The 57,671-nt window shown below is 33.4% G+C and carries 53 protein-coding genes and 1 pseudogene; 35 read left to right on the top strand and 19 right to left on the bottom strand.

The window, feature by feature from the left end; all coding sequences use genetic code 11:
* Nucleotides 1–24 precede the first annotated feature (24 nt).
* A complete protein-coding gene (locus ES724_RS16975; protein WP_394345075.1) occupies nucleotides 25–1,065 on the bottom strand; it encodes an HAD-IC family P-type ATPase in 1,041 nt (346 codons plus the stop codon).
* 47 nt (nucleotides 1,066–1,112) lie between these two features.
* On the bottom strand, nucleotides 1,113–2,552 hold the full coding sequence (locus ES724_RS16970; RefSeq protein ID WP_317129757.1) for a cation-translocating P-type ATPase: 1,440 nt from the start codon (nucleotides 2,550–2,552) through the stop codon (nucleotides 1,113–1,115).
* 352 nt (nucleotides 2,553–2,904) lie between these two features.
* On the opposite strand from ES724_RS16970, the gene ES724_RS13045 reads away from it, so the two are divergent.
* Entirely contained in the window at nucleotides 2,905–3,438 is a 534-nt protein-coding gene (locus tag ES724_RS13045; RefSeq protein ID WP_146933597.1) for a glutathione peroxidase, read from the top strand.
* Nucleotides 3,439–4,625: 1,187 nt separating this feature from the next.
* On the opposite strand, the gene ES724_RS13035 is transcribed toward ES724_RS13045, so the two are convergent.
* The 13 genes from ES724_RS13035 to ES724_RS12975 form a co-directional block, all read right to left on the bottom strand.
* Nucleotides 4,626–5,159 (bottom strand): CIA30 family protein, encoded by a 534-nt coding sequence (locus ES724_RS13035; RefSeq protein WP_246136877.1) that lies wholly within the window; start codon nucleotides 5,157–5,159, stop codon nucleotides 4,626–4,628.
* 27 nt (nucleotides 5,160–5,186) lie between these two features.
* Nucleotides 5,187–5,654: a hypothetical protein gene (locus ES724_RS13030; protein ID WP_146933593.1), complete on the bottom strand. Its 468-nt coding sequence runs from the start codon at nucleotides 5,652–5,654 to the stop codon at nucleotides 5,187–5,189.
* A 196-nt stretch (nucleotides 5,655–5,850) separates the two neighbouring features.
* On the bottom strand, nucleotides 5,851–7,338 hold the full coding sequence (locus tag ES724_RS13025) for a cryptochrome/photolyase family protein (protein ID WP_146933591.1): 1,488 nt from the start codon (nucleotides 7,336–7,338) through the stop codon (nucleotides 5,851–5,853).
* On the bottom strand, nucleotides 7,335–7,463 hold the full coding sequence (locus tag ES724_RS13020; RefSeq protein WP_081661890.1) for a DUF2256 domain-containing protein: 129 nt from the start codon (nucleotides 7,461–7,463) through the stop codon (nucleotides 7,335–7,337). Before ES724_RS13020 ends, ES724_RS13025 begins: the two co-directional genes overlap by 4 nt.
* A 1-nt stretch (nucleotide 7,464) precedes the next feature.
* Nucleotides 7,465–8,091 carry a flavin reductase family protein gene (locus ES724_RS13015; RefSeq protein WP_146933589.1) on the bottom strand — a complete coding sequence of 209 codons (627 nt, stop codon included), beginning with the start codon at nucleotides 8,089–8,091 and terminating at the stop codon, nucleotides 7,465–7,467.
* Nucleotides 8,078–9,550, bottom strand: a complete 1,473-nt coding sequence (locus ES724_RS13010) for a cryptochrome/deoxyribodipyrimidine photo-lyase family protein (RefSeq protein WP_146933587.1) — start codon at nucleotides 9,548–9,550, stop codon at nucleotides 8,078–8,080. Before ES724_RS13010 ends, ES724_RS13015 begins: the two co-directional genes overlap by 14 nt.
* Nucleotides 9,547–10,665 (bottom strand): FAD-binding domain-containing protein, encoded by a 1,119-nt coding sequence (locus ES724_RS13005; protein ID WP_146933585.1) that lies wholly within the window; start codon nucleotides 10,663–10,665, stop codon nucleotides 9,547–9,549. The genes ES724_RS13010 and ES724_RS13005 overlap by 4 nt, the downstream gene beginning before the upstream one ends.
* Nucleotides 10,666–10,953 (bottom strand): TIGR03643 family protein, encoded by a 288-nt coding sequence (locus ES724_RS13000; RefSeq protein ID WP_026839248.1) that lies wholly within the window; start codon nucleotides 10,951–10,953, stop codon nucleotides 10,666–10,668.
* Nucleotides 10,954–10,958: 5 nt separating this feature from the next.
* The gene (locus tag ES724_RS12995) at nucleotides 10,959–11,360 is read right to left on the bottom strand and encodes a DUF2452 domain-containing protein (protein ID WP_146933583.1); all 402 of its coding nucleotides are present in this window, start codon (nucleotides 11,358–11,360) and stop codon (nucleotides 10,959–10,961) included.
* A 23-nt stretch (nucleotides 11,361–11,383) separates the two neighbouring features.
* Nucleotides 11,384–11,539 carry a Lacal_2735 family protein gene (locus ES724_RS12990; RefSeq protein WP_146933581.1) on the bottom strand — a complete coding sequence of 52 codons (156 nt, stop codon included), beginning with the start codon at nucleotides 11,537–11,539 and terminating at the stop codon, nucleotides 11,384–11,386.
* A 466-nt stretch (nucleotides 11,540–12,005) separates the two neighbouring features.
* Nucleotides 12,006–12,569 carry a zinc-binding metallopeptidase family protein gene (locus tag ES724_RS12985; RefSeq protein WP_146933579.1) on the bottom strand — a complete coding sequence of 188 codons (564 nt, stop codon included), beginning with the start codon at nucleotides 12,567–12,569 and terminating at the stop codon, nucleotides 12,006–12,008.
* Nucleotides 12,562–13,041, bottom strand: a complete 480-nt coding sequence (locus ES724_RS12980; RefSeq protein WP_146933577.1) for an RNA polymerase sigma factor — start codon at nucleotides 13,039–13,041, stop codon at nucleotides 12,562–12,564. The genes ES724_RS12985 and ES724_RS12980 overlap by 8 nt, the downstream gene beginning before the upstream one ends.
* Nucleotides 13,041–13,883, bottom strand: a complete 843-nt coding sequence (locus ES724_RS12975) for an alpha/beta fold hydrolase (RefSeq protein WP_146933575.1) — start codon at nucleotides 13,881–13,883, stop codon at nucleotides 13,041–13,043. Before ES724_RS12975 ends, ES724_RS12980 begins: the two co-directional genes overlap by 1 nt.
* A gap of 380 nt (nucleotides 13,884–14,263) precedes the next feature.
* Here ES724_RS12975 and ES724_RS12970 point away from each other — a divergent pair, with 380 nt between their 5' ends.
* From ES724_RS12970 to ES724_RS12870, 21 genes are all read left to right on the top strand, one after another.
* The gene (locus tag ES724_RS12970; RefSeq protein ID WP_146933573.1) at nucleotides 14,264–14,983 is read left to right on the top strand and encodes a class I SAM-dependent methyltransferase; all 720 of its coding nucleotides are present in this window, start codon (nucleotides 14,264–14,266) and stop codon (nucleotides 14,981–14,983) included.
* A 910-nt stretch (nucleotides 14,984–15,893) separates the two neighbouring features.
* Nucleotides 15,894–16,415, top strand: a complete 522-nt coding sequence (locus ES724_RS12965) for a hypothetical protein (RefSeq protein WP_146933571.1) — start codon at nucleotides 15,894–15,896, stop codon at nucleotides 16,413–16,415.
* Between the two features lie 25 nt (nucleotides 16,416–16,440).
* On the top strand, nucleotides 16,441–16,833 hold the full coding sequence (locus ES724_RS12960) for a hypothetical protein (RefSeq protein ID WP_146933569.1): 393 nt from the start codon (nucleotides 16,441–16,443) through the stop codon (nucleotides 16,831–16,833).
* A 64-nt stretch (nucleotides 16,834–16,897) separates the two neighbouring features.
* Nucleotides 16,898–17,962 (top strand): sensor histidine kinase, encoded by a 1,065-nt coding sequence (locus ES724_RS12955; protein ID WP_146933567.1) that lies wholly within the window; start codon nucleotides 16,898–16,900, stop codon nucleotides 17,960–17,962.
* A complete protein-coding gene (locus tag ES724_RS12950; protein ID WP_146933565.1) occupies nucleotides 17,959–18,690 on the top strand; it encodes a LytR/AlgR family response regulator transcription factor in 732 nt (243 codons plus the stop codon). Before ES724_RS12955 ends, ES724_RS12950 begins: the two co-directional genes overlap by 4 nt.
* A gap of 308 nt (nucleotides 18,691–18,998) precedes the next feature.
* On the top strand, nucleotides 18,999–20,297 hold the full coding sequence (locus tag ES724_RS12945; RefSeq protein ID WP_146933563.1) for a CPBP family glutamic-type intramembrane protease: 1,299 nt from the start codon (nucleotides 18,999–19,001) through the stop codon (nucleotides 20,295–20,297).
* A 146-nt stretch (nucleotides 20,298–20,443) separates the two neighbouring features.
* Nucleotides 20,444–21,604, top strand: coding sequence for a DUF3800 domain-containing protein (locus ES724_RS12940; RefSeq protein WP_170249898.1), 1,161 nt, complete (start codon nucleotides 20,444–20,446; stop codon nucleotides 21,602–21,604).
* Between the two features lie 176 nt (nucleotides 21,605–21,780).
* Entirely contained in the window at nucleotides 21,781–22,053 is a 273-nt protein-coding gene (locus tag ES724_RS12935; RefSeq protein ID WP_146933560.1) for a hypothetical protein, read from the top strand.
* A gap of 510 nt (nucleotides 22,054–22,563) precedes the next feature.
* A complete protein-coding gene (locus ES724_RS12930) occupies nucleotides 22,564–23,208 on the top strand; it encodes a DNA alkylation repair protein (protein ID WP_146933558.1) in 645 nt (214 codons plus the stop codon).
* A gap of 152 nt (nucleotides 23,209–23,360) precedes the next feature.
* Nucleotides 23,361–23,780, top strand: coding sequence for a hypothetical protein (locus tag ES724_RS12925; RefSeq protein ID WP_146933556.1), 420 nt, complete (start codon nucleotides 23,361–23,363; stop codon nucleotides 23,778–23,780).
* 150 nt (nucleotides 23,781–23,930) lie between these two features.
* The gene (locus ES724_RS12920) at nucleotides 23,931–25,079 is read left to right on the top strand and encodes a serine hydrolase domain-containing protein (RefSeq protein ID WP_146933554.1); all 1,149 of its coding nucleotides are present in this window, start codon (nucleotides 23,931–23,933) and stop codon (nucleotides 25,077–25,079) included.
* Between the two features lie 461 nt (nucleotides 25,080–25,540).
* Complete coding sequence (locus ES724_RS12915; RefSeq protein WP_146933552.1) at nucleotides 25,541–25,783, top strand: ribbon-helix-helix domain-containing protein; 243 nt, start codon at nucleotides 25,541–25,543, stop codon at nucleotides 25,781–25,783.
* A complete protein-coding gene (locus tag ES724_RS12910; protein ID WP_146933550.1) occupies nucleotides 25,776–26,063 on the top strand; it encodes a type II toxin-antitoxin system RelE/ParE family toxin in 288 nt (95 codons plus the stop codon). The genes ES724_RS12915 and ES724_RS12910 overlap by 8 nt, the downstream gene beginning before the upstream one ends.
* A 220-nt stretch (nucleotides 26,064–26,283) precedes the next feature.
* Entirely contained in the window at nucleotides 26,284–26,697 is a 414-nt protein-coding gene (locus ES724_RS12905; protein WP_146933548.1) for a hypothetical protein, read from the top strand.
* A 199-nt stretch (nucleotides 26,698–26,896) separates the two neighbouring features.
* A complete protein-coding gene (locus ES724_RS12900) occupies nucleotides 26,897–27,178 on the top strand; it encodes a hypothetical protein (protein WP_146933546.1) in 282 nt (93 codons plus the stop codon).
* 198 nt (nucleotides 27,179–27,376) lie between these two features.
* A complete protein-coding gene (locus tag ES724_RS12895) occupies nucleotides 27,377–27,925 on the top strand; it encodes a S41 family peptidase (RefSeq protein ID WP_146933544.1) in 549 nt (182 codons plus the stop codon).
* Nucleotides 27,926–27,969: 44 nt separating this feature from the next.
* Nucleotides 27,970–29,637: a MutS-related protein gene (locus ES724_RS12890; RefSeq protein WP_146933542.1), complete on the top strand. Its 1,668-nt coding sequence runs from the start codon at nucleotides 27,970–27,972 to the stop codon at nucleotides 29,635–29,637.
* Nucleotides 29,638–29,905: 268 nt separating this feature from the next.
* The gene (locus tag ES724_RS12885) at nucleotides 29,906–31,363 is read left to right on the top strand and encodes an FAD-dependent oxidoreductase (protein WP_146933540.1); all 1,458 of its coding nucleotides are present in this window, start codon (nucleotides 29,906–29,908) and stop codon (nucleotides 31,361–31,363) included.
* Nucleotides 31,364–32,060: 697 nt separating this feature from the next.
* Complete coding sequence (locus ES724_RS12880; protein ID WP_146933538.1) at nucleotides 32,061–32,441, top strand: hypothetical protein; 381 nt, start codon at nucleotides 32,061–32,063, stop codon at nucleotides 32,439–32,441.
* On the top strand, nucleotides 32,442–32,684 hold the full coding sequence (locus ES724_RS12875; RefSeq protein WP_146933536.1) for a type II toxin-antitoxin system HicA family toxin: 243 nt from the start codon (nucleotides 32,442–32,444) through the stop codon (nucleotides 32,682–32,684). It abuts the gene before it with no gap.
* 210 nt (nucleotides 32,685–32,894) lie between these two features.
* Nucleotides 32,895–33,869: an NAD(P)H-quinone oxidoreductase gene (locus tag ES724_RS12870; RefSeq protein WP_146933534.1), complete on the top strand. Its 975-nt coding sequence runs from the start codon at nucleotides 32,895–32,897 to the stop codon at nucleotides 33,867–33,869.
* A 422-nt stretch (nucleotides 33,870–34,291) separates the two neighbouring features.
* On the opposite strand, the gene ES724_RS12865 is transcribed toward ES724_RS12870, so the two are convergent.
* A complete protein-coding gene (locus ES724_RS12865) occupies nucleotides 34,292–34,702 on the bottom strand; it encodes a DUF4174 domain-containing protein (protein ID WP_170249896.1) in 411 nt (136 codons plus the stop codon).
* Between the two features lie 285 nt (nucleotides 34,703–34,987).
* Complete coding sequence (locus ES724_RS12860) at nucleotides 34,988–35,446, bottom strand: fasciclin domain-containing protein (RefSeq protein WP_146933530.1); 459 nt, start codon at nucleotides 35,444–35,446, stop codon at nucleotides 34,988–34,990.
* Between the two features lie 482 nt (nucleotides 35,447–35,928).
* On the opposite strand from ES724_RS12860, the gene ES724_RS12855 reads away from it, so the two are divergent.
* The 7 genes and pseudogenes from ES724_RS12855 to ES724_RS12825 all read left to right on the top strand — a co-directional run bounded on the left by ES724_RS12855 (nucleotide 35,929) and on the right by ES724_RS12825 (nucleotide 44,592).
* Entirely contained in the window at nucleotides 35,929–36,864 is a 936-nt protein-coding gene (locus tag ES724_RS12855; RefSeq protein WP_146933528.1) for a metallophosphoesterase, read from the top strand.
* Between the two features lie 437 nt (nucleotides 36,865–37,301).
* The gene (locus ES724_RS12850) at nucleotides 37,302–37,544 is read left to right on the top strand and encodes a hypothetical protein (RefSeq protein WP_146933526.1); all 243 of its coding nucleotides are present in this window, start codon (nucleotides 37,302–37,304) and stop codon (nucleotides 37,542–37,544) included.
* Nucleotides 37,545–37,629: 85 nt separating this feature from the next.
* Nucleotides 37,630–37,845 (top strand): type II toxin-antitoxin system RelE/ParE family toxin, encoded by a 216-nt coding sequence (locus tag ES724_RS12845; protein WP_211362768.1) that lies wholly within the window; start codon nucleotides 37,630–37,632, stop codon nucleotides 37,843–37,845.
* Nucleotides 37,846–38,244: 399 nt separating this feature from the next.
* Nucleotides 38,245–38,970, top strand: coding sequence for a J domain-containing protein (locus tag ES724_RS12840; protein WP_146933524.1), 726 nt, complete (start codon nucleotides 38,245–38,247; stop codon nucleotides 38,968–38,970).
* Complete coding sequence (locus ES724_RS12835; protein WP_146933522.1) at nucleotides 38,963–39,349, top strand: HIRAN domain-containing protein; 387 nt, start codon at nucleotides 38,963–38,965, stop codon at nucleotides 39,347–39,349. Before ES724_RS12840 ends, ES724_RS12835 begins: the two co-directional genes overlap by 8 nt.
* Nucleotides 39,350–40,311: 962 nt before the next feature.
* Nucleotides 40,312–43,566, top strand: coding sequence for an Eco57I restriction-modification methylase domain-containing protein (locus ES724_RS12830; protein ID WP_146933521.1), 3,255 nt, complete (start codon nucleotides 40,312–40,314; stop codon nucleotides 43,564–43,566).
* A 150-nt stretch (nucleotides 43,567–43,716) separates the two neighbouring features.
* A pseudogene (locus tag ES724_RS12825) lies at nucleotides 43,717–44,592 on the top strand (Abi family protein).
* A 361-nt stretch (nucleotides 44,593–44,953) separates the two neighbouring features.
* Here the strand turns inward: ES724_RS12825 and mobA are convergent.
* On the bottom strand, nucleotides 44,954–45,547 hold the full coding sequence (gene mobA / locus ES724_RS12820; RefSeq protein ID WP_146933520.1) for a molybdenum cofactor guanylyltransferase: 594 nt from the start codon (nucleotides 45,545–45,547) through the stop codon (nucleotides 44,954–44,956).
* An 830-nt stretch (nucleotides 45,548–46,377) separates the two neighbouring features.
* On the opposite strand from mobA, the gene ES724_RS12815 reads away from it, so the two are divergent.
* Both ES724_RS12815 and ES724_RS12810 read left to right on the top strand, forming a co-directional pair.
* A complete protein-coding gene (locus tag ES724_RS12815; protein ID WP_146933518.1) occupies nucleotides 46,378–46,746 on the top strand; it encodes a DUF7009 family protein in 369 nt (122 codons plus the stop codon).
* Nucleotides 46,747–46,748: 2 nt separating this feature from the next.
* Nucleotides 46,749–49,079: an FdhF/YdeP family oxidoreductase gene (locus ES724_RS12810; protein ID WP_146933516.1), complete on the top strand. Its 2,331-nt coding sequence runs from the start codon at nucleotides 46,749–46,751 to the stop codon at nucleotides 49,077–49,079.
* A 264-nt stretch (nucleotides 49,080–49,343) separates the two neighbouring features.
* On the opposite strand, the gene ES724_RS12805 is transcribed toward ES724_RS12810, so the two are convergent.
* Nucleotides 49,344–51,047, bottom strand: a complete 1,704-nt coding sequence (locus tag ES724_RS12805) for a potassium channel family protein (protein WP_146933514.1) — start codon at nucleotides 51,045–51,047, stop codon at nucleotides 49,344–49,346.
* Between the two features lie 606 nt (nucleotides 51,048–51,653).
* Here ES724_RS12805 and ES724_RS12800 point away from each other — a divergent pair.
* The 4 genes from ES724_RS12800 to ES724_RS12785 all read left to right on the top strand — a co-directional run bounded on the left by ES724_RS12800 (nucleotide 51,654) and on the right by ES724_RS12785 (nucleotide 57,008).
* Nucleotides 51,654–52,406: a LytR/AlgR family response regulator transcription factor gene (locus ES724_RS12800; RefSeq protein ID WP_146933513.1), complete on the top strand. Its 753-nt coding sequence runs from the start codon at nucleotides 51,654–51,656 to the stop codon at nucleotides 52,404–52,406.
* Nucleotides 52,384–55,368, top strand: a complete 2,985-nt coding sequence (locus ES724_RS12795) for a sensor histidine kinase (RefSeq protein WP_146933511.1) — start codon at nucleotides 52,384–52,386, stop codon at nucleotides 55,366–55,368. Before ES724_RS12800 ends, ES724_RS12795 begins: the two co-directional genes overlap by 23 nt.
* A gap of 679 nt (nucleotides 55,369–56,047) precedes the next feature.
* Entirely contained in the window at nucleotides 56,048–56,290 is a 243-nt protein-coding gene (locus ES724_RS12790; protein ID WP_211362767.1) for a hypothetical protein, read from the top strand.
* A gap of 355 nt (nucleotides 56,291–56,645) precedes the next feature.
* Nucleotides 56,646–57,008, top strand: a complete 363-nt coding sequence (locus tag ES724_RS12785; RefSeq protein WP_146933507.1) for a hypothetical protein — start codon at nucleotides 56,646–56,648, stop codon at nucleotides 57,006–57,008.
* Nucleotides 57,009–57,671: the final 663 nt, after the last annotated feature.

Here is a 57,671-nt window from a genome sequence, read left to right as displayed (position 1 = left end):
TTAAATTTGTTATTTTTTGGAATATCAACTAAAACCAATGCTTCTTGCGTGAACTGTGCTTTGGCTTCGCTTCCTCCATTTCACCAGCTCATACCAAATAACAGAGATCAATCCAGTTGTAACACTTATCATTATTTGAAAAACATTTAGTGACTGAAACTCAAAGAATTTAGTTACAGGTGTTATAAATAGAAGCATTAACGTAATTCCAATTGTGATCCCAATTATAATTGGAATCAACTTATTCACATATTTAAAGGTAGTCAGTAAAGAATAATAGAAGGAACGATTAATAAAGGTTAGAAATATATTTGCTGAAATAAGAGTGGTAAAAACCATAGTTCGAGTTGTAGATTCATCGTAACCAGAACTCACCGAAAACTGATATATCCCAAGAACTCCCAACGTAATGACCAATCCTTGCAAAACACTAATAGTTAGTTCCTTCCAATTAAAAAATGTTGTAGAAATGGGTCTGGGTTTTTTTATCATTATATCCTTTTCTATAGGTTCATTCTCATAAACTATAGAACAGGTGGGACCCATTATTAATTCCAATAAAATAATATGAATTGGAGAAAAAATGTTGGGATAGATCCAACCCAACATTAATGGAATAGCGACAATGAGTATAATGGGAATATGAATGGAAATAATGTATTGTATTGCTTTTTTTAAATTAGTATAAATACGACGCCCCATTGCGATGGAATCTAGCATCTTTTCTAAGTCATCTTCCAATAAAATTAAAGAGGCAGCTTGCTTTGCGATTTCTGTCCCTTTTTTTCCCATTGCAATACCAATATGAGCTGCTTTAAGAGCTGGGGCATCATTTATCCCATCTCCTGTCATCGCTACAATTTCTCCCTCAGCTTTTAGAGCGTTTATAATTCTTAGTTTAGCTTCAGGAAACATTCTGGTGAAGAGCTCAGTCTTTAAGACCACTTCTTGAATTTCGGAATCTGACAACTCCATTAGTTGATCTCCGCTCATATTTTTCTCATATCCTTTAAAGCCTATTTCCTGAGCAATAGCCATAGAAGTTTCAGCAATATCTCCCGTTATTATTTTTACTTTAATTCCGGCCTTATAGAAGCCTTGAAAAACCTCTTCTATATTTTTTTAGGAGGATCGTAAAAAGCCACTAAACCTTTAAATTCAAACTGAAATTCTTGTTGTGTTTTTGGCCAATTATCGCTACTAAAATCAGCTAATCCAACTCCTAGAAGTCTATATCCTTTTTTTGCCAAATTCTTAATTACCTCAATAATTTCTTTCTTTTTTTCTGAATCTAAGTCGGATATATCTAAAAATGCTTCAGGAGCTCCTTTTGCGGCTATAATTCGTTCTCCCTTTCTATTCTGAAATATATGGGTCATCATTGGTGGTTTTCCTCCAAGTGGATATTCATGAACCATCTCAAAATCCATTCGCTCATCAACTGGATAGGTATTGGAATAGGATTCGTGCAAGGCTATTTCCATAGGATCAAAAGGAATTGGCTCACTAGCCCACATAGAAATTCGAATAAGTTCTTTCCCTGCTTCGTTTAAAGATTCTTTTGGATCTTGATATTCTTTTGTTTCAACCGTATAAATGGAGACTAAACTCATCTTATTTTGGGTTATTGTACCTGTTTTATCTACACAAATCACAGTTGCGCTACCCAGAGACTCCACGGTTTTCATTTGCTTTACAATTACACCCTGCTTCATGAGTCGCCAAGCTCCTAATGCCATAAAAGTGGTAAATGCTACAGGGATTTCTTCAGGTAAAATACTCATGGCAAGGGTTAATGCCTTCAAGAAACTATCTAACAAATCTAATGAGGTTCTGAAATTAAGTATCCAAACAATGATGAAAAAAACAGCTCCTCCAACAATCATTTTTTTTACAAAATTATTTATCTGAATTTCTAAAGGAGTTTTTTCTTGATCTATGGTTTCAACACTTTCCCCTATTTCTCCCAGCTTAGTTTTAATACCAATAGCTGTTACGGTGGCAATAGCCAAACCACCGGTAACATAAGATCCCATATATATTAAATTGTTATCTTCATTTTGATCCTTATAAATAGAAAAAGATTCTCCCGTAAGTAAAGATTCATTTACCAAAAAATCATTAGAATGGCTGATTTTAGCATCTGCAGGAATGGTGGTACCCTCTTCCATCATAATGCTATCTCCTACAACCAGTTCTTCTGTGCCAATAGTTGAAACTTCCCCTTCCCGAATAACCTTACAAAGGGGCTGAGTGATTTTCTTTAATTTATCTAATGCAGTTTTACTTTTGGAATCTTGGTATAAAGATATTGCTGCAACCAGCACAATTGCTACTGCTAAAAATATCCCATCTCCAATATTTCCTGCAATAAAATAAATTGAAGAAGCAACCAATAACAAGAGTACCATTGGCTCTTTTATCAAACTTTTTAGAGCCTCTATAATCTGGTTTTTTTTCTTGAACTCTATGGTGTTAGAACCATGTTCAAGTCGGGAACTCAACACTTCTTCTTTATTTAGACCAACTATTCCAAAATTATTTATAGCCATACATTTTTTCTTAAAGTTGTTCCTTTTGAGGTATTAAATTTAAGTTGCTTATGAATTAAGTGAACTGACAATTATCATTTCTATTCATATTTTTATCGAGTATTAATGTTGGATCAATTATATCCAGCCGAATTTTAATATTTTGAATTCCTTCTACAGGTAGAATTTAAAAATTTAAGTATATTATTCATCTAAAATTATTCTTTAAAATTGGATAGTAACGGAAAGATAAAATCAGACAATTCAATAATGCATATAATTTAAAAAATCTCTTTTTTTAGCAATAGCTTAATAAGTGATTAACCGCATCTTCCAATTTTTAAATTCAAATTTGTAAGAAAAAGAAATAGCCATGAAAAGCATCGATAAAGCAAAATTGTCAGCAAGTGTTTATACTGAAACAAAAAGGCAGTCAATCTATGATATAACTATTAATGCTATAGATGGTAAACCAATTTCGCTTTCAGAATTTAAAGGCAAGAAAATACTTTTTGTCAATGTCGCTTCGGAATGTGGCTTTACCAAACAATATAAAGACTTGCAAAAGCTGAGTGATAGCTATCCTGAAGAACTGGTTGTCATTGGTTCCCCTTGCAACCAATTTGGTAAACAAGAGCCTGGAGATGCTTCCCAAATTCAGGAATTTTGTGAGTTGAATTTTGGTGTGAAATTTTTACTTACCGAGAAGTTAAATGTAAAAGGAAGTAAACAACATCCATTATTTAAATGGCTTACTTCGAAAGACCTCAACGGCAAAAAAAGTTCTAGTGTAAAATGGAATTTTCAGAAATATTTAGTGGACGATAAAGGAAATCTAATTGATTATTATTTTTCAATCACCAAACCAACGAGTTCAAAAATTACTAAGCACCTGAAATGCAAATAGACATCATTCGGCTTTTATTAGATTTTGGATTGGTTGTGTTGATTTGGATCATACAGCGCATTGTATATCCAAGTTTTCTTCATTATAGCACAGGAAACCTAGTTACTTGGCACAGAATATATACTTCCCGTTTTAGCACTATAGTTATACCATTAATGTTTGGGCAACTCGGTGTATCTATTTATCAACTATTTACGCAAACTAGTTTTTACACAGTGAGTAGTCTGGTGATTATTATCCTTATATGGATCTCTACTTTTTGGATATTCGTCCCAATTCACTCTATTATTTCAAATGAAAATTCGAGCAAAAGTGATTTGGTAACATTAGTAAATAAGAATTGGGTGAGAACGATTCTGTGGACGCTATCATTTATATATAGTCTTTTTGAAGTATTGGATTTCTAAAAATAGAAAGAAAATAGAAATCGACAATTATTCTGATTATCCGCTTTTGTTCCAGTGATTAGTTTTTAACTAATTATATCGAATGTTTTCCGTCATGCTGAACTCGTTTCAGCATCTTATTTATGTGGAGATGAGACCCTGAAACAAGTTAGCATTGACGTGTTTTCAAAGTTACTCCGAATAAGAGACCCTGAAACTCCCGAAGTATCGGGACAGGGTGACGATACTGGTTTTAACTTCCGTCATGCTGTTCCGATAGCTATCGGAATCGTTTCAGCATCTTTCATACGTAAAAAGCCTACGCTAGATAAATTTTTTTATTACGGGTCTACCATTAAAGTATTTTCTAAAATTGGTAAAATTTTCAAGTATAGCTAAGTAATAAACATATAACTATTCACTAAAGCCCATTTTTGTTTTAAGTCCTCCCCCTTGGGGAGGATTTAGGAGGGGATGAAAGTATAATGATTATAACTCATCCCATCCCCAACCCTTCCCCAAGAGAAGGGAGCAAATATTCTTTCATTTTCAGAAATTCTCTAATTAATTATGAAAAAATTCCTAAAAAATTTTCGTGAATTCGTGGCTTTTAATTAAATACTTCTAGCAAAACGAAATTTTTAGTAAAATATATAAATTCTTACCATTGACGTATTTTCTAAAATGGGTAATATTTACAAAGTATAGCTAAGGAATAAACATTTAATTATTCACTAAAACCCTTTGTTGTTTTGAAGTCCTCCCCCTTGGGGAGGATTTAGGAGGGGATGACAGAACAATTTATTTTAAAACAATAGATTCAATTTCTAGTTTAAAAGTTTCTGCTTTATTATTACCAATTAAGAAAGCTATTTCTTCGATACTCTCCTTATCATAATTTGGCATATCTAGGTCACGACCTCTAAATGCTGGATACATATCTGAAAGTTGCAATTCGATAGTTTCCCAGTCTTTTGAGGTATTAAAAGAAGTGACATAAGAGTAATAATCAGCCGACTTACTTTTCACTCTAAACTGATAGCTTTTCCCATCGCCTTTAATTTTTATAACAATTTTGGAATACGATTTTGTACTTATTTCATTAAAATCGTACCTCAAAGAAGAGAAACCGCCGTTATTCTCTAAGGAAACACGACCTTCAAAAACTCCATGACCTTCTTTATTTAAATAAAAATTTCCTGATGATTTGCCTCCCATAACCACATCATCTACAATATTCCAATTAGTTATATCTGCTTTATTATTAAAGTCGAAAATGGTAGCTGTTTGCATAGTAGTTATTAATAAAATGAATAGAATTATATTTTGTGCCATAATTGTATTTTTTAGTGGTATTTCCCTTTATCCATCATAGTACTCTAAATTTAAAGAGTCGTTTTTTAAATCTATCATCTTATCAAGAAATTTTTTATTGTCATGATAGTTTTTGTTTCTTTTACACTTTATAAAATGCCCGTTAGCGTGAATAGTAAAGGTTCGAGTATTATAGATAACTAAACGATAATAGGGTATTATCCAAGAATATCGGTTTGATCCATTACTGAAATGTACAATGATCCCCCTGGGTCTTAATACAATAGTTGCATAATTAATAGCTGACGCAAGCAGATCTTCGGGTTGCAGTTTAGCGCTAAATTCTTCAATAACTAATTTACCAGAGCCTACGCCTCCCATTTTTATTTTTTCTAAAAAAGAGAATGCTTTGCCTACTGTATCCTTACTCTCTTTCAAATAGTCTTTGTTAGTATCTGTTGTATTAAATAGCATCATAATTATTGTTTTTATTCTGTTTACACCCTGAGCTTCCATAAATTTCCATTCAAAATAAACCCATGAAAAGTTAGTATTGCAAACCAAGACTAGCTTATTGATAATCCTAGAGGTCTAAATGTAGCGGAGTGTATTAATTTATCGTTTAAAATACTGAATTCTAAACACTTATGAAAAATATTTACCGCTTTAAAAAGATACCACAGTAAATAGGATTTTCTGTTAGTTGTCATAATTAATCTGCTATGTTTAACAAATACTGGTTTGCGTTCTCCAGATGATTTTCCTGCTTTTCAGCAGGCATTTTATCATACATTTTTACCAGCATCCCTAACCTTGGATTCGATAGAAAAAATTCACGATGAGTATGCATAAATCTCCAAAAGAGGCCATCCCAAGTTGCCTGCCATTCTCCCTTTTTATAGTTGCTCATTTTCATCAGATAATTACTTCCACTAATATAAGGTTTGGTGGCCATCAATCCCCCATCAGCAAATTGACTCATCCCGTAAACATTGGTGACCATCACCCAATCATAAGAATCTATAAAGAGTTCCATAAACCATTTATAAACTTCATCTGGATCAAATTCGCACAGCATCATAAAATTGCCCAAAACCATTAAGCGTTCTATATGATGGCAATAACCAGTTTGCAACACTTTTTTAATAGTCTGGTCTATGGGTAGAATTCCTGTAGTACCATCATAAAAAGAAGCCGGTATTTTCTTTTTGAATTTCCAGAAATTGGTGGTACGTGCTTCACTTCCGTTAGCCTCATAAACACCTCTAATAAATTCTCTCCAACCAATTATCTGACGTATAAAACCTTCGGTAGAATTAATGGGCACCTTATTTTCTTCAGCATATACCAAACAAGCATCTATAACTTCTTTAGGTGTTATTAAACCCACATTCAGCATTGGGGTTAAAACACTATGATTTAATATAGCGTGTTCAGCCACAATAGCATCCTCATACTTACCAAACTCCATAAAGCGTTGCTTAAAAAATTGGTCTAGCCAAACTTTTGTAGTTTCAAAACTTGTTGGATATAATGAATGCTTTGTAAGATTTCCTAAGTTATTTGGGTAGTGCGCTTCTACGTACTTTTTGGCTTCTTCAAAATACTCATCAACATCCGGAAATTGAATAGCTGGCGGTGTCTTTTTCGCAGGATATTTCTTTCTGTTTTCATCATCAAAACTCCATTTACCACCTATTGGTTTGCCATCAGGCTTAACAAGGATATTTCGCAGTTGGCGTTGCTCTATATAAAAGGTTTTCTGGAAAAATTTCTTTTTACCACTTTTAAAAAAAGGAGCAAGGTCTTCTTTAGTATTTAAAAATAAAGGGGAAGGATATTTAGTTGATTTAATTCCGCTTTCACGAAGCTTTCTATCCAATCGTTTTTGAAGCCAGTTATCTGTTGGATCTATATAATTGATATGTTGAACACCTTGACTTTTTAACTCGGAGATTAGTAATCTGATATCCGAAATTTCCTCAGTGGCTTCCACATAATGCACTTCTAGATTTTTATCCTTCCGAAGAAAATCTGCATACCGCTTCATTGTGGCTCTATGAAAAGTTATTTTTTGCTTATGAAAGGAGTACTGCTTAAAGAACAAATATTCTTCAACTATATAAACTGGGCGATTGCTTTCAAAGAGTGGAGATTCTTGAAATAACTGATGCGGAAATATTAAGTTGATACTTTTCATTTATTTCTTTTGCAACGTTCGCTACAGTATTTTACCTCATCCCAGTTCTTCTCCCATTTTTTACGCCAGGTAAAAGGACGCTCGCAAACGGCACATGTTTTTGTAGGAAGATGTTGTTTTTTCAATTTAAAATTCTGGTACTTCGTTCACTCTTACATAAGGGTGTTTTTCAATTTTATTCAAAGAATAATAGCTATTCAAGCCTGAAATCCCAATACTATTTGTGGCCTCTAAATCGATGTCTTCATCAACTATTGCAGTATCAGGAAGGATAAGATGCTCTATCTCTCCTATTACTAATATAGTCCCATTAAGTTTAATATCGAGCGCTTCTTTAAAGCGCATTCCAATTTTAAAGCTGCTTTCTTTTACAAAAGGTGCTTTAAAATCTTTGACATATTCTTCGGAAAGATTACAACGTTCAAACTCTGAAATATCTCCATCAAATTTGGCTGATGTATAATGGGCGTTTTTTACAAATTCTGGATGAATATGATTAATTGTATACTGACTATTTTCTTGAATATTATTATAAGTATGACCAACTTCTGAGATTTGTGGCCTACAAATAAAACCCAGAAGTGCAGGATCACTTCCTAAATGTATTACCGAACTAAATATAGCCAGATTGGTTTGCCCGTTATTATTTATGCTACCTATAAGATTTGCTGGCTTTATGCCTGAAACCGAATTGATGATCTTTAGTCTGGTAATGCGGTTAAGCTGTTCTATGTGTTCTTTAGTGTAAATCATTTTGTGATCTATTAACGTGGGTGTTTAATATGCGTTTCTTCTCATTTTGAACGGCAGGATGTTTTCTATGTCCCCAAATTTTATCTCTCGCTATTCTGGCGCTTTCTTGTAAATCTACGATAGGAAGTGGATAATCTTCTCCTATTTTAACTCCACAAAAGCTTTGCTCCAATACAGTCATTTTCCAAGGTTCATGAATATTTGCAATAGGTACATTAGCAAGCTCTGGAATCCATTTTTTGATGAATATACCATCTGGATCGTGCTCTTGTGAGTTTTTAACTGGATTGTACAAACGCACTGTATTAACTCCTGTAGTCCCCGCTTGCATTTGAAACTGCGGATAATGAATACCTGGTTCATAATCTAAAAATTGTCTTGCCAAATGATAGGTACCCTCTCGCCAATCTTGGTCCATATTAAATGCTAAAAATGAAACCAACATTGCTCGCATTCTAAAATTAATCCATCCGGTATGTTCCACAGCTCGCATACAAGCATCTATCAATGGATAGCCAGTTGTACCCGTTTTCCAGGCTTTAAGGAAGTCCTCATTTTTATTATGTGATAAACGCTCATATCCTTTATTAATACACTCGGTTTCATAACTACATTCTACCTCAAATTTCTGAATGAAATGGCAATGCCAATGCAGCCTGGTAAGCATTGCAGAAAAAGCTCTGCTGTTTTTTGTTCCGTTAGGATGTGTCCCTATAAACTGAAAAGCTTGTTTTATACTCATATTCCCCCAAGCTAAATAGGGTGATAATCTACTGCAAGAAATTCTACTTTCTGAAGGTTTAGAAATATGATTTTGATAATTAAAACCTCTTCGAGTGGTAAACGATTTTAAATATCGCCAAGCATTTTGCTCACCTGCAGGTTGATATGGTTTAGGATACTCCTTTAACTGAGTTTCTAATTTTTCTGGTATTAAAAAGTGATGTTCACGTTTTTTTTCTTCAGAAACTGAATACTTGTTTTCAATTAGTGGCGTATGCATTGTTTCATGCCATTTCTGGTTCCAAGTATTTCTATTTTTTATACCTCGCAGAATTCCATCTCTTTGTGATTCTTGCCAATAGATCTGGTGTTCTTTGCAAAACGAATTTATTTCTTTATCGCGTTTCCAGGTGATTTGAGTTCCGCTTTCTCGATAGCTAAAAACACTTTTTATATCAAAAGATTCTTTTAAGAATTTAAAAACAGCTACTGCTTCTCCATAGTAGACATCTACGCTTCTATTGAAGGGGGCTAATGTCTTATTTAAGGCTAGAATAGAATGATAGATAAACTGTAAATGCCTTAAGCTGGTGTCCGGATACTCAAGAAGAGAAGGTTCAAGCAAATAAATAATACGATACGAGATTCCAGCTTGCTCTGCCTTCAATAAGGGTTCATGATCTTGTGAGCGAAGATCACGTTTTAACCAAACAATATTTATAGCCTGTTTTTTCAAAAGACCAGCTGCTTTTTACATTTTTTCCAAAAAGCGAAGAAAGATGGATAATAGCCTTTCACATCGAACATCCAGTCTCTGGCTTCTTCAATTCCCTTATAATGATCGTTCAAAGGATGCTCTTTATAGTAAATAGCTCCGAAGTTATAATTCTTAATAAGTTCATCAAATTCTCCCACATAGATCTGAATATTAGGAATGTTCTCTTTGGAAATTTCAATGATGAAGTCAATCGATTTTTGGGATACTGGATATTCTTCAAAATGAGAAGGTTCTAACAACAGAATTCTATTTGCCGAACTATCTTTTTTCCAGAGTGGATCCAGATTATAGAAATTATAGATACAGCTTGGAAGCTTTTCATTAATTACAATCGGTTCCTGATTTGGTAAAGGTGTTTTTAATACTAAATGTGGGGTGTCTTTTAAAATCTCAGGAATTTCTGACAAAGGTAAGGTCTCATAAGGCACATCTAAAAAAGTATCTTTTTGCTCTGTGAAGCAGTATTTATTGATGTTTTCTTGATTGGCGACATATTTCTTATTTGCATTCGATCCAGCAACCCACTGCCAACTTAAGGCATTGCTTGCCCAATCTGCATCTAGTAAATGATAATACATCCATTGCGCAGGCAATTTCCAATGGCTTTGCCCACTATTGCAAGCTATGGAAGCAATGTACATTCTTAGGTGATTGTGCAGATAGCCTGTTCTATAAAATTCCTGAATGGCAGTATCTATAGCTTCAATCCCTGTATTGGCTTCTACAATTGCTTTTGAAATGGCTGTGTTGGAAACTGATGATTGTGGGTGTTTTAAATCTTCATTAATAGCCTCTCCTTTTGCAATCCATACTTGTTGCCAGTAATCTCTCCAGGCCAACTCCTGAATGAGTTTGCCTATTTGAGCAGGCTGGTATCCTTTTTTTAAAATTTCGGAAAGCACAAATTTTGTTGAAATTATTCCCCTAGAAATATAAGGAGATAAATAAGTGACAGAACCGTTTATATAATTTCGGGAAGAGCCATATTTAACAGGATCTATATTGCGAATACGCTGAAGTATTTCTGAATAAGAAGTTGGAAATATAGAATCTTGCTGTTCAAATAATTCCATTTATCTTTTGCTTATTTTATTTCCTGAGATCGCTTTTTGGCGTGAGCACTTAAATCGGTTGATACCGGACAGGCGTTTTTTCAAATGTTTCTGGCTTACACCACTATTGACCCGTTTTCTCCAACGCTTGAAACTAGATTCTTTCAAGTTGCCGCGCATTACTTTAATAACCTCTTTTTCTGGCAATTCAAATTGAAACTCAATTGCTTCAAAAGGCGTTCTGTCTTCCCAAGCCATTTCTATAATACGGTCTAATTCTCTTTCTGTAAATTCTTTCGTTTCATTCATATAAATTATATTTTTTCCCAAATTTGATCTGCATTTAAGTAAAAACTCCCCAGTGGATTAAAGTTGCACTGCTCTGGCGCTATAATAGAAAGAAAGCTTTCTTCATTCTCTCTTTTGTATAAATGATAGACCTCCCCAATAATAGGTTCAAAAGTAAATTTTGAATTAAAAATGAGTTTGTTATATTCAAACTCTTGCATCATTTTATCATATTCAGCTTTCAGTTCTAAATATTTTGCTTCAACCTTATGGTTTATTTTATTGATACTCCTATTTTTCCAAGTAATAGTATCTGGAGTAGTTATTACCGGTGCCCCAACAGAAGTAGCATAAGGTTTTAGTGCCGCATCATATTTTTGAGTTTCCGGATTAAAAACTACGTTATCTGGTTTTTTATCTTCTGCCATTTTAATCAAGGAGTTTAGTTCAACTATTCAAGTTGTTTCATTACTTCATCTGCTTCAAAGGTTTTTTGATCGCTCATTTTTCTATTTGTGGTAGATAGGTTATGCGCCTCTTTTAAAAGCTTTTCATATTGATCTTGCAATTTTTCTTTTTCTGATTTCTTTTTGAATAGTCCGAACATCTTTTATTTTTTAAATGATACTTTCTAGAAATAGGCTTCTATACTCGTTCCGTAAAGATACAAAATGTTTAAACATTTTTTGTTAAGGTTAAACAAAATTAAGTTGATGGTTTTGCTCAGGATTTTAAATTCGATTAGTATTATGGAGTTTTGTTAAAACTTATTAAGTTTTTGAATATCCTTGCTATTAACAATATCACATTAGGGCTGATAGTGGAGAACTAGAAAATGCATTTGGATATTATATCTATAACTGCACTCATATGAACAACCAAGATTTCAGAAAGCAAAGTAAAACCCACAGCTTTCGTTTTGGGTTTTTACTTTGCATAGAATGAACATCCATCTATAATCTAATCTTTTATGTTTTTTTTCAGATCTATGAAACCACCCTGAAATTTTATACGTTGAATTACATCCCATCTTGACAAATTTTAAAACTTTTAATGCTTCTACATCAAATGGTTTATTCTATATCCTTTTTTAATTCACGAAGCAAACTTAGTTCCTTCCGAATTTGTACTGCAATCAGCACCGCCAGAAAAAAGAATATCACCCAGGAAGAATAGAAAACGTACTGATAAAACCCTGCAGACAAATTTTGTTTAAAAGCAGGCAATAACATTATAAAACCGACTATATAGCTAATAAAAAGAATAGGTGTTACCAGGTAATTAATCACCAAACGCGATTTATAATAGCGCTTTAATTTTTCAATATAAGTATGTAAAGTCTCATCTGGTCTAAAATTTTTTATACTGAAAGTAAAAAAAGATTCCACCAACATTCTCAAGGTTAAGCTACCAATCATCAATATGAGTCCGATGCTTACTGTTTTGTTTGTATAAGCTGAAATATAGAAGAAGAAGCCTATCAGTAATATACACGTAGCCCCAAGAACGACCTGCCCAATTAGCTGTTTTCGCCGAATGGATTTCCCTTTCTTTATAATTTCAGTAGCACCATTTGCCGGTAAAATACTTTGAGAACGTCTCCCCCACTGCTCTTTCAATTCGTTATAATTATTCATTTTTTACGCATTTTGAGAGTTTATCTTTAATTCTGTGAATCCTAGTACGAAGTGCTTCATAAGATATCCCGATTATTTCCGCAATTTCTGTCTGAGACACCTCTTCCAAATCTAATAGGATGATACTTCTGTTTTCTTTGGATAGCTGATTGATGCAGTGATACATTGCTCTAAAACGCTCTTCTTTTTCAAAGACTTCAGTATCAATTTCATCTGGGACGTCTATAATTAGAGAGTATTTTTTTTTCTTCCTAAGTTCCTGCAAACAAGTGTTTACTGCAATTCGATAAATCCATGTAGAGAGTTTTGCCTGATTCCTGAAATTTTTCAGATTCTCCCATACTTTAATAAACACCTGTTGTACGAGTTCCTTTGCCAGCTCTTCGTTTCCACTCACATATCCCAGACAAAGTCCAAAAACCTTATGATAATTGTCTTGATAAATTTTATTGAATTGATTGTTTTGACTCATTAAAGATCAAGTTCAGATTTGATTTGTTCTGCAAACCATATGGGAGCATCGTACATGATAAAATGACCAGAGCCTTCAGCAAAACGCAGGGAATAGTTTTTTAGATTTTCATACTGATCTTTATAATTCTTTTCAGCGACTTCTTTTCCATAAGGATAGGTAGCACCCAAGAGGACAACCGGTGTTTCAATTTTGGATAAGTCTTCCCGCAGATCTAATTTTAAAAGGTCAGTATAACCATAAACATAGGTTTTTCTGTCGGTTTCAATAATCCAGTCTTTTAATTGCTGATGCTTTTCCTTATTATTGGACATGGAAGTTGCCATCTGTGTTGCCATTTTTTCAAATCCCTCATCATTCATTTCCAGCATTTGTTGATTATAGGGATTATCGTAAACCATATTGTCGCTGTTATAGTTTGGAATCATCAAAGCTCCCATTGCGGGAAGTGCATCAATAATAATCAATTTTGAAAAAAGTTTAGGATGATCTGCAGCAAGCCATAGTCCAAGCGTACCACCCATGCTGTGACCTATAACGATGGGGTTTTTCAAGTCATTTTCAGAAATATAAGTTTCCACAGCTTTTTTTATCTTCGGAAACCAAGGTTTTTCAATTGCCGCAACCCCGCCAAATCCTGCAAAAGTAAATGTATGTACTTCATGATTTTTGGCCAAGGTTTCTGAAATATTATTAAATACTTCTCCTGTGGAAGTGAATCCCGGAAACAATAATACAGGCTGACCCGTCCCGGAAACTTCAACTTGAAATGCTTCCTGAGATTGAATACTTTGAGTTAAACTTACTACTAAGACAAGACATAAAATTTTAAATGTTTTCATGATTATTTAAATTTAGTTTTCCTTTAGATACGGGAGCAACTAAATGTTACATGAATTTTATAAAAATATTCAAATTATATAAAATTCAAGAAAATTATAATTTTTGGAAAAACAATCTCTAAAAAATAGTACATCTAGTTAATTCAGTCGGTAATTAAACTACCTCGGTGCAAGCATAAGAGGTGTTAATTGGAAAACACCTTTAAAAATTCGAGGCAAGCCCGCCTGAACGTATCGGGCAGGCCTCGGGGATTTAAACCCTCAATGAAGGATTAAAATCTATAATAGTTTATGATAAGAACTTCAGAAAATGAAAAGCTTAAATTGAAAAAATACATTCACCAAGCATTTCGTAAATTTGGAATAAGCGAAAATATATTATGAAAAGATTTTTATGCCTCTTATTAATGTCAACCTTGGCTTTGACCTTTTTTCAATGCAAAGGGCAAACGGAAACCTCCAACGAGAACTATGTATTCAAATCTGGTAGTTTTGATGGAATAGGCAAATGGTATAAAGGTCGAGAGATCGCTCACGTAATGGGTTTTCAAGGTATAGGTTGGCTGGAGCGTCCTGAACGTGAAAAGGAGGAAAACACCAACAGGCTAATTAAAAATATGGAAATTTTACCAGGCGACAGCATCGCTGATATTGGCGCGGGTTCAGGCTATCATGTTTTTAAAATGGCGCCATTTGCCAGACAAGGTCTCATTTATGCTGTAGATATACAGGATGAAATGCTGAAAGCGATTGGAAATCAAAAAAAAGAAGTAGGATTAAAGAATATTGAGATTATAAAAGGAACAGAGCAAAGCGTGAACCTTCCGGCAAACTCAGTAGATAAGATTTTAATGGTAGATGTTTACCACGAATTCAATTATCCTATAGAAATGCTAGCTTCCATGAATAAGGCATTACGAGAAAATGGCAAAATATACCTTATCGAGTACCGAGGCGAAGATGATTCTATTCCCATAAAAAAATTACATAAAATGACCGAATCGCAGGCCGTGAAGGAATTTAAAGCCAATGGTTTTATCCTTAAGGAAAACATCAGCAACTTGCCCTGGCAGCATTGTATGGTTTTTGTGAAAGAGTGATTTTATTTTTAGAAATCAATTTTCTTGCTCGAATTTAAAGCAAATTCATATTTAGACCACTCGCTTTTATTTTAACAGGCAAAGAATTTCCGAAAACAATAGGCTTATATAGTTAATTAGTACTGTCTGGTAAAAAATTCAGGCTTTCAGTGAGGCTATAATAAACGCAAATTAAGACTGATTTTAATGTTAGGAGCTTACGTTTGGTACTCAGAACTATTTATTCCTTTTGAAAAAATAATACAGATCAAAATATTGATTTTAAATTAGTTGAAATAAAGTCTTGTGTCTTGTATCTAGCAGCGCAGCGGTCTTATATCTTCTATCGGACAACAATGATCGCTTATGTCATATTTATGGTTTTGCTCATGAGATTAATAAACTGTACAAAACAATCTTAGGTTTCTTTGCTCAACACTTAAAATAATAACAATTAAAAATAGTATTGTCCGGTAAAAAAATCTGAATTTCGGTGAGGCTAGAAGTAATCCGGATTAAGACTGTTTTCAATGTTTAAAATCTTGCTATTCGAACACAGAATTATTTTTTTCCTTTTGAAAAAATAATACAGATCAAAATATTGATTTTCAATTAGTTAAAATTAAGTCTTACGTCTTGTATCTAGCAGCGCAGCGGTCTTATATCTTTTGTCGGACGACAAGGAATTAAAAACATAAATAATTTCGTCTTTTAGGAAGTTTTCATGAGTCATTCTCATTCAATCATTTGCGGATTTTCCATTCCTCCCTCTCCAATTACCACTCATCATATAATCGTCTTATTGAAAGAAAATCTTCCTTAAATTTAAACTATTAATCATAAAAACAAACCACTATGATCGCTATTATAATCTTAATCGTCCAGTTTATATTTGAATTGGTAACGGGTTGAATAAACTAAAACATTCGTTATGAAGAATTTAAAAACAAAAAGTCAAGAAACCTTCCAGTATCAATTAAAGAAATTCAAAATGCTAATAGTGGGTTCCAAAATGGCAAAAGCCTCATCCATTTTTCTTATATGCATTTCATTCATATTCATGTTTTATTCTGAAAAAAACATGCTTGTAATCATTTCTTTGTTAATAGGAATTGCTGTATTGGTAGTTTATATAGTTAAGTTTTTACTTCTAAAAAATATTGAACAAAAATCCTATACACTACAATCTTTGACCTCTAGCATTTCGAAGTTTAAAGCCTATATAAGAAGTCGGAAAAAGTTCGAACTTCTTTATATTTCAATTTGGGTTATATCATTAATTCCTTTTCTATCTTCTTATTTAGGATCTGACCTTAAAGCAATAATTGCAGCCATAATATTTATTACAATAACTGCTGTTTTAGGAATATTGGGTTTCAAAAAGGCAACTAAAGATTTAGAAGCTATAGAAACACAATTGCAGACTGAATTCAAAACTTTAAATGGGCTTTAATCCAATATTTCAAAAATTAGAAATCATGAAAAAGAAAATACTCCTTATGTTGCTAGCTATCATTGCATTTGTTTTTGTTGACACCATAGTTTTAGATGCATTTTTGGATAAAAATGTAGATAATGCACAAATAGAAAAAGTGCTAGCAGAGCAATGCGAGTGTACAATTGTAGAAAAAGGAATAAATGGAAATGGATTTTCTTTGCCGGATGGAGTTTACGGAGACTTTCATAATTTTAGACTAAGCAATTGTAATTTTACTGATTTTGATAAATATGTGGAGGACTTAAATAAAAACCTTGAATATGCTATCCCTAATTTTGAAGAGGCAGACTTGGTGAGATTAAGTTTTGAAATAGCTCCAAATGAGGATAGAATTGTGAGCTTTAGAAATTCCGAATTAACAATTGAAAAATAATCTTGATATAAATCCTACTTAGTATTAAAATGCTAAGTTTGGTTATCAGCTAACAAAAAATATTGTGTTTACAAAAAAAACCATTTATTGGCTTTTAAATATAGCTTTCTGGTCTTTGATAACTGGCCTTATGGGTTTTGCTTATTGGATTAATGGTAATGGGTTGAATTTAGAAATTTGGCAATTTATAATGGATTTCATAAGTGTCTTTTTGCTATCCATCTTTTATACCCACCAACTTAAAAGATCGATCAATAGATTTATTCAATTTGATGATCTAAAAGGTATAGATGCTTTCAAAATTTTGGGTTTATTATTAGGTTCAATTTTATTGTTTTATATAACCTATACTTTATATATTCAATTCACATATCATTTTATTTATGACAGAGCAGATGTTTTTGATCATGAATCTCAGGGATTAAAAAGTAACATACTTTTCATTCTTAACTATACTATTTATTTTCTTGTATGGTCAGGATTCTATGTTGCAGTAAAAGGATTAATGGAATTAAATAATGGTAGAGAAACAAGATTGCAACTTGAATCTAACCTCAAGGAATCTCAGTTAAACACTTTGAAAGGTCAAATTAATCCGCACTTTATGTTTAATAGTCTAAATAACATTCGTGGACTGATGTTAGAAGATGTTGATAGAGCAAGAAATATGCTCACCAGCTTGTCTGAAACTTTGCGTTATTCACTCACAAAAAGTGACGCAAATGCCATTGCTTTAGAAGATGAACTGGAAATGGTTAAAAATTATGTTGAGATTTCTAAAATTCAATTTGAAGATCGACTTCAGTTCGAAACAAACGTTGATAAAGCATCTTTAAGCACACAGATTCCACCAATGATCATTCAGATGCTAGTAGAAAATGCTATTAAACATGGCATCTCGAATTTGAAAGAAGGAGGAAAAGTAAGTCTAAGCACAAATATAAAAGATAGTCAATTACTCATAGAGGTCACAAATACAGGGAATTTGAGACCCAGCCAAAACAGTACACAGTTAGGCTTGAAAAACATTAAACAGCGTCTTCAATTACTTTATGGCGAAGCAGCGACTTTCAGTTTTAAAGAAATAGAAAATCAAGTGGTTGCCATTATAAAAATCCCAGTAGCATGATATCATTAAAAGCAGTTATTGTAGAAGATTCTAGGTTGGCTCGTAATGAGTTAAAAGAACTCTTGAAGGCACATAACGAAATTGAACTTTTAGGCGAAGCAAAAAATGTAGACGAAGGTTTTAAGTTGATCAATGAAACAAAACCAGATCTATTGTTTTTAGATATCAATATGCCGGAAAAGGATGGATTTGATTTGTTGGAAATGTTAGATGATGTTCCTATCACTATTTTTACAACTGCATTTGATGAGTTTGCCATTAAATCCTTTGAATACAATGCTTTTGATTACTTACTGAAGCCTATTAATCAAAAACGATTTACTAAATGCATAGAAAAAGTAATTGAAAAAGTAAGTCAGAGCTCCTCAACAGAAATTAATACTGAAGCTGCTTTAAGTTTAGACAAACAGATATTCATCAAAGATGGTGAGAAGTGCTGGTTGGTTAAAATTGCAGATATTTTTATGTTTGAAATAGTTGGTAATTATACCCGTGTATTTTTTGAAAACAACAAACCTTTGATCTATAAATCTTTGGGGCAAGTTGAAGAAAAATTACCCGGGGATGTATTTTTTAGAGCCAACAGACAACAGATCATCAACATTCACCATGTTAAAAAAGTGGTGTCTTGGTTCAATGGAAAACTAAAAATAGAAATGAATTCTGGAGAAGAAATCGAAATCTCCAGAAGGCAATCCTATCTTTTTAAAGAGCAGCTGAGTTTTTAATTCAACTATCACAGGTACTTGATCAAGAGAAAATAATGCCCCAGAGCAGAAATTCAGAAACCCGATTCCTTCAAAAAAATTTGTTTGGTGAATTGAGAAATTTTTAAGGAGATCACTTTTCTCTTTAATAAGTGTTTATAACTCGTACGCCTAAGAGTGAGATGATTTGGAAAAATAGAATTATGTTTGAAACACAGAAATTCCAGATGTCCTAACTATTTAGAATATCTCCCTTTTTTATTGAGAATATATTTTATCCTGAAATTAATGAGGATATAACGCATTAAGTGCCATTTAAAAATAACCAAATGATAAAATCAATTAAAGAAACATTCTATGATTTGTTGATTTTTTTGAGAAACCCGAGAGAAAGAGAGGATTTAAATCAAAATTTAGGTTTAAAAATTAAACAGCTATTGTCAATATTAGTGATTGATGTCGTTTTAATGATTTTTCTTACCATTATTATTTCCGGCATTGAGGAAATGGGATTGATTGACACGGGTAGCCATAAAATAATAAAACTAATACAAGAATTACCAATATGGGGATTTATGTTCCTTATTGTAATCATTGTCCCAATAATAGAAGAAATTATTTTTAGATTATATCTACGATTTAAGGATAATCTGCCAATTCAATTTTTGATATTACTTGCTTCAATTACAGGTAATAAAAACAAAGAAAGAACACAGAATTTCTTATTAAATAAGTGGAAAAAATTCTATAAAGGTATATTTTACTCATCTGCTTTAGTATTTGCCTTTGTCCATATAACTAATTACGAATATTCAAGGACACTAATGTTTTTCATACCTCTTTTATTAATGCCTCAATTCATTGTAGGTCTTTTAATTGGCTACCTTAGATTGAGGTATGGACTTAAATGGGGGATCTATTTACATTCATTGCATAATTTAATTTTTATAGGAACTTCTTTGATCTTTTTAGCTGGACCAATAGAAAAGGTAAATACAGTTAATGAAAAATATTCCTTAAAAATAGAAGAAGTTGGGCTTGGAAGGCATGAAATTGAATATTCAAAATTTGATTCCCAATCAGTAGATATTAAAAATGTTAGACTCAAAACACTGATATCGCTGCTTCTTAAAAAGGAAGAAAGTCTAATTGAGTTCAACTCTGTGGATAAGTCGAATCAAAAAATTAATATAAATTTCGAAAAATTTTCGAATAAAATTGAAAATAGATCGACAATTTTCAAAGAATTAAAGAGTGTTTATAAGTTCAAAATGGCAAAGAGAAACATCCTTCAAGATTCATGGACAATTCAAATAGTGGATACGATAAGTTTATTTAAACACATGGGTAACTCATCAGGAAGTTCTTCTGCTCAAATCTCAAAGACAATGATAATTTTGAAAAACATGAATCTAACCCAACTTACAAATGTCTTAGCATCAAGCTATGATAAACAATTCCATACAAACCAATTTATATCAGAAAAATTTAATTTTAAAATTCAAAAATCCAGCTTCAAAGATTTGAAGTATTCCTTAAAGAGTGATTATGGTTTAATCTTAAAAATGAATAGAAGAGAAGTAGAAAAAATTAGAATTAACTTTAATAATAATGAAAACGGCACTTAACATCGGTTAAGCAAAAATAGCGGGCATTCTGATGAAAAGTATTATTTTGGAGACCAAGTAACAACAACTAAGCCGACAAGTTTGCGTCCCTACTCCACACCACTTGCGTTAAACAAGACCGTTACCTGCAAGCCAACAAGAAAAATTTGAGTAAGAAAATAGGATACATAGATGAATCTGGTGATAAAAGTATACACTTTGAAAAAGGAGGTGTTTCGACCTTTTTTATTGTCAGCGCAATTATAATTGATGAAAATTCAAATAGTCGAGTTAGAGAAGAATTCAGAGCAATAGCAAGGAAACATACCCAAGCTCCAGAAATAAAATCTAGTTCAAAAGCCTTTAGAGATATTGACAAAAGAATTAACTTCTTAAAAGATATTTCTAAACTTGATTTCAGAATTTATAGTGTAATCGTTGATAAAAGAAAAGTATTCGAAGATAGTGGTCTTCAATTCAGAGACAGTTTTTACAAATATGTAAACGGATTACTAGATCACGAACTTTATGACTATTATCCTTATTTAGAGTTGGTCTCAGATAATCACGGATCTGAAAAATTTATGGATGGATTTATTAGTTACGTGGAGAAAAATCATAAACAAACAGAATTATTCAAAGGTCCAGAATTCAAATTTTCAGATAGTAAAGAAGAACCCTTAATTCAATTAGCTGATTTCATTGCGGGAAGTATTGCAAAATGCTATGAGCCTGACAAAGTCGAATATAGAAGTAAAGAAATTCTTCAGATTTTAAATAGACATATTTTACATCTGCGGGAATGGCCAGAAAATCCACCAAAATTATTCCGAAAAATAGAAGATGGAGATCAAAAATATGATCAAGAATTAGTGGATTTCATATTTTTTAGAATTAATGAATTTGTAAATGCCAATCAAAATCGAACAGAAATTGAGATAAAAAATCAAATAATCTGTTTGAACTATTTAATTTATAGATTTAAAAAGGATCCATATGAATATATCTTTTCCGATGAAATCATTGATAGAATTAAGATTAGAGATATTCATTTAACAAAGCGCCTTTTCAGTAAGGAAGTTATCGGGAATTTAAGAGATAATAAGATTCTAATAACAAGTTCTCAAAGTGGATATAAAATTCCATGCTGCAAAGGAGATTTAATTCGTTTTTATAATAATTATAGTTCTAAGATAATTCCTATGATTGATACTTTAGGAAAAACAGACATAATTATTAGAAGTGCGACATCTGGAAATATCAATCTATTGGAAGATAATGATTATAAATTATTGAAAGATTTAATAGAAACATCGGCCAGCAGGTAACATCGTTTTACAGCAAATAGCGGGCATTCTGATGAAAAGTGATATTTTAGAGACCAAGAAACAAACAACAAAGCCGACAAGTTCGTGTCCCTACTCTACGCCACTTGCCTTGCCAAGACCTTTGCAAAAATTTAAGGTAATCAAACTTTAAGATCTGATCAATAAAATATAGAAAAATGAAAAACGTGATTTATTCACTTACTTTGATGTTATTTTTTTCGTCGTTTAGCTCTGATGATTCCACCAAAGCTGGCCTAGATAAATTGACTTTAGAATATAAAATGACTGAATCTTTTTTAAGTGCGGGAGGACCACTAGTAATAATTTGGATTATTTCCCTTGCCTATATGATAATTACAAAAAAGGATAAAGAAAAAATCATAGAATTATTTTCTATGGGATTATTCTTTCTTGCTATTTGGACATTGATTTACCTATTAATATTCTAAAATTCTGTTTATAAAACTTCTTTACAACCGACTTATTTTGGACGATTACGAACGCCTGATTTTGCTGCGGACAACCTAGCTCCCTAGCTCACACTGATTTTATACAAGACGTTGGCAAAAATTAAATAAAATTTGGAAAAAAAGAAAAAAATTATAGAATGGATTGAAAAAAAACGGATATCCGTTTGAGCTAAAAACTGCTAAGTCATTTTCTAAAGCCGGATTTATAGTTGCACAATCAATTTTTTATGAAGACCCAATTACTAGAAAATTTAGAGAAACCGACAAGGAAAACGTTTTACAATAATGTATATAGAACATAGCTATTACAGGCATTCCGAGAGGTCTTTATGTATTTGCAAAGTCCGCCAATTTTTTTAATTTGGTTTTTAAGAGAATAAGATAAAAAGAAAATTAAAAAATTCGGCTCGTGCATAATCTGAAAGGTTTGCGTCTATTTATACGCTACGTTTCATATACAAGACCCTTACCTGAAAGCAAAAAAAACAAATGACTGCTAAAGAATTTATTGAAACTTTAAAAATAATAGGTCAAGATTATTCGGGAGAAATTCCGAAAAGAGAAATATTTTCTTTAGCAAAAGAATATCAGCAAATTCCAGTAAATGAGGTTATAAAATTGCTGAAAGATAAAAATGACAATCATCGACTTGGAGCAGTATCAATTTTAGATTGGAAAGCACGAAATAAAAAAACTTCTAAAGAGGAACGAGAAACTATATACAGAGCGTATATTGATAATCACATATGGATTGACAATTGGGGTTTAGTTGATAGAGCTGCACCTTATGTAGTTGGAGGATATTTACACAACAAAGACAAAAAAGCATTATACGATTTAGCCAAGTCCAAAAATCCAATGGAACGAAGAACTGCTATTGTAAGCACTTATTACTTTATTAGAAAAAACGAAATAAAAGATACATTCAAAATTGCTGAAATTCTCGTAAATGACACAGATGAATATGTTCAAAAAGCTGTGGGAAGTTGGATACGAGAAGCTGGAAAGCGGAATGAAGAAAAATTAAAGAATTTCCTAAATAAACACGCTACTGAAATGCCAAGAATTACACTTCGATACGCAATTGAGAAATTTGACAAGGAAACGAGAGAGCGTTATTTAAACATGAAATAGGAAAAGCCTGCAGGTAGCATAGCTTAAATGCATATATCTGGTAATCTGGAGAATAGTGATATTTTAGAGACAATTTAGCAAACAACTAAGCCTAATAATTGGCGACCCTACTCCATGCTATTTTCGTTGGCAAAAAATAAAAAATCAAATAAATGAAAATCAAATTCAAAAAGAAAAGACTTTATCCAAATTTACTACTCGGACTATTATGGACTGCAATCGGAGTTTTTAATATCCTGGAAGATAACAATTTACGTTGGATGGATTATGGTTATTTTGTAATTGGAATTCTATACTTGCTTCATTTTATATATGATTTCAAAAACCAATACCTTACTATTGAGAGCGGAACAATTCGAAAAAACGCATTATACGGTTATAGAAAAAAGATTAATTTGAATGAAATATATCTGATTAAAAAAAATACTGGAGATTATATCTTAAAAACTGAAAATCAGCATTTAAATATAAATCCAAATTTAATTGATGAAAATTCTTTCTATACATTGACAAATTTGCTAGGGAAGCTGAATTTGCCATCTCATAAAACTCCATTTTCCAACATCGGTTAAGCGCAAATAGCGGGCATTCAATTGAAAAGTATTATTTTAGAGACCAAGTAACAAAATAATTAAACCGACAAATTCGCCTCCCATACTCCGCCTACTTTCGTCAATCAAGCGTTTTGTAACAAACATTATACAAATCTAAACCATTCATCTATGAAAAAAATACTATTTGCACTAATTACTATTTCAATTTTAACGGCTTGCAAAACCCAAAAGCAAGAAAGCACAGTAATAGTTGATGCGTTACCACTTAAAACTTATTTTCAAAATAGTACCCTTCCTGCTGCAGTTATGGGATATGGTACTAAAGAAGGGAAAATGGAATGGTATGCATTTGGTCCTTCAGTTTGGGATGGAAAAGACAGCATAAATGAAAACAATATTTTCAGAATATATTCAATGACGAAGGCCATTGCCTCGGTTGCCGCATTGCAACTTGTTGAACAGGGTTTAATTGGTCTAGATGATCCACTGGATAAACTAATGCCAGAGATGACAAATATCCCAATACTTACTAAAGATGGAGAACTTATTGAAGCCACTAACACTATAACTTTAAGACACTTACTAACTCATACTTCCGGATTTGGATATGAATTTATGGATGGTCGCCTTCGAACGTTTGACAAAAAGGGGTGGGAATATGAGGATATGCCCAAGTTGTTTGAGGCAGGTGAGCGCTGGCAATACGGAACAAGCTTAGATTGGGTAGGGAAAATTATTGAAAAAATAAGTGGTGAAAACCTCGAAACCTACCTGAGGAAAAATGTGACGGGCCCTTTAAAAATGAATAGTACCTGGTTTAATGTTCCAGAAAATTTAAAAGAAAATATTGTTTCCTGGGGAAAACGAGACTCTATAGGTTTTCAGAAGTATCCCCGTATTCCATCAGCACCCGTTGCTGAATATAGTGCTGGTGGTGGTTTATTTGGATCGCCAAAAGATTACTTGACATTTCTTGTATGTATGATGAATAACGGCAAATATGATGGCGGTCAAATTTTAAAACCCGAAACTGTTGAGTTGATATCTATGAATCACATGCCGAATGATCTTTCCAGTAACGCGGAAGGAGATACGCATGGCTTGGCATGGGCAATCGAGGATAGTGATGATGAAGTGTTGCGAAGCAGAGGTTCGGGATATTGGTCAGGACTTGCTAATTCCTATTATTCGATAGATGAAGAAAAAAATACTGCAATAGTTTATTTCACCAATTTTTTTCCATTCGGTGATAAAGAAACGTATAACTTCTACAGACTTTTTGAGCAGAAAGTTTATTTGAGAAATGAAAACAGATAGCGATTTGCTGGTCAAGTAGCCGGATCTTCCAGAAACTGACGATGTGCGCCTCAATCAACCCCAGCGAAATGGTCTCATGCTAGGTGGTTGGATAATGAATCTTATCGCTTATAATGTACGATCAAACTAATATAACTTTCTCTCTTTAACCCTTGTATGCTAATGGTGGTGCTCAAAATAAAATCTAACCTTTTTTATTTTCTCAGCAAAGGAGACACATACAATCTTTTGAACAGCAGAGTCAAACTATAACGGGAATACATTTGCCAACATCGGTTTACCCCAAATAGCGGGTATCCCAATGAAAAGTACTGTTTTAGACACCAAGTAACAAACAACCAAGCCGACAAGTTCGTGTCCTAACTCCACGCCACTTGCCTTAACCAAAACCATTTGGCAACAATATTATTAACTAGGTTTTGATACATTATTGGTGTAAATTTACATCAAAACAGAAAATTATGTCACGACAAAGTATATCTTTTACAAAGCCAAATGATGAATGGCTAAAAGATCAAGTAGATAATAAAGAATATTCGACTAAGAGTGAATTAGTAAATGATTTAATCAGACAAGCCCGAAAACAACAAGTTCAAATTAATTGGATAAAAGCCAAATTAGATAAAGCTGAAAATAGTGGATTTACAAATGACAGTAAAGACCAGATTTTAAACCAATCAAAGTCTTCACTGAAAAATGGCTAAATATAAATTAAGTAATGAAGCTAAAGAAGATTTAATACGAATTCATCAATACGGAGTTAGAAACTTTGGAATGGATCAAGCGGATAAATATTTCCACACTTTCTTTGAATATTTTGATGATATTGCTGAAAGACCATTTTCTTTTGAATCAGTTGATTTCTTAAAAATAGGATACCGCCGATATGTTTGCGGTTCGGATAGTATTTATTATAAAATAGATGAGAATGTAGTAGCAATAATGGCAATAGTTGGAAGTCAAGATTTAAAGAATATACCATAGTAACTAATTCAGTTGCAAACAACGGTTAACGCAAATAACGGGTTTAATCGAAAAAGTGTAATTTAGAATCCTAAGAAAGAAAATACCTAAACCGACAAGTCCGTATCCCTACTCCCGCAACTTGTGTTAACCGAGACCACTGTAGCAAATTTTGAAGCAACCAAATATGAATTTTTAAGTCTAATTAATAAACAGAAATATGACTTTTAAAAATATTATTATGATTATTGGTTTAATGTTCTTATTTATTAACTGTAGTAAGGAAGAAACTCGTGACCGGATTTCATATGAGATAATTCATGAAAATAGTTTAAGCTATTCCGAGGAAAATAAAATTCCAAAACAGTTTAAAGTATTTGAAAATGAAAATGAATGGAATATTTTCATTCCTGAAATTGAAAGAGTAAATCCGAATCAAGCAGAAATTTTAAAAAATCTAAATTTTGATTTTATCAATAATAATTTGATAATAGTAATCGGAGAATATTTTTTCTATTGCTGTAGTGAAATAACAATTGTTGGTGTTTATAATAATCGTGAAAAAGTGACTGTTGATTTTTATGAAAGTGGACCAGGAGAATTGACTGCAGTAAGTCAAGCAATCTTAATACTCAAAATTAAAAAGGACAAGTAAAACCGAATTAGCCTTAACTAAACTCCGAACAGCATCGGTTAACTGCAAATATCAGGCTTTCCATTGAAAAGTGATATTTTAGACACCAAGAAACTAAACGTCTAAACCGCAAATCCTGATAGATATCGTGACGTGCTTCTACTCCGCCCTTATTGCGTTAACAAAGACCCTCGTGCGTATTTAAACCAAACATCAATAAATGAAGAAAAACTTAATAATTATTTGTCTGCTTTGTTCAGCAATTAACGGAACTGCTCAAAATAATCTTTCAACTAAAGATAGCATTTCTACTTTTTATAACTCAATCGTTTCGGTTATGAAATCTAACTATTTGTACAAGGATAATGTGAATTGGGCTCAAACAGAATCTGCTCTACAAGAAAGATTGCTGAAATATGAAAATTTTAAAAATTCTCTTGAAGAAATAACTTTTCTTTTTGACAACGTAGGAGCCGATCATTGTTCAGTATATCTCGGGTAAAATATATACACCCCCACGTATAGCGGGCCGAATAGAAATGATTTTAGCCCAGAGTGGTTATCCAAATTTAAAACAAAACCCAAATTTGAAGTTAAAATAATTGATGAAGAATATGGATATATTTTAATACCATCCATAAGTTTTGAGGATATTAGTTCTAGAAATATTCATAGAATTTCTCAACCATTATACGAATAAATTAGTAAAGTCAAGCAATCCAAAAACTTGAAGGGTTGGATCATTGATTTGCGATTTAATTCTGGTGGTAATAGCATGCCTATGCTTTTGGCTTTATATGATTTTCTAGGAGATAATCCTGTTTATGGAATGATGAACATTGACAAAAAATTAGTTACAACTATTAAACTTAAAAAAGGAAAATATTATGACAACCATTCTAAAAGTTCATATATAAAACCAGTCGGAACAAAAATGACTGAAACAAAAGTTGCCATAATAACAGGTCTCGCTACTGCGAGTTCAGGAGAAATAGTAGCATTAGCATTTAAAGGAAGAGGGAATACTATCTTCATTGGAGAAAATACGATGGGAATGACAACTACGAATACTAAAATGTCTTTAGCATTTGGAGCCTATATGGCTATAACTATTGGCTACGACTCCGATAGAAATGGGATATTCTATGAATGCATAACTCCAGATATTGAAATAAATAAACAAGATGATTTTGAAAATCTGTCTGCTGATAAAAATATTCAAGAAGCTATAAAATTTATATCTAAATAAGAATAACTACGCAAAACCACATTAACTATGAATTTAGCTTTTATATGAACTGGATTTTAGCCTTTATCCTGATTTTAATTGTGATATACCTTGTTGGTATCCAATTAAAAAAACGGAAGAATAAAATTGCAAGAAAAACTTTACTAGAAATTTGGGGGAAACCTAAAAATGAAAAGTATTTCGATTTCAATTTAATTAATCAGTTTTATAAAAATCATGAATCTCAAAAAGAAATATTCCAAACAATATCCGACCATACCTGGAATGATTTAGATCTAGATGATATTTTCAAATTTCTGGACAGAACAACCTCCAAAATTGGTCAACAATATCTTTACTATAAACTTAGAACAATCACAAATGTTTCAGACTTAAAGCGATTTGGAAAACTGACTGAAACTTTTAAATCAAACCAATCATTAAGACTTCAAAGTCAGGTAGAGCTTTACAAACTATCGTCTAATAAAGCATATTACTTAGAAGAAATATTCCGATCACAAAGTGTAGAAAAGTCTAATAAAATATGGCTGTTTTGTTTTCTATCAATAGCTGCAATCTCATCTATTATCCTAAGCTTTTTTAATCCAACATGGTTTCTCTTACTCATTCCAATATTTTTTATCAATCTTGTTTTTCATTATAAAAATAAATCTTCAATACAATATTATTTAAACGGTGTTGGTCAATTAGCGACGGGTTATAGGGTTGCTAAGAATTTAAGCGCTTCTAAAGAAATTAAATCCTTCTATAAAGACTTCATTTTTTTAAAAAACGTGAGATCTATTTTATCAAAAATCAAATTTATTGAGTGGGAGAAAAAGCTTGACAGTGAATATGCCCTGTTGCTTTGGTTTTTATCAGAAATCATAAAAATCACTTTCAATTTAGAGCCAATACTTTTTTACAGTTTTCAAAATTCATTAAAAAATAAAGAAGAAGATATCAAAGAACTCTTCCTCTTTATTGGTGAGATCGACTCCGCGATATCTTGTGCTTCTATCCAATCTGATAGTGCCAACTATTGCAAACCAAATTTTATAAGCGGAAAAGAAGTTTTTACCGAAGATATCTATCATCCGTTGATTGAAAATTGTATCACTAATAATCTAAATTTAGAGTCTAGTAGTTTGCTATTGACAGGATCTAATATGTCTGGTAAGACAACATTTATAAGAACATTTAGTATTAATGCAATTTTAGGGCAAACATTAAACTTTTGTTTCGCTACAAAGTTTGATACTCCTTTTTTTAAGATTTATTCTTCAATTAGAATTTCTGATAATCTAATGAATAGTACGAGTTATTATTTAGAAGAAGTTGTGAGAATTAAAGAATTAATTGATGCTTCAAAAATAGAAAATTGCAGTCTATTTATATTAGATGAGCTTTTTAAAGGAACCAATACAATGGAAAGAATTGCAGCTGGAAAATCGATTTTATCCTATTTGAATAAAAAAAACCATATTGTCATGGTTTCTACACACGATTTGGAACTCACCGAATTTTTAAAAGACGAAAATTTTGATCTTTATCATTTTTCGGAAACTATAGAAAATGGCCAATTAATTTTTGATTATAAGATTAAACCAGGAAAGCCGAAGAGTGGAAATGCTATCAAAATTTTAGAGTTATACGATTATCCTTTAGAAATTATACAGAATTCAAAAGGTATGGATAAAATAACTTTGGCTAATATGGGTAATCGCAAATAGCAGTCATTATTTTTAAAAAAATAATTTTAGAGACCACGTAATAAAACAACCAAGCCGACAATCCCGAAAGCTATCGAGACGGGGGAACCTGACCAGCCGTTCAGACGGGTTGAACCCTCAATGAGGAATAAAACTAAAAAAAACAGGCTTCAGCTTTGTGCATTTCTGAAAATCTGTCGATCTTCCGCGGCAAATAAACCCTAGTCAAAAACCTTGGCTAATTCTTTTATTATATAGAGGAGTCAAGATCAAAATAAATAAAGAGGAAGTGAAAAAAGCGGAAAATGAGAAGGCAAGCTGGACTATTTGTCCGGAATGTAAGGGGCGCGGCAAAAAAAGTCGAAGGCTCCGCAAGAAAGTGCGACTCCGCTACCAGAAGGAATTAGATCAATTTGAAAAAACGAAGGCTGAAGGCATTGCTCCAATTCGTCCGAAGCGGCACCTCGATCCATGCTTGAACTGTTTCGGATCCGGCTTGATTCCTTCTACTAATCCTCCTATAGCAGATAAAGAAAACTACCCACAGGTTGCTATTATTGGTGGTGGTATAGGAGGAGTGGCTCTGGCTGTGGCTTGTTTGCACCGCGGGATTCCTTTTACCTTATATGAGCGCGATAGCGACTTCGAGGCTCGATCTCAGGGTTATGGACTCACTTTGCAACAAGCTAGTAAAGCGATCGAGGGATTGGGGCTTTTCTCGCTGGAAGAAGGAGTAATTTCAACAAGACATCTGGTTCACACTACAGAAGGAAAAGTGATCGGGGAATGGGGTACTAGAAAGTGGACGCAGCAAGATATAAAAACGTCACCGAAACGGACAAATGTGCATATCGCAAGGCAGTCTTTGCGTTTAGCACTTCTTGAGCAACTCGGGGGACATGATGCTGTGCAATGGGGGCATGACTTAGTAGATCTTAAGGAATGTGAGGGTGAAGCTGTTGAGCTGAGCTTTCAAGTGTGCGGGGAGCTGAAGAGCACCAAGGTAGATCTTGTGGTTGGAGCCGATGGTATTCGTAGTTCGGTGCGGAGCTTGCTGATTGGGGAGGATAGAACTCCTTTACGGTACCTGGATTGCATTGTGATATTGGGTATTTGTCCTTTGGAGGCTCTTGAAGGTGTTGACAGTTCTTTGCTGGACTCGGCCACGGTATTTCAAACCGCCAATGGCAATGAGCGGATCTATATGATGCCTTATACGTCAGACTCGGTGATGTGGCAACTTAGCTTCCCGATGCCAGAAAATGAGGCTAAGGCCTTAAGTGCTCAAGGAGCTCAAGCTCTCAAGGAAGAAGCCTGTCGCAGAACTCCTTGGCACGATCCCATTCCGCAGATTTTGGCTGCGACCCAGTTAGCTCAGATTTCTGGTTATCCCGTGTATGACCGAGAATTACTAGAGTCAGAATTGTTGAAAAAAAGCGGACAAATAACACTAATCGGAGATGCGGCTCACCCAATGAGTCCATTCAAAGGACAGGGGGCAAATCAAGCGCTGCTGGATGCGTTGTCGCTGGCCCGAGGGATCTCAAGAGGATGTAGATCCTTATCTCAATGGAGAAAAGTTGGAGTGAGGAAAAGTGTATTAAATGAGTTTGAATCAGAAATGTTAGAACGCAGTGCTTCCAAAGTGAAAGATTCCGCAGCCGCTGCACAGTTCCTACATTCCGAAGTTGTGCTGCATGAGGGTGATGAGCCCAGAGGACGCTATCTAAAGAAAAAAGATGCATAACGAGGCACTAAACCCAAATTTAAATAGTTGGTTATGTTAAGTGCCTCAACAATTTTAATGTTGGAAAGTAGAACAAAATATATAGGGGCTTCTCTCCTACTCCAATGTGCAATGAATAGTTGCTAAGTCACTAGATCCTTTTCCATTTAGCTTAGTGACAACAAAATAAAGCCTAACAAAGAACTTCAGCTTTATGCACTCCCAAAATTCTATCCAATTTTTCAAACCCTCACAAACCTTAACCAAACTCTTAGCCACAAGGCTAAAACCTATACTTTCCTGAAACAGATTGATAAATATAGCAAAGAGTACAATTGGCCACTTTCGATGCAGTAGGAAAACAATCCATACTTGGAGAGAACTACTTGCCTGTATGATTTGTTGCCGTGAGTGTAGAAATGAGGTTGCAAACCGACTTATCGGGAACCCTTAAGAAACCTAACAATTTAAAAATCCCTGCTGTAGTCAATAAAAGCCTAATCGCCGTTCACAACGGTAAACGGGTGTAGTGAACATAGCAATCAATAATCAATGCAGGACGAAACAAATCTGGTTAATCTAGCTAGCGTAATTAGTAATAAAAATTGTAAGTTTTTCAAGTATTAATCAACTAATGCACATATATATTGTGTTAATAAATATTGTATCTAGAGTATTTTTATTTAATTTGTTCTTTATAAGAAACCGAATTTTATCCATGTTTAAAGTAACTCAAAGCCAATTGATAAGCGAAAAGGATACTATCTGCATTAAAAACGGAAAGATATCTTGTAGTTTAAATATATATAGTGGTAAGCAAGGAGATTATATTATAAATTATTGTCCATCTCTCAATATATCTGGGTATGGTAAGACTGAAGAAGAAGCTGAAGATTTCATTAAAGTAGAAATGGAAGTTTTTTGTGAGGATTTGCATAGTATGAATACAAAAAATAAAGAAGATTTTCTTTCTTCTTTAGGATTTGAAAGAGATGTTTTTGCTGCTAAAAATTATTCTAGATCATTTGTTGATGAAAACGGGAAACTTCAAGATTTTGAAGAGGGTACTTTACAACACAAAATGCTTGAATCCGCATAAATGGGCGGATTTAGACCAGTAAAAACAAAACATTTCATTAAATTTCTCAAAGCTAATAATTGTTATAAGCTTAAAGCAACATCAGGAGGTTCTCATAGTTACTGGAAAAGACCAGGACTCACAAGAAGAATTACTATTCGAGAAGCAGACAAGGAAATTCCCCCATTTCATATAAAAACGAATCTAGAGACTTTAAACCTTAGGTTTGAAGATTTAGAAGCTTTTATAGATAAGAAAAAATAATGTTTGAGTAAGTTCTTAGTATTTTCAAACTTTTCTATTCTTTATAAATTATCTAAGTCACTTTAGCTGCAAGGGCTTTATAAATTGAGCACTTATTAAACTAATGTACAAGAAGGATTAGAATTCAATAAAGTATAAAACCTTATGTTTTTTTTATAATAGAGCTATGAAATATTTTGTTTCTTCATACTAACTGAAAAAATAGACGAAATGAAAGCGATTCATATAACCACATCCGGCGGACCGGAAGTATTAAAATTAAAAGAAACTCCGAAGCCAGAATTGGAGAAAAACCAAGTTTTAATCAAAGTGAAAGCTGCGGGTGTAAATCGTAGCGATGTTATAACACGTAAAAACATGAGCACCTATGGCAAAGGATCTACTGAAACCCTGATCCCCGGATTGGAAGTTTCTGGTGAAATAACGGCCCTTGGTGATAATGTAAGTGACAAAAAAATCGGGGATAAGGTCTGCGCGCTTATTTCAAGTGGCGGTTATGCCGAATATGTTGCGGTTGAGAGTTCTCATTGTCTTCCAGTACCTGAAGGAATAAGTTTGACAGATGCCGCTTCAATTCCCGAAACTGTTTTTACGGTCTGGTTCAACGTATTTCATTTGGGAAAACTTCAGCCCGATGAAAAATTACTGATCCACGGTGGCACAAGCGGTATTGGCACTATGGGCTTACAAATGGCTAAAGCTTTGGGCTCTAAAATATACACTACCGCTGGTACTGATAAAAAGATTGAATTCCTTAATAAAATGAATTTAGGAAAAGCAATAAACTACAAGAAAGAAGCTTTTGAAGAAGTTTTTAAAGATGAAAAAATAGATGTGATCTTAGATATGGTAGGTGGAGATTATACTCAAAAAAACCTCGAAATTCTAAATAAAAAAGGTCGGCTAATCAATATTAACGGAATGAAAAGTATGGACGTAAATGTCAATCTGCGTACCATAATGGGTAAAAATCTCATCTTAACGGGAAGTTTTCTAAAGCCCCAATCTGCAGCCGTAAAAACCCAGATTGCAAAGGACGTGGAAAAAAATATATGGCCACTCTTCCATTCTGAAAAAATCCGTGCCGTTATTTATAAAAAGTTTCCGCTAGCAGATGCTGCAGAAGCACATAAGCTCATGGAAAGCAGCGAGCATATTGGGAAAATTTTATTGACAATGGACTAACAACTTAAGTTCGAGTAATTTTTCTTCTTGTAATGTAAGAATACTTTATTTAAATATTTTCAGGGAATACGATCCCTTAAAGACAGTATAATTGGAGATTACAATCCTCAACTCTTTGAAATGGTCGCGTCACATAGAGATCAATGAAAAAAATATATAGTGTAAGTTTTTTGAAGTATGAAAGATGTTGAAACGATTCCGATGGCTATCGAAACAGCATGACGGCAATTATTACATCCAACATCGTCACCCTGAGACCCGTGGTAAAAAAATTATCTAACGTAGGTTTATGACGTATGATTGTTTCTAACTGATTTATCTTATTAGGAACTTCTTTTTTGCAAGTGTAGTGCTTCCACGGCGTAAAATTTTCGAAGCCGTGCACGTTCTATTAATAGAAAACCTCAGGTTTTACAACAAGTTTAGTTCTTCCTCATTGGCATCGAATCAATTAAATCTAATATTTTGTCCATAGAAACACAATTGGTATCCTGCATTTTGATTTTTCCATCCAGACCTATTAGATAAATCTCGAACGGACTGCCATTTGTATCAAATTTTTTGTACAAATTGGTGGCAGCTGTCCAGTCTGTGTCTTTTGCTAAACCCAATTTCATTTTATGCTCAAATACCCTATAAACAATCACGTTTCGTTCTTCCAGACCTTTTATACCATTTTCCAGTTCTTTGAGCTGGCTGGTGAAATTTTCATCTTCAAGATCCTCCGTGAGCAATAAAATCAACCGATTTTTCCAATGATGTTTGGAAAGGTCTTGTGATTGCAATGGCTGCACGAAAAGAAATAATAGTAAAAATGGAACAATAATTTTCATGCTTAATAATACGACTTTTTGAAGGAAACTACTAGTGAGGAGTGCATTTCTATTTATATTCATTTCTGCTCTCAATCTGTAAAGTATGATTCTCAGGTAGCTATTAAATTTTCCTTTTTTTTGTGGTTAAACGAATATCAAAAGCAGGCTTCTAATTTTGTTTTTTACTAAATAAAAAAGCCTCGTACGATTATAAGAACAAACAATAATTCTAACAAACTATAATGAGCAAAAAAAAAGAGACGATCTTTTATGATTGTCTCTTTTTTTCAAAATAGTTTTGAATTATTTAGGCATTACAACGGTATCAACAGCATGAATCACGCCATTTGAAGCTGCTACATCAGCGATTACAACTGTAGCCGTTCCTTTATTTGCATCTGTTAAAATTACTTTACCGTCTTTAACACTTAGATCAATTTTACCACCTTGAACCGTATCTACTGTGAACTTCCCATCGTGTTTAGCTATAGCATCCATTACTGCTGCTGCCTCAAATTTTCCAGCGACTACATGGTATGTAAGTACTGCCGTTAATTTGTCTTTACTTTCAGGCTTTAATAAACTTTCTACTGTACCATTTGGCAATTTATTAAATGCATCATTCGTAGGTGCAAACACTGTAAAGGGGCCTTTCCCGCTTAATGTATCTACTAATTCTGCTGCTTTTACTGCTGCTACCAATGTAGTAAAAGCCTCATTACCTGCTGCAACACCTACAATATTTTCATTTGAATTTTCCATAATATTTTTTTGAATTTTAGTTATGCTTAAAGGTAAAACAATCTAATTACTGTTTAACCTATTTAACAAAATATTAAACAAAACTAATAGCAGCCCTTTATTGTGACGAAATACAACCTGTTAACTCATTACATATCGAAGTTGTATTTAAGATGTTATAATATTTAAAACAACTTTTGGCTTATTTTGAAAAATAAATGATAATTTTTAGAAAATTTTAGACTTCAAGGTTCCAAATAAAGAAAAAATTTGTATGTCCGCTTTTAGTCATATAGTTCTCTCGTCACCCTGAATTTATTTCAGGGTCTCAAATTATTATGTTGATTATTAGGGTTCTAAGATTCTGAAACAAGTTCAGAATGACGTGCTTTATCAATTTATGACACTTTACGGATATACAGTAAAAATTAACTAAAAGTAAATCAGAACGTTAACTATTTAAATAAATACTACTGAAAAATTAAACAAAAAAATGAGATAATATGAATTATGATATTATAGGAGATGTTCATGGTCACGCAGAGGAACTGGAACAATTATTACAAAAAATGGGTTATAAACTTAAGAACGGAATTCATGACCACCCAGATGAAAGAAAGGTGGTTTTTGTTGGAGATTATATTGACCGTGGTCCCAAAATAAGAGAAACTTTACATATCGTACAAAACATGTGTGAGAGCGGTAATGCTTATGCTGTAATGGGTAATCATGAATATAATGCGGTGTGTTTTCATACCAAGGACAAAGAAAATGGCGGATATTTTAGAGTTCATGGTTTTAAGGAAATACAGCAGCATTACGAGACTCTCAAACAATTTAAAAACTTCCCTGAAGAGTGGAAGTTATTTCTAAATTGGTTCAAAAAATTACCGCTTTTTATAGAATTTGATAATTTCAGGGTTGTTCATGCTTATTGGAAGGATGAGCATATTAACTGGATAAAAAATAATTATAATAATGAATTAACAGCGGATTTTTTAAAAAGAGCCACGACAAAATATTCAGAGGAATACAACATTATAGAAGAAACCTTAAAAGGTAAGGAAGTCTCTTTAGAAAATGGCAATTCCTTTATTGATAAGGATGGGGCCTCAAGAACTGCATGTCGTTTCAAATGGTGGCTGCCCCTAGACCAAAGAAAGTTAAAAAAAGATGTGCTGATGCACTGTCCTAAAGCCTACGGAGAATCAGAGAACACAGAAAATAATGAAATCGTTTATTCTTCTGAAAAACCAGTATTTTTTGGTCATTATTGGTTGCAGGGAGAGCCAGTAATAGAAAATCCTACCGCCATTTGTTTAGACTATAGTGTTGCTAAAGATGGAAAGTTAATAGCATACCAATTAAATACAGCTATGGCCAATAGTCACCCTGTCAACGTTAGTAATTTAATCTGGTTGACTAAAGGATGGAATTAAGCGGATTGATGAAAAAACAACCCTAATTATATTTCAAAACCTGTGACGATATTTTGAGTAAACTAAAATAAAAATGGCCTATCCGTACATACTATAAGAAAACATAAAATTGTTGATCGCCGCCGTTATAAATTACTAATTGTGGCCTTTAAAAATCACTAACCGCAGGCTTACACAGTGCAAATGGCCTGAAAGAATAGTTGAAATATCCAAATTTTATATTCTCTTCCCTTATTAGTAGTGCTCTTGATATAACCCCTTAGCAACAAGCTGATCGGAAATCCAAAACAAAGTTTATAAAATCAAGAACCTCGGGGCAAGCCCACGAGATGTATGAATTGAAAAAATACTTTTAAAATTAGAGACAAGCCTCGGGTGAATTAAACCCTCAATGAGGGATTAAATTAGAATCCGTAAATTTGATAAAAAGCTGAAAAATGGAATTAGAAGCTAGAAAAATAGAATTTATCCAAGAATTTTTAAAACTACAAAGTGAGGAAGCTATTTCTCGACTTGAAAAAGTTTTAAGAAAAGAAAAGAAAATGACTTTAATTAAAGATTCAGAACCAATGACTTTGGATCTATTCAACAAGAGAATTGACAAATCTTTGAAAGATTCTCGTGAAGGAAAATTGACAGAAGCAAATGGTTTAATGTCTGAGATAGAAAAATGGCAATAAAAATATTCTGGACAGACTTCGCAAAAAAAATTACGAAAAAATTTCAATTACTTAAAAGATAATGCAAGTTTGCGGGTTGCAAAGGATGAGCAAAATTGTAAAAGAAACCATCCGACTTAAAAAACAACCAGAAATTGGTCAACATGAAGATTTATTAGCCGACAGAAATCAAGGATTTCGATATTTGGCACATCAATCTTACAAGATAATTTATTGGATGAATAAAGACCAAAATCAAATTGAGATAATTGATGTTTTTGACACACAACAAAATCCGATAAAAATTAATCGTTCGGAATAACAAGCAGCCAGTTGCCCACATCGGTTAAGCGCGCATAGCGGGCAATTGAATGAAAAGTGATACTTTAGAGACTAAGTAACAAAAAACTAAGCCGAGCTTCCCTATACCACTCGGACTGCGTCCCTACTCCACGCATTTACATATACCAATACAGTTAGCAGCAAGTTTGAAAAAATAAAGGCGTTAAACATTAATCATCAAAATTTTGCCTTACGAAAAAATAGAGCTATTGATACCTGTTGCAGTATCAAAAAACTATTGTTGAATAGAGCGAAACAGATAGCATATTGAAATTGATCGAGCCGATATAAATTGAATAAGATGAGCGACAACTTACCAGCTTTTTCTGCGGAAAATAAAGAATTAACCAGGAAACTGGAATTGCTGCATTTGGATTTTTTGGAACATTTTACCCGTCACAAAGACATGGTAGAAAATGAGTCTGATATTCTCACTTCACTGTATCTCGAAAAATTAGGGCGGCTTCAACTTGAATTGCTTGAAAAGCAAACCGAAGCTTCCCGGCTTAAAATGAAAATGAAATTGATGCAGGCTGCGATAAATAGGGATGAACAGCCCGATCTAAAGGCAATTGAGCAGGAGATAAACACGCGTTTGCAAAATTATTATGCCCAGATCCAGGCACAATCGGCTGCATTAGAGGAAGCAAAGAAGATGCTTTCTCATTTGATATCGGAAGAGGAAACTCAAAAACTGAAAGAAATATTTCGGGTACTCTGCAAGAGATTGCATCCCGATCTCAATCCAAATCAGACAGAGAAGGATAAAGACTTGTTCATCAAAGTTAAAGCAGCTTATGATTTGCAACGACTAAGCGTACTGCAAAATACCCTGCTTTATTTGGATGATCCTAATAAAGAAAAGCTGCTTCTCATTTCAAGCGATGAAAAAGTTGAGCGGATTAAACATCTGGAAAATAAGATTATAAGTTTAAGAGCAAAAATTGATCAATTAAAACAAAGCTTTCCTTTTAGTATGGAAGCGTTGATCCTCGATGAAGATTATATTGTACAGAAGCAAGAGGAATTGCGAATTCAAATAAAAACCTGTGAAGAAGAAATAGTTAAGTACTCAAATATTATTAATATTATGGCCGATGAATGAATCTATAGTACCGGTAACTCCGGGTTTGCTAGCGCTCCTAAGCAATGTGGAGACAGGCATTATTCCTTTTACACAGGAGATCTTCTTGTTGGAAATTGACATCGCGGGTACAAATCATTGCAAAGAAATTGAGGCTATTGAAAACCAGATAGTTCCCGAAAAAGTGCTAACCATGAAGCGGGAGCCAGATAATAAATTCGATGAGTTTGCGATCGCTATTTATTGTGACAACATCCGAATTGGATTTGTACCCGCTAAAATGAATTTGGTTTGCTCACGATTGATGGATGCCGGGAAATTTTTCTTTTGCAGGGTAGTTACTAAGGATTGGGAATTCAAATGGCTTAGAATAAATGCCAATATTTACATGGTAGAATAATCCCCAGCCATCGTAAAGCTGCAACACCTTATGTGAACTACTAAAATGACGACTTATAATTTATGATAGACTTCATTGGAGACATTCACGGGCGGCAAGTTAATAGGCAGCTATTTAAAATAGTAGTTCTGTGGAGGTTAGTATTTTACTTTGGTGGCTAAAGTATAGATAAGATATTATATTTAAAAGTAGTATTGTCCGGTAAAAAAATTCAGGATTTCGGTGAGGCTAGAAGTAACGCGGATTAAGACTGTTTTCAATGTTTAGGAGCTTGCTATTGGAACACAGAATTATTTTTTACTTTTTCAAAAATTTATACAGGCTAAAATATTGATTTTCAATTAGTTGGAATAAAGTCTTACGTCTTGAATCTAGCAGCGCAGCGATCTTATATCTTTTGTCGGACGACAATGATTTAAAAGTAATATCCAGTCATTCGGCTTGGCAGATTTATAATTACTTAAGAATCCACTTCAACACTAAACCAGTCTAGAATTTGCTCACCCACCTTTGTGTTTAATTTATTGCCATCTAAGACATTTATTTTTCCTATTCCGCATTGATGCTGCTTGTCGTTAAAAGAATGAAAGGCAGGCTTTAAATTTTGATTTTCTGAAGGATATAAAAAAGAATTGCCTTGAAAAATTTCCCTTTGTTGTTATAAACGTATACTGTCTTAGATCCTGTTTGAAGGTTTAAAAGACTTCTTATTCCATTTTGGATCTACAAATAGGTTTCTTCACCAGTTTAAATTGCATCATCAAGTCATTTTCAATGAATATTGATTTCTTTATAAGGAATTAATTTTTATATTTTGATTAGTAAAATAAGCCTCACGAATTTTTTGTTGCTCGAATCTGTTATAGTTTAGTATATTTTTTTAGCTTTACTACCCTAATATCTGCTACTACTCCCACCCTATTAGTTAGTATTATAGCAAGTCAATCCAACTTAACTACTTAATGGCATTATTTCAAGCTTCAGTACTTAAATCACATCTCACTCTACTCGATGAAATAGTGGTTGAAAAGGCATATAAAAAATATCAAAAATACTTCTGGAACACGACGATACAGGAAAATATTAAAAGCGCCAAAGAAGAACAATATCAGGCAACGTTTTTAAATGAACTGTTTGTAAATATTTTAGGCTACACGTTATTTCCTAACCCCAATTCAAATTTAACCACAGAATTTAAAAATGAGAAAAATTCTCGTAAAGCAGATGCTGCAGTTCTTAGAGATGGTACCGCAATAGGCGTAATTGAATTAAAAGGTACTAACACGAAGGATCTAGAAAGTATTAGACGTCAAGCCTTTGATTACAAAGCAAACCAAAAAGGATGCGTGTATGTGATTACCTCCAACTTTGAAAAGTTGCGTATCTATATTAATGATGCCACTGAATTTGAAGAATTTGATTTGTTTACGCTTACACGAAAGCGGTTCGATCTTCTTTACTTATGCCTACATATAGATAAGGTATTCAACAACACCCCTCTTAAAATAAAGGAGGCCTCCATTGCTGAAGAAGAAGAGATCACTAAAGCATTTTATAAAGATTACTCAAACTTTAAGCGTGAACTCTACCGGGACCTGGTAAGAAAGAATTCTAAAACGGTTAAAGAAAAATTAAACTTAACTGCAAATATCGATGACCAAGAGGATATTATTCGACTTGAAAAAAATATAAAACTAACTCTATTCCAAAAATCTCAAAAGCTTATAGACCGATTTCTATTTATCTTTTTTGCTGAAGATAGAATGTTACTTCCTTCTAATTCAACGCTTCAAATATTGAACAAGTGGAAAGACGATTGGGATTTTGGAGATGAGCGCCCGTTACATGGACTATTTAAGCAGTATTTCAACTATTTAGACACAGGACGACAAGGAACAGAGAAGCGAGCTGAAATCTATGCTTATAACGGTGGCTTGTTTAGGCCCGATTCCATACTTGATGCACTTGAAATAGATAATGACCTTTTGTACAAATACGCTTTAAAACTTTCAAATTATGATTTTGAAAGTCAAGTAGACGTAAATATCCTCGGACATATTTTTGAAAACTCGCTCAATGAGATAGAAAGTGTAAATGCAGAGATTGAAGGTGGCGATTTTGATAAGCAGACCAGTAAGCGAAAAAAGGATGGTGTTTTTTATACACCAAAGTATATTACCAAATATATTGTTGAAAATACGGTAGGCAAATTATGCTCCGAGAAAAAACAAGAGTTGGGCTTCGATGAAGAACAATATTTTAAAGGTCGTAAGAATCGTAATAAAACGACAATTGAAAATCTCGTAACTATTCTTGAAGAATATCGCGAGTGGTTATTACAATTAACCATTTGTGATCCCGCCTGTGGTTCTGGAGCATTCCTAAACCAGGCACTAGGTTTCCTAATTAAAGAGCACACTTATATAGATGAGCTGAAAACAAAAATTTTAGGTGGTGGATTTCAATTTCCAGATATAGAAAATACCATTCTAGAAAACAATATTTATGGAGTAGACTTAAATGAAGAAAGTGTAGAAATAGCTAAACTGTCATTATGGTTACGTACCGCACAACCACGAAGAAAACTCAACGACTTAAGCAGCAATGTGAAATGTGGAAATAGTTTGATAGACGACAAAAAAGTCGCTGGAGACAAAGCTTTTAAATGGGAAAATGAATTTCCTGATGTTTTTAAAAAAGGTGGTTTTGATGTTATTTTTGGGAATCCACCTTATGTGAGGCAAGAGCTAATTACAGAAATAAAGCCATTTCTTGAAAAGAGATATGCTGTATATATGAGTAGTCAAGACCTATTTGCGTACTTCTACGAAAAGGCTTTCTCTATTTTAAAAGCAGATGGTATTTTCGGATTTATCAGTAATACTTTTGATAAAACAAAAGCTGCATATAACCTTAGAGATTATCTAACAAAGACAGTTGTTATAGAAAAATATATTGATTTTACACAGGTACAGATTTTTGATGGAGCTACGACGTATCCCATTATAATTACAGCAAGGAACAGTAAGCCCAATAAAGAACCATCATTTGATTTTTCACTTATTCCTAAAAAACTTAGCGGAAAAGTAATAGATATAGAAAGTTTAAGTGAAATTAAAGTTAAACAGAATAGTCTGGATAGTGAAAGTTGGAGTTTCAACTCTCAAGGTTTATTTGACTTAATTAAAGGTATTAAGACAAACTTTCCAACCATTAATGAAAATTCGGAAAAGAGTTATAGAGGAATTGTAACAGGTTTTAATGACGCTTTCATAATTGATTCAAAAACAAGACAGCAGCTTATTGAAAAGCATTTATCTTCAACTGAAGTAATAAAACCATTTTTAGAAGGTAGAGACCTAAGTAAATGGCATAGTCCAGATGCGGAGAAATTTTTAATTTTTACACGTAGAGGAATTGATATTGAAAAATACCCTGCGGTTAAGGAGTATTTAAGTCAATTTAAGGAAAGACTTACACCTCGTAATGCACCAGATATAAAAGTAGGACGAAAAAAAGGATCTTACAAGTGGTATGAAATACAAGATTCTGTTGATTACTTCAAAAAGTTCGAAACATCAAAAATCGTTTGGCCTAATCTTCAGTCATCAAACAAGTTTTCTTTAGATTCTGAAAATTACTATATAAATGCACCATCAGTAATTCTGCCCAATGCTTCAAAAGCCATTCTTTGCATATTGAATTCCAAATTAGTTTGGGAATTTCTCAAATCTATTTGTGTTGTTAGAAGTGGTGGCTACATTGAAGTTAAGCCACAATATTTTGAGCAAATACCTATTCCGGAATTTCAAAACGAAGAATTTTTTAGAGATGCTACGGACAGAATAATTGGTTATGTAAATGATCTTCAAAATTTAGAAAATAGATTTCAAAGCTACTTTAAAGGAACGTTACAACTCAATCGATTACAACGCAAACTTGAATCGTGGTATAATCTTGACTTTGCTTCTTTCATAAAGGAACTCAACAAAGCCATAAAATCTACAAATAAAGTAAGAGTAGTAGAAGATTTATCAGTTATCCCAACATTATCTAAAAAAGATGAGTTTGAATGGATGGATCTTTTTGAGGAGAATAAAAAGAAAGCGCAAGAATTACAATCTCAGATAGCAAGTACAGAAAATGAAATTGACCAGATGGTTTATAAGTTGTATGGCTTGAGTGATGAAGAAATTGAAATTGTTGAGAATAGTTAATCATGCCAATTTATAAAAAGATATACGAACCAGATCTTGAGACCGACAGGGCAAAAAATATTGAGGGCGAGACTGTGTATATCGAACTTGATGATTAAAGAACTGGTCAGGAATTGCTAAATAATTCAAAGGAAATGAAATAAATTATAAATGGCAGGAGTAGTAACTAGTGTAGAAAATCAAATTAAAAAACTTCGAAAAAGAGGTATGGATTTGGATTTGGAAGAAAGTAAAATAAAAGAAATACTATTAGATATTGGGTATTATCGTTTAGGTTTTTACTGGCATCCTTTTGAAATTGATGCAAACCATAATTTTGCAAAAGACACTAAGTTTTCGACAGTAATTGATCTTTATTATTTAGATGTAGATTTAAGATATTTATTGATTAAGTATATAAACAGATTAGAATTAAATTTCAGAACTAATCTTATTTATTGGGCTTCTATGCATTATGAAGACAATGCAATTTGATACACGGATTCAACAATAATGTTTGAGGTGTATTTAAAAAATATAAGGGCGCATTACAATAATAATTTCAAAAAGAAGAATATTCAAATAAGTAAGCATCACGCTAAATATCCAAAAGATAAATATGCGCCTTGCTGGAAAACTTTTGAATATTACACATTTGGTTCTATTGTAAAAGTGTATGAGAATATTATAGATCAAGATGTTAGGAAAGAGATTTCTCTGCAATATGCAATTAAAAAACCTGAAAGACTTCAGAATTTTTTAAACACATTGGTTTTTGTACGCAACAGTTGTGCCCATAGTGGAGTGATTTTTGATTTACATATAGACGAAGGTGTGAATGGTGTTCCAGGAGTGCCATTTAACAATGATTACAGTCATAGCCTCGATTCAGCAATCAAAGCATTACTATATTTATTGAATAATATTTCAAGTAATAGAAAGAATGACTTAGAAAAAAAATTAATTCTATTATTTGACAAATTTGCGGATAATGCTGTGATAAAAGATATTATTGAGAATAAATTAGGATATTATTATAACAAGTAATTTATAAATAATTGTATATTTGTACTTCAAAAGTGTCCCATTATTCATTTGCATTAGTGGTGCACTCTAAAAAAATAAACAACCTCAGATACTGTCTGAGGTTTTTTTATGCTTAATTTCTTGAATAGAAATTATGTGCATTTTCCCCCAAACTTTTCAAAAACAAAAATGTTTTACGGAGTATAAACTTCTTTATATCAATTTTCTACTTGATTTTGTAATAGAGTCTTGGCAGCATAGAAACCCACGCCACGCTATAAAAGCGATGCTAGTTTTTATTCATTTATGGGTAATATTAATTATATACACTCCATTTCCAGACCGATAAGGCTACGAGAATTTTAAAGTATATGTTTCTAAATTATTTAACCCTATCCTTTTCAATGTTCTCTGCCGCTATTAATTCTTTTTTTGTATTCAAATTTTGTAATACAAGCGTATTTCCTCCAACTGTCAGATCCAATAAGGTGTAAGACTGCTTTAGGACAAAATCCAGCATTTTTAGTTCCTCTCTCAATATGGCTTTTTTTACGGCTTTCTTTAAAGATTGTGGATAACAGGCAAAAAGTGGAGAAATATTCTCACCATCAGTAGACACGACCATTTTGCCGGAAGTCGCTAATGCTCTCAACCTCTTTAAAGATTCACTATTTATCGAAGGCATATCACAAGCCAGAAGTATCACCATTGGAGCGCTGGAAAATTCCAGGGCAGTATATAATCCACCAAGAGGTCCTTTATCAGGAAATACATCCTGATGAACAGGTTTCCCAAACTTCATATATTCTTTATTGCCGCTAATTATACTGGTTGACATATTTAGTTTGTCGAGCACCCTTAGTATATGTGATATCATAGGTTCTCCTTTGAAATTGATAAGACCTTTGTCACTTCCCATTCTTCTGCTCTTTCCTCCAGCCAGTATAAAAACCTCTATTTCAGATACCTTTATCAATATTTCTTTTATTTCAGATTATAATAAGTAAGTTTTGATCAATGTTGCTGCTTTCAACTCCTCTTGTTCAGAATTTAATTCTTGTTTGTATATGGTATTTATTCCCTAGCTAGCTATAAATTTCAATCTGTTATAAATTTAAGTTTTTTTGTTTCAGTCGCGGTTTATTTCCTCTTTGCAGTCTGGCTGATATGGATTTTAACATTTTTCGGAATGTCAAGAAGAGACCCGTGATAAAAAAAATTATCTAGCGTAGGTTTTTGACGTATAATTGTTTCTAGCTGATTTATCTTCTTAAGAACTTCTTTTTTGCAAGTGTAGTAGTTCCACGGCGTAAAATTTTTGAAGCCTTGGAGAAAATTTAGCCGTGGAAGTACGGTTCTAATTATGCGGTAGCATAATTGGAAACACCTACAAAAAAGTGTCCTTTTTTTGGTTCGTTTTGATTGCTTCCGACGAGTGAAACGAGAGGAAAGCATAACAAAAAAATGAACAATCTTAAAAATTAAACAGATCTTTACCGACCAGAGGGAGTGTATTCCAGATTCTTGAAATTACGTCAATGGTAGTAATAAGGTAATAGCCGTATGTTATTGAGGTGTAGGGAAATCAATTCCCATTGGAAGAATTTACCGAAGGGTTTTTAAATCCTATTATTTTTTAGAACAAATATGGGAGAGTTACAATATTTGATTCTCTATTATTTATAGCCTAGGAGGTTTTAAAAATAACCTCTAATTGTACAATATTCTTTTTCCTTTTTTAAATCAAATCAGTTAACTTTAAGGGATTGTTGAAAATAATAAACTACACCTCTAAAAAACAGTACAATGAAAATAAGGATTCGCGGAAATTCGGTGCGATTTAGGTTGACCAAGAATGAAGTTGAGCAATTATGCCGAGAAAAATTTATAGAAGAAACCACCAATTTTCCGAATTTGAATTTTATGTATAGTGTAAGGGTTTCAGTCACCAAGAATTTGGATATTGATTTTGCCAACAATCAAATCTCGTTAAAAATTTCTGAAGAACTTTTACAGGGCTGGGACACCAATAACAGGGTTGGGTTTTCCCATTCTGTCCCTACTTCTAACAGCCAAACTATAGATATTCTACTGGAAAAAGATTTTACCTGCCTAGAAGATCGTGGAGAAGATGAATCTAACAATTACCCTAATCCTAAATCTTTAACGCATTAAAAATGGAAAATAAATTCAATAGAAAAGTAAATCATCGAGGTCCTACAGAATTTCGAGACCTAGAATTTAAAGATCCTATAACCCATGCCGCCGGGAAACTCGCCATTAAAGAAACCCTAAAACATACCTTTAAAGAAATGGGCGTGGTAGATTCTATGCGTGGTCTTTTCACAATTAATCAACAGGATGGATTTGACTGCCCCAGCTGTGCCTGGCCAGATCCCGAAAAACCGTCTAAAATTGGAGAATATTGTGAGAATGGTGCCAAAGCACTGGCAGATGAAGCAACTCATAGCCATATTGATGCCGAATTTTTCAAGAAATATTCAATAGAAGAACTTTCAGAATTAACCGATTTTCAGCTTAATAAATTTGGAAGGCTTGTGGAACCTCTTGTTTTACGAGAAGGAAAAATTCATTACGAAGCAATATCCTGGCAGGATGCTTTTGATTTAATAGCAAAAGAATTACACAGTTTAGATTCCCCAAATGAAGCTGTCTTTTATACCTCTGGCCGTTCCAGCAACGAAGCTGCATTTTTGTATGGTATGTTTGTCCGTGCTTATGGCACCAATAATATGCCCGATTGCAGCAATATGTGCCACGAATCCAGCGGAGTTGCCCTTACCGAAACATTGGGAATAGGAAAAGGAAGTACCAAACTGGAAGATTTTTACGATGCCGAGGTAATTATTATTGCCGGACAAAACCCCGGTACCAACCACCCAAGGATGTTGACTGCCTTAGAAAAATGTAAGGAGAACGGAGGCTACATCATCGCAATTAATCCATTGGAAGAAACCGGTTTAGTAAATTTTAAAAATCCGAAGAATCTTAAAGGGCTGGTGGGGTCTGGAGAAGATATTGCAGACTTGCATTTAGCGGTAAATATCAATCAGGATATTCCCTTGGTTAAACTAATTTTAAAACGTCTTGCAGAAAAAGACGCTCTGGATGAAACTGTTTTTGATCATCAATTTTTAAGTGAATACACCCAGGGTTATTCAGAATTAATAACCGATCTAAAATCGTTCAACGAAGATGAGTTACTTTCTATGACGGGAGTATCAGACGAAAAAATAAACCAAGCAGTTGAAATTTTAGCTAAAAAATCTAAAATTATTGTGTGCTGGGCAATGGGACTTACCCAACATAAAAACAGTGTAGAAACCATTCGTGAATATGTAAATTTATTGCTATTAAAAGGTGCTATTGGTAAGCCTAATGCTGGTACCTGCCCGGTACGTGGACATAGTAATGTGCAAGGTGACCGCAGTGTGGGAATTATGCATTTTGTAGATGAGGAATTTAATGAGCGTATTAGAAAATACATGGGTTTTGAACCGCCAAATGAAAAAGGAATTGATGTAGTAGAATCTATGGAGGCCATGCATACTGGAAAAGCACGTGTTTTTATAGCATTAGGAGGTAATTTTTTAATGGCTGCTTCAGATACAGATTATACTGCAGAAGCGCTGAATAACTGCCAAATGACGGTGCAAATAAGCACAAAACTGAACCGCTCTCACTTGGTAACAGGCAAAACAGCTTTAATATTGCCCACTTTTGGAAGGTCTGAAAAAGATGAGAAAAATGGGAACGCACGCTTTTTAACAATGGAAAGCAGTATGGGCCGCATAAGGCAATCTAAAGGAATTTTTAAACCTGCTTCCTCCAATATTATGAGTGAACCAGAAATAATTGGAAATCTAGGTCATACCTTTTTTAAGGGGAACCACCCTGTGGCTTGGCAAGCGATGGGAGAAGACTATGAACTTATTCGGCAGAAAATAGATCTGGTAGCAAAGGGCTTCGAAAAGACTAGCGAACAATCAAAAGGTTTTGGGTATTACCTTCCTAATAATACCCGGCATAGGGATTTTAGCATGTTGCCCAATGGAAAAGCTCAGATTAGCCTGAATAAACTACCGGACCATAAGTTGCAACAAGATGAATTGATGCTGATGACCATAAGAAGTCACGACCAGTTTAATACTACCATTTACGGAATGGACGACAGGTATCGCGGAGTTTATAATGAGCGCCGGGTAATTTTTATGAATCAGAGTGATATGGCACAAAGGAATTTGAAGAAATTTGAAATTGTAAATTTAACCAGTACTTACGATGGCAAAAAGAGAACTGCCTATAAATTTAAGGTCCTGCCTTATAAAATTCCGCCTGGTAATGTCGCGGCTTATTTTCCTGAAACTAATCCTTTAGTTCCTTATAATCATTTTGCAGAACGAAGCAACACCCCTATAAGCAAATCGGTGAAAATCCGGATTGAAAAGGAGAAATCAAGAACTTCGGGGCAAGACAACGAGCTATGAATTGAAAAAATACTTTTAAAATTCGAGGCAAGCCCGCCTGAACGTATCGGGCAGGCCTCGGGGAATTAAACCCTCAATGAGGGATTAACGAAGAGATAGTATAATCTAAGTAGTCATCTTAAAAAAAAGCCACGTTGGCAATCTAATAACGGGTTTTTTTTCGGAGAAGGAGGATTAACTGCGTTGATCCTATGAAGTGAATCCCGGGCAAGCATGGAAACCCACGCCACGCTAGAAAAGGCAATGCTAAATTTTATTCATTTTTCAGACTTGTCCCAAAAATATTTCATTGAATTTATTTCTCATTTCAGTATTTCCAAGCATAACTATTTCAGCTCCCCGGGGTAGTAGAGTATTTGCTGTTAAGAGGGTAAGAACTTGTGAATTTTCTTTTATGGCAATGACTGAGAGTCCTGTTTTAGCACCTATACCCGATTCTGCGAGAGATTTACCTTCTAATGAAGAAGGTGTTGGGGTAATAAATAAGCTAATATCTTCTCCAAGAACAGTTAGTTCCTGACCTTTGGAAATAGCCAAAACTGCTTCGGATCCCAAAGTAGCATAACTCAATACAAAATTAGCTCCTGCCCTATGGATAATATCAATATTTCGAGCTTCTGAGATCCGGCTCACTATTCTCAATTCCTTGTTTAATTGACGGCAATAGGATGCGAGATAAATATTCATAGTGTCATCATTGGTAGATAACAATACCGAAGGAGCTTCCAATACTCCAGCTGTTTTTAGCAGCTCATAATCTGAGGCCCGTCCAGCGAATACCTTATTACAAAATTGCCTTGCTTTTTTACATATCTCCGGATCCTTATCAATTAGATTCACCAGGATGTCGTTTTTACGTAGTAATTTTACCGCAGCCAGGCCTACCTTCCCTCCTCCAATTACCAGAACTGGATTAGGGTTTATATTGCGATCGTAGATCAGCTCATCAATGCTTTGGAGTTGATCTTTATTTCCAATTATCACCAAAACACTTTGGTAGGTTAGTTTTTCATTACCATGCACTGGTTTCAACCTACCTCGCTCCCAGATTGCCACAATACTAACCCCGAATTTTTGTCTCAGTCCGGCTTCCTTAATGGTTTTAGAAACCAGATGAGTATAGATAACGGGCAATTCTGCGATAAACAGATCTTCATATTGTCCTATAGATCTTGCATGTTGCGCATTTACCCTGTTGGCCAGTTGTTCGCCAAGCCATCTTTTCACAGGTAGTACGTGATTTGCGCCACTCAATTCCTGTACATGAACCGATTCATCATCAGTGGCTATAGCAACAATAGGTATGGTAGGAGCTATGACCCGTATGGTGAGAATGATCTTGGTGTTTAGAATGTCATCTCTATTAACAACAATCATTTTCGCATCCTTAATATGGGCACGGATATAGGTTTCCTGGCTATCCAATTCCCCAAATATTACGGGAACACGCTCATCATGATATTCAAGCGCTTTTGGCAGATCGTTTTCGATAACATAAAAAAGAGTCTTCTCTTGTTTCAATCGTTCCATTAGATCTCTTGCTATAACATCATAAGAACATATTAAAATATGATCTTTTGTTCCCTCAGGAACTTGACGCGGAACCCTGTTTTTGTCCTGGGACTCTAAAAGAGGAACGTAAAAATGCCTAATAAATGCAAAAGGCAAAACTATCAGTAACATAATAATCCCAGACAGTAAAACTATTATACTGAAAAGCCGACCTATATCAGATTCGAAGGTGATATCTCCAAAACCAAGCGTACTCATCACTGTAAGTGTCCAGTAAAACCCAGTAATCCATGAATGATAATGGCCTTCAACCTGAGCCATTATAATATGGAAAAGAACAGAATAGATTATGATGACAATTCCCAAAAGAGCCAGATATCTAAGAAGTATCTTAGAGTTTCTTTTAAAGTCTCTGTCTCTCAAGTAAAATACTAACTGACTACCTACAAATTTCATAATCTGTATTGCTAAAAAGGGTTTACAATTTGATTATTTCAGATTCTTAACTCATACAATTTACGTCATGTTTTTCTTAATTCCTTATTAAGTTTTTAACCCGCCTCACCGGCTGGGCAGGTTCCCCATCCCAACAGCTTTCGGGATACCTCGAAAATCTAATCAAGAACCTCGGGGCAAGCCCACGAGGTATAACTTGGTAAATACTTTTAAAAATTCGAGGCAAGCCCGCCTGAATGAAATTCTTTTCGGGCAGGCCTCGGGGAATTAAACCCTCAATGAGGGATTAAAAGTCCACTGAAATGAAAAAATCAAGACCTAAGACTTGGCTACTGAAGTCTTAGAGGATTAAAGATTGGTGAGAAGCAATAGATATCGAAAATGAAAAGCAGAGAAAGAGACAGTCCAGAAGGGTGAAAAATATGGGATTATTTTGGTATAGATTATCAAATATTTTTGTCCAATTGACAACAATGCTACTTGATGCTTTCAAACTCAAAAGCTCTGAGCCGTTCCAATAAATAAAAAAACCTACACCTTTAGTTGTGGTTTCCTCTTTGCGGAAAAAGAGTTTAGCAACTCAGCATTTAGTTGTAGTTTTATTTTATGATAAAAGCAGTAATTATTGACGATGAAATAAATGCCCAAAGTCTATTGGAGAAAACTCTTGACAGGTATTTTCCCAATAAATTTAATATCGTGGCAAAATGCAATTCGGTAGATTCGGGTGCGCTTGCTATCAAGAAACACGAACCGGACTTGGTTTTTTTAGACATCCAAATGCCTGAAAAAAATGGGTTTGAATTGTTCAAGTATTTTGAGGTTATAAAATTTGAAGTCATATTTACCACTGCTTACAATCAGTTTGCCATTAAGGCAATTAAGAGAAGTGCACTGGATTATTTATTGAAACCAATAAATCATTTGGATCTATCTGACGCCATAAAAAGGTTTGAGACTAGAATTGATGGGAGTTTCGCCCAAAAGAAATTGTCGCTATTACTTGAAAATCTGAATGTAAACGACCAGAACGTTAGTAAAATTGCTTTTCCGACGCTTGAAGGATTTGAACTGATTCATTCAAACCAAATATTATATTGCAAGGCTGAAAGTAACTATTGTTGCATTAAAAAAATTGACGGCATCACGAAAACGGCCACAAAAACTTTGAAATTTGTTGAGGAAATACTTCCATCCTCTACTTTTAAAAGAATTCATAAAACCTACGTCATTAATTTAAATTATTTGGTTAGGTACAATAAAGCAAATAAGGAAGTTGAATTAACCAATGGAGAGAAACTTCCTGTTTCTTTTCGAAAAGAAGAAGAGTTTATTAATGCCATCCTACAAAATCATTAAACTTTTCCTATTCCTTTTTTTGTGGGTTAACCTAGCGTTTTCCCAAAACTATCCCAGTAAAAATTATACTGCAGCCACAGAATTGCCAAACAATGCCGTTAGATCTTTGTTGGTAGACAGCAACAATATTCTATGGATTGGCACTGAAAACGGAGTTGTTAAAAAAGAAAATGACGTTTTTACAACCTTTTTTGAAGAGGATGGTTTGGCTTTAAACAGCTGTTGGGCCATTGCAGAAGATAAGAATAAAAAGTTGTGGTTTGGAAGCTATGGCGAAGGTGTCAGCATTTATGATGGTGTTAAGTTTAAAGTGATTTCAGAAAAAGACGGAGTGGTTCATAACGAAATCACCAAGCTATTTTCTTATGGAAATCACATGTTTGTTGGCACCAGTAATGGTGTTTCTATAATTGACATCAACACCTATAAAGTACTTTCTTTAAATGAAAACCCCGGTAATGAGCTATTTAGGGTTCAGGACTTTTTTGAATATAAGAATCAAGTTCACGTTGTCACTTATAATTCCGGAGTCTATAAGATTCTTAATAAGAATGATCAAAAAATCTTGGTTGAAGTGAATGATCATAAATACATTTATTCCGTTTTGGTAGATAATGACAGTATTTATAGCAGTAATAAAGGTTTTTTCACAAAAAGTAAGATTGATGTTTATGTAAAGGAAAAGGATTCAATCCCATTAAAAAAACATGGACATTCCATTATTTGGGATTATGTTAAAACTGGTGACCATAAAATATTTGCGGCAGCTTGGGGAATATATGGCAGTAATGGAGGGATTTATGAAGTTAAAGGTAATCAGTTAATTTCCAGAGCTTCAGATTTCAATGTGTTAAGTAATAAGGTAATCTCATTGGCCTATAATGCAAGGTTTGAAAAATTATATGTAGGAACCAAAGATTCGGGATTGTTTGAAATTAATTTAAACAATCAAATAAAATTCAATAAACTCCAGGGAAAAAATATCATTGGATTTGCCAAAACAAAAAACACTTCCGCAGTACTATTAAATGACGGTATCATTTTAAAAAGCGCTGAAAATGAAACTAAAATCACGTTGCCCCAACTTAAAAAATGGCAAGAAAAACATTTGTTAAACACCAAGTTGCCGTTGCCAAAACACCAGGATAATTTTTATGAACTGGACTATTCGACAAAGGCAAAAGATATTAGTTTTTACGATATACAAGTATCCCAAGATATTTATTGGATAAATACCAATATTGGGATATTTGCCATAAGAATCTCGGGGGAATTGCACCAATATTTACCATTGCATTCAGAAGAGATCAATTTTACAGAAGCCGGGAATCTTATAGAAACAAATCCTTATGGTGGCGTTAGAATGTATAGCGATCTGGGAGTTTTTAAATACACCTATTTTAAACAAGAAGATCCCCAAACGCCCACAATGGTGGTAAATAGTCTACAACAGGCTAATAAAACTTATTTCTTGTCAGTTTTTTCAGGCCTTTTTGTGTGGGAAAACAATGGGTTTAAGTCCTATTTACAAAATGGAATTTGGAAAGAAAAAAAATTAAAACACATTAGCGCTTTAGGAAAAAATCTGGTAATTTCAAATGAATTTGGCGATGTGTTTATTGTAAATGATGAAGCCTCATTTAATATCCTAAAAAAAATCCCGAGAGCTAAAATTAAGGGGAATTCCATTTCCTTTTTGAAGGAATATAAAGGAACCTTATTAATTGGGACAGAAAAAGGATTAACGCTTTATAAAAACGACCGATTTATATTTTTAGATGAAGAACAAGGGCTGAAACAGCCTTTATTAAGTGCCGAAGTCAATCAAAATAAATTGTCTATTGGAAGTGAAAATGGGTTTTATACCATAAATCTGGACGTGATAAGCAATTCTAATGCTTTAGTAAATCAGATAAACCTCAAAGGAATTTCTATCAACAACAATAAATTTCCGCTGGGACAATTCGCCGATAAAGAGAACATATCTTTACCGCATAATGAAAATACGGTATTGCTTAAATTTAGCACCAACGCACATCCTTATCCGCATAAATTAACCCATCAATATCGATTAAACCCAAATGAAAACTGGAGTCTACCTTCCTCTAAACCAGAAATATTCCTGCCTTTTTTACCAACAGAAAATTACAATGTAGACGTAAGAGTGATAGATGGAAGCACCGGTTTAAGTTATACACAGTCCTTATTAAAATTGGCTATACTTCCTCCTTTTTGGAAAACCTGGTGGTTTCTATTATTGATCATGTTCACAATATCTATAGTAGTTTATAGTATTTATAGATTTCAAATAAAGCAAACTAAAAATTTTGAAATACAAAAAGGATTGATTCAAAAGCGTTTGGAAGAAACTAAAATGGAAGCTTTATTGTCGCAGATGAATCCGCATTTTATCTTTAATGCCATGAATTCCATTCAAAACTATATTATGGACAGTGATATAGACAATGCTACCTTATTTTTAGGTGATTTCTCCAAATTAATCAGGCTTAACCTGGACCATTGTACAAAACCAACATTTTTATTGATTGAAGAAATTGAATATTTGCAATCCTATATTCGGGTTGAAAATACCCGATTCAATAATACAATTAAGGTGATAATTGAAATAGATCCTTTAATTGATGTGTATGATGTTGAAATCCCCACGATGTTACTACAGACTTTTGTGGAAAATGTATTTGTTCACGCTTTTCCACCTCGTATCAGCAATCCAACCTTAAAAGTTTCTTTCAAGTTGTTGTCAGATGGAGTATTAGAATGTAAAATTGAAGACAATGGTATAGGTTTTCCTTCAAATTCCACCAATAAATTGCACAAATCCAAAGGAGTTACCTTGGTTAAGGAGCGTTTATCGTTGCTTGGCTACAATATTGAAAAAGCAATACAAATAATTTCAGCAAAAAATAAAGGTACTACCATTATCATTACATTGCCGATATAACGATTACTTTCAAAATCCACACGTTTACTAAACGAGCAAACTTCGCTTTAACATAAAATTTAGATTTATAAAAAATTAGGGGAAGTTGCAGCTTTATATATAGCATTGTCCTCGAAAAATATATTTTAGGTAGGGCTTTAATATTTTTTTAAGGGCATTAGTAAATGCAATTTCTCTAATCTTTAAAACAATAAATCGTTTTTAAAATTCGATGAATTGTCTAAAACCACTAACAAACATATGTTTGCTAGTGGTTTTTATTCTTTTCTACGACTTTCAAACCCAAGAGGTTTGAGCCGTTCCAATAAATAAAAAAAATTTACAACTTTCATTGTGGGTTCTTCTTTGCAAAGAATAAGCCTCTAAAATGCTGCTTTATTATCGTTTTTCAGGGGTAGTGCAACAGTAATGAAGAGTTTTGCAACTGTAAAATCTTAGCATTGTGAAAGAAATTCAGAATACTTCTATCAATTGGTGAAGGCGCTATTTCATAAATTTATTATTCTAAGCATACGTAATTTCCGAAAATTTGGTTCCACGATTCGCTAAGAAATAACCTTTTTAAAATACTATATTAGTTTATATCATAAATGAACAATATGACTGTGCAGCTTTGATTTATGCACATTTCCCATTACCCCTATTATCTAAATATCATAAAAAAATTTCCCATTTGATAATGCCTAAAGGAATTATTATCCTTGAAGGTTTTAGTACTGGAAATTTTGCTCTGAAAAACACAAACCCCAGTGTTGGAGATCCAAATAAAATAGAGATGTTATTTACTATAGATTCAATTAAAAACGACTTTCCCGACTTTGAAATTATCCAGCTTGAAGAAGTTGAAATTGAATTGAAAGAAGGACTTTATCACTATGGAACAGGTAAAGTAATCAGGTTTGTTGGCACAAAAAAGAAGTAACCTTATTGTTGATAATAAAATACATACAGCAGTGTTTATCTCAAATAGCAGGCATTCCACTGAAAAGTATATTTTAGAGGGCAAGTAACAATCTTCCGAGCCGACAAGTTAACGTCCATCCACCACGCTAGTTTCGTAAATCATGACAGTGGGGTGAAATTTTCTTGAACACGTCAGAAATTTTAACGTGAGCTTCACTTTTATTCTATGTATTTTTTTTATTTTAGTTTTATTAAAAAACAGCTGTATAAATATTGTTTATTCTTAATTAATGCACCTAATATTTACCGAATAAACATTTATTAGAAATTATCGAATTGATTTAAACATTGTTTAACCTTTAAATGCAAGCAATATGAAAAACGCATTAATTTTACTAACGTTTTTATTAATGTCAAATATTTCTTTTAGCCAAGACAAATATGATAATTTGAAACCTGGGGATATCCTAACGATTAGTAAGGATTCTAATATCCCTTTTAACTATCTACACTTCCCAAAGCCAAACTTTATTATTAAACGAGGCGCCATTGCGAACTATAAATCTCTGGACGGAATGAAAGTAAAAATTGAAGAAATATCCGAAGACTATACAGTAAAGCTTACTCCTTTGAATAGCAGGAGATTTTTTAATAGGTTTTCGTATGTTAAAGCTAATTTAGAAAAAGCTTTGGAGAGCAATGAATTAAAGCAGCTCATTACTAATAACGAATCGTAGGCTCTCGTATAAGGCAAATAAATTTATTAAACATAGTGCGAGACATTGTAAACCCCAATGGTTAGTGTATTTTTGGGAAGTCGCCAAATTTTTAAATTCGACTTTTGTTTATCCGAAACGAAAGTACTTATTTCCTGTACTACATTTCATATATCAAACCTTTACCTGCAAACCGCAAGCAACCGTGTAGGTAAACGAACTAAATAACTGAAAAGAATAAATCAAAACAGCATGATTTGTCTTAATTTTCCTGTTGCCTAGTTCATCTGAAGATGATTGAATTTCTAGCTTTTCTTCTAGACTCCATTTCTTGTATTTCATATTTCAAAGGTATTAATTGAAATTTAAAATATCACTCCGAACTTATTGGGGCTAAACTACTCCCATAGTATTTTGCATAGCTTCAGCAGCATCCTTCAACGCCAAAATTAAAAACTTTTAGAGCAAAGTTCAGAGGGGTTAGAAACGTAGATTTTTTCCTATTTAGATTAACCACAATTTTTGCATAAACACAACAATTAGTCATGATCCAAAAAGGCTCAACACAAAAAGTTGTGGAGTAACTAAAAATAGGAGAACTTTGCTTTAAAATTTCTATGTCCTCAGACAAGTTATTAGCGATAGCTAATTTATTACTTCCTGAAGTGCTTGTAACCTATTTTG

This window comes from Gillisia hiemivivida, from assembly GCF_007997295.1.
Classification (GTDB): domain Bacteria; phylum Bacteroidota; class Bacteroidia; order Flavobacteriales; family Flavobacteriaceae; genus Gillisia; species Gillisia hiemivivida.
This window is presented reverse-complemented; position numbering and strand designations above follow the sequence as displayed.

Coding starts and splice junctions, on each gene's coding strand:
- ES724_RS16970 (WP_317129757.1), bottom strand. CDS start 2,552: ATGGCTATAAATAATTTTGGAATAGTTGGTCTAAATAAAGAAGAAGTG.
- ES724_RS13045 (WP_146933597.1), top strand. CDS start 2,905: ATGAAAAGCATCGATAAAGCAAAATTGTCAGCAAGTGTTTATACTGAA.
- ES724_RS13035 (WP_246136877.1), bottom strand. CDS start 5,159: ATGGCACAAAATATAATTCTATTCATTTTATTAATAACTACTATGCAA.
- ES724_RS13030 (WP_146933593.1), bottom strand. CDS start 5,654: ATGGAAGCTCAGGGTGTAAACAGAATAAAAACAATAATTATGATGCTA.
- ES724_RS13025 (WP_146933591.1), bottom strand. CDS start 7,338: ATGAAAAGTATCAACTTAATATTTCCGCATCAGTTATTTCAAGAATCT.
- ES724_RS13015 (WP_146933589.1), bottom strand. CDS start 8,091: ATGATTTACACTAAAGAACACATAGAACAGCTTAACCGCATTACCAGA.
- ES724_RS13005 (WP_146933585.1), bottom strand. CDS start 10,665: ATGGAATTATTTGAACAGCAAGATTCTATATTTCCAACTTCTTATTCA.
- ES724_RS13000 (WP_026839248.1), bottom strand. CDS start 10,953: ATGAATGAAACGAAAGAATTTACAGAAAGAGAATTAGACCGTATTATA.
- ES724_RS12995 (WP_146933583.1), bottom strand. CDS start 11,360: ATGGCAGAAGATAAAAAACCAGATAACGTAGTTTTTAATCCGGAAACT.
- ES724_RS12990 (WP_146933581.1), bottom strand. CDS start 11,539: ATGTTCGGACTATTCAAAAAGAAATCAGAAAAAGAAAAATTGCAAGAT.
- ES724_RS12985 (WP_146933579.1), bottom strand. CDS start 12,569: ATGAATAATTATAACGAATTGAAAGAGCAGTGGGGGAGACGTTCTCAA.
- ES724_RS12980 (WP_146933577.1), bottom strand. CDS start 13,041: ATGAGTCAAAACAATCAATTCAATAAAATTTATCAAGACAATTATCAT.
- ES724_RS12975 (WP_146933575.1), bottom strand. CDS start 13,883: ATGAAAACATTTAAAATTTTATGTCTTGTCTTAGTAGTAAGTTTAACT.
- ES724_RS12970 (WP_146933573.1), top strand. CDS start 14,264: ATGAAAAGATTTTTATGCCTCTTATTAATGTCAACCTTGGCTTTGACC.
- ES724_RS12965 (WP_146933571.1), top strand. CDS start 15,894: ATGAAGAATTTAAAAACAAAAAGTCAAGAAACCTTCCAGTATCAATTA.
- ES724_RS12960 (WP_146933569.1), top strand. CDS start 16,441: ATGAAAAAGAAAATACTCCTTATGTTGCTAGCTATCATTGCATTTGTT.
- ES724_RS12950 (WP_146933565.1), top strand. CDS start 17,959: ATGATATCATTAAAAGCAGTTATTGTAGAAGATTCTAGGTTGGCTCGT.
- ES724_RS12945 (WP_146933563.1), top strand. CDS start 18,999: ATGATAAAATCAATTAAAGAAACATTCTATGATTTGTTGATTTTTTTG.
- ES724_RS12935 (WP_146933560.1), top strand. CDS start 21,781: ATGAAAAACGTGATTTATTCACTTACTTTGATGTTATTTTTTTCGTCG.
- ES724_RS12930 (WP_146933558.1), top strand. CDS start 22,564: ATGACTGCTAAAGAATTTATTGAAACTTTAAAAATAATAGGTCAAGAT.
- ES724_RS12925 (WP_146933556.1), top strand. CDS start 23,361: ATGAAAATCAAATTCAAAAAGAAAAGACTTTATCCAAATTTACTACTC.
- ES724_RS12920 (WP_146933554.1), top strand. CDS start 23,931: ATGAAAAAAATACTATTTGCACTAATTACTATTTCAATTTTAACGGCT.
- ES724_RS12915 (WP_146933552.1), top strand. CDS start 25,541: ATGTCACGACAAAGTATATCTTTTACAAAGCCAAATGATGAATGGCTA.
- ES724_RS12910 (WP_146933550.1), top strand. CDS start 25,776: ATGGCTAAATATAAATTAAGTAATGAAGCTAAAGAAGATTTAATACGA.
- ES724_RS12905 (WP_146933548.1), top strand. CDS start 26,284: ATGATTATTGGTTTAATGTTCTTATTTATTAACTGTAGTAAGGAAGAA.
- ES724_RS12900 (WP_146933546.1), top strand. CDS start 26,897: ATGAAGAAAAACTTAATAATTATTTGTCTGCTTTGTTCAGCAATTAAC.
- ES724_RS12890 (WP_146933542.1), top strand. CDS start 27,970: ATGAACTGGATTTTAGCCTTTATCCTGATTTTAATTGTGATATACCTT.
- ES724_RS12880 (WP_146933538.1), top strand. CDS start 32,061: ATGTTTAAAGTAACTCAAAGCCAATTGATAAGCGAAAAGGATACTATC.
- ES724_RS12875 (WP_146933536.1), top strand. CDS start 32,442: ATGGGCGGATTTAGACCAGTAAAAACAAAACATTTCATTAAATTTCTC.
- ES724_RS12870 (WP_146933534.1), top strand. CDS start 32,895: ATGAAAGCGATTCATATAACCACATCCGGCGGACCGGAAGTATTAAAA.
- ES724_RS12865 (WP_170249896.1), bottom strand. CDS start 34,702: ATGAAAATTATTGTTCCATTTTTACTATTATTTCTTTTCGTGCAGCCA.
- ES724_RS12860 (WP_146933530.1), bottom strand. CDS start 35,446: ATGGAAAATTCAAATGAAAATATTGTAGGTGTTGCAGCAGGTAATGAG.
- ES724_RS12855 (WP_146933528.1), top strand. CDS start 35,929: ATGAATTATGATATTATAGGAGATGTTCATGGTCACGCAGAGGAACTG.
- ES724_RS12850 (WP_146933526.1), top strand. CDS start 37,302: ATGGAATTAGAAGCTAGAAAAATAGAATTTATCCAAGAATTTTTAAAA.
- ES724_RS12845 (WP_211362768.1), top strand. CDS start 37,630: ATGAGCAAAATTGTAAAAGAAACCATCCGACTTAAAAAACAACCAGAA.
- ES724_RS12835 (WP_146933522.1), top strand. CDS start 38,963: ATGAATGAATCTATAGTACCGGTAACTCCGGGTTTGCTAGCGCTCCTA.
- ES724_RS12830 (WP_146933521.1), top strand. CDS start 40,312: ATGGCATTATTTCAAGCTTCAGTACTTAAATCACATCTCACTCTACTC.
- ES724_RS12815 (WP_146933518.1), top strand. CDS start 46,378: ATGAAAATAAGGATTCGCGGAAATTCGGTGCGATTTAGGTTGACCAAG.
- ES724_RS12810 (WP_146933516.1), top strand. CDS start 46,749: ATGGAAAATAAATTCAATAGAAAAGTAAATCATCGAGGTCCTACAGAA.
- ES724_RS12805 (WP_146933514.1), bottom strand. CDS start 51,047: ATGAAATTTGTAGGTAGTCAGTTAGTATTTTACTTGAGAGACAGAGAC.
- ES724_RS12800 (WP_146933513.1), top strand. CDS start 51,654: ATGATAAAAGCAGTAATTATTGACGATGAAATAAATGCCCAAAGTCTA.
- ES724_RS12795 (WP_146933511.1), top strand. CDS start 52,384: ATGCCATCCTACAAAATCATTAAACTTTTCCTATTCCTTTTTTTGTGG.
- ES724_RS12790 (WP_211362767.1), top strand. CDS start 56,048: ATGCCTAAAGGAATTATTATCCTTGAAGGTTTTAGTACTGGAAATTTT.
- ES724_RS12785 (WP_146933507.1), top strand. CDS start 56,646: ATGAAAAACGCATTAATTTTACTAACGTTTTTATTAATGTCAAATATT.